Genomic DNA, 43,958 nt, shown 5'->3' with positions numbered 1-43,958 from the left:
CCGCCGAAGCCCACTGGCGCACCCACATCGCCACCACACCCAGCCAGCCACCCAGCACCGTCATCGACCTGCTCGGCACACCGCCCGCCGCCCCGGGCCGCGGCCTCGAGGGCACCCGACCGGTGCCGATGCCGATGCCCCGGAACTCCTCGGGCTGACCGCCCAGAAGGCCCGCGCTGACCGCCCGCGAGACTCGGGCCAACCGGTCAGGAGACTCCGGGCCGGCCAGGGGACTCCGGCCGGCCGGTCAGGAGACCGTCGTGCGCAGCCGGACGAGGTCGGCCAGCTCCGGCGACACCTCCGCCAGCAGCTCCCGGACCCGCGCCACAGCCGGGACGGCCAGCCCGTCGTAGATCTCGGCGAAGACCGTGCGGGCCTCGCGCCGCGGCCAGCGGCCGGGCAGCAGGTCGATCGGAAGGTCCGGGTCGAGGCTCGGGAAGCGCCCCCAGGACTCCATCACCGCGGTGCGCGCGGCCAGTGCCTCCGCGCCGCACACCTCGCCGTGGCGGACCCGTTCCAACAGGGGGGTGTAGGTGCGGACGAACTCCTCGTAGGTGCGCTGCAGCTCGGTGAGATCCCAGGCGGCCATCGGCGGGCGGGGGTCGCTGCGGCGTGCCTCCGACGTCGTGATCAGCACCGTCGACGCGATGACGCCCAACTCGGCGAACACCCGGCGGGCCGCCTCACCGGCAGACCGCGGGGTGACCCACATCCCGTCGTAGAGCGGAGCGAAGCCCAGCCAACGCAGCCGTGCGCGCACGGCGTGCCGCACGTCGCGCTGGTCCTCGGGGATGGAGAACGCCGCCACCGTCCAGCGCCCGTCCCACGGGTCGTGCCGCAGGCCGAAGGTGAAGATCCGGTTCGCCGACGCGAGGATCGCGGCCGAGGCCTCCGCTGTCAGCCCGTAGTAGGTGTTGCGGCCGATCCGGGACGACTCCAGCAGCCCGCGCCGCGACAGCCGGCTCAGCGCCGCCCGGGCACCGACCGTGCTGACGTCGAAATCCGCGAGCAGGCTGACCAGCACCACCGACGGGACGTGCTCCCGGCGGCCGGCCCAGTAATCGCCGAGCAGGGTGGTGAGCAGGTGCTGGGGCTGTGCACCCACCTGGACCCTGGGCAGGTCGACGACGTCGACCGTTGGAGGTGCCGGATTCGCTCCTTGGGCCCCGACCTGCGGCCGGCGGACGGTCGGGCGCCGGCCACGACCCGGATCACGGTCGCGACCTGCGAGCCGCGCGGGCGCTGTCACGCTCTCCGATTTTACGAGCCCCTACCGACATTCCACGCGATCGGTCCGGATCTCCTGTGGTCCGGGTGACGTCGGTCGGTCTCCTGACGGGCGACCTGTACGCTCGGCGACCATGAGCACTGGACGGGTGCGCGTACGGTTCGCGCCGTCGCCGACCGGCATCTTCCACGTGGGCGGGGCCCGGTCGGCGCTTTTCAACTGGCTGGTGGCCAAGGGCGCCGGCGGTGACTTCGTGCTCCGCGTCGAGGACACCGACGCCTCGCGGAACCGGCCGGAGTGGACCGAGGGCATCATCAGCGCGCTCGACTGGCTGGGCATCAGCCCCGGTGGTTACGAGGGCCCGGTGTTCCAGTCGGAGCGGGCCGGCCGGCACGCCGAGGCGGCCGCGGGCCTGTTCGCCGCCGGTCGCGCCTACTACTGCGGCTGCACCCGCGACGAACTCGCCGCCCGCACCGGCAACGCCCAGCACGGCTACGACGGCTTCTGCCGGGAGCGCGGGCTCGGCCCCGGCCCGGGGCGCGCGCTGCGGTTCCGCACCCCCGACGAGGGCACCACTGTAGTCCTCGATGTGATCCGCGGCACACCGGAGTTCCCGAACGACACCATCGAGGACTTCGTCATCGCCCGGGCGGACGGCTCGGCCGTCTTCCTCCTCGCAAACGTCGTGGACGATCTCGACATGGGCATCACCCACGTCGTGCGCGGCGAGGAGCACCTGTCCAACACTCCGAAGCAGCAGCTGCTGTGGGCGGCGCTCGGCACGCCGCCGCCGGTCTGGGCCCACGTCCCGGTGATCGTCAACGAGAAGCGCCAGAAGCTCTCGAAGCGGCGTGACAAGGTCGCACTGGAGTCGTACCGCGCCGAGGGGTACCTCTCCGCCGCCATGCGCAACTACCTGATGCTCCTCGGCTGGGCTCCGCCCGGCGACGAGGAGATCGTCCCGTTCGAGACCATCGAGGCGTCGTTCCGGCTCGAGGACGTGAAGCCCTCTCCCGCGTTCTTCGACGAGAAGAAGCTGCGTGCCTTCAACGGCGAGTACATCCGTGCGCTGAGTGTGGACGAGTTCGTGGCGGCGTGCGAGCCGTGGCTCGTGCCCGCGGCCGCCGTGCCCGCCGCGGTGGACGCGCCGGCCGCGGCGGGCACGGGAGACGGAGCCGCGGGCGTGACCACGGCGGTGCCGGCCCCGCCGTGGTCGCCGGAGCGCTTCTCCGCCGAGGTCTTCGCCGCCGTCGCACCGCTGGCGCAGTCCCGGGTGGCGGTGCTGTCGGAGATCGTCCCGATGGTCGACTTCCTGTTCCTGCCCGAGGCGCCGACCGACGAGGCCGCCTGGGCGAAGACCATGAAGGGCCCGGCCCTCGACCTGCTCACCGAGGCAGCCGAGGCCTACGAGAAGGTCGACTGGGACCACGACGTCCTGCGCGAGACGCTCATCGAGGTCGGGGAGCGGCACGGGCTGAAGCTCGGGAAGGCCCAGGCGCCCGTCCGGGTGGCGGTCACCGGCCGGACGGTCGGCCTGCCACTGTTCGAGTCGCTGGAGATCCTCGGCCGCGAGGAGACGCTGCGGCGGCTGCGCGCCGCGGTCGAGCGCCTCGGCACGGCGGCGAACCCGGCCTGAGCAAGCCCCGGGCCTGAGCCCGACAATCTGAGTGCACCGGCGCGGCCGGAGCGTGCGGCGTGCCCGTCCGGTGTCGTCGTGGGCCCGGGTCGTGGTTGGGACGGACCACGACCCGGGCCAGGAACCCGTCGGAGGGTGGGGGTTACCTCCGCCGGGTGGACCGGGGACCTTCGCGGCAACACCGTCATCACAACACCGGCGCCATAAACGATGCTTAAGAACGGCTCAAGAGAGCCTTGGATCCGGAAGTGGTCACCTGCCGTGGGCCTTGCGGGCTGGCATCGTGACCGACGCGACCTCCCGCGCGGGCGACATCGACCTTTAATGGAGTCGATGTCTACAGACCGCTACATCGAGCGCATCACGTCCCGCGAGGCGACGGTGAAGCGGCCCGCCACGATCCGCGAGGTCGCGGCGCTCGCCGGCGTCAGCGTGTCGACCGTCAGCAACGCGCTGGCCGGCCGGCGATCGGTCAGTGGAGCGTCCAGCGCCCGGGTTCGCGCCGCGGCCCACCGCCTCGGGTACCGGCAGGTCGACGCGGCGCGGCCGGTGCGGACGCCGACCCGGCACGCCATCGGCCTCGTCGTCCCGGACGCGAGCAACCCGTTCTTCGCCGAGATCGCGCACGGCGTCGAGACGGTGGCCCAGTCGTTCGGCTGGGCGGTGTTCCTCGGCAACACCGACCTCGACGACGCGCGCGAGGCCGACTACCTCGACCGCCTGGCCGGGGCGGCCGACGGGCTCCTGGTCTGTTCGGCGTCCGGGCAGACCGAGCAGCTGCAGCACCTGGTCGACAGCGGCGTCGCCGTGGTGGCCTGCGACGAGCGTCTGGAGCTGACCGGCGCCGGCGGGGTCTTCGCCGACGACGCCGCGGCCGGCCGGCTCGCCGCCGGGCACATCCTCGCCCGCGGCGCGCGCCGGATCGCGATGATCTGCGGGCCGGAGCACCTCACCACGGCCCGCGAGCGCCGCACCGGCTTCCGCGCAGAGCTGCAGGCGTCAGGACGCTCGCTTCCGCCGTGGCGCTCGATCGCCAGCCGGTACACGATCGAGGCGGGACGCTGGGCGGCCGACCAGCTCCTCGCCGCCGATCCACAGATCGACGCGATCTTCTGCTCAAACGATCTGCAGGCCGTCGGCGCGGTGCGGGCGTTGCGGCACGCGGGCCGGCAGGTGCCCGGCGGTGTGCTGATCATCGGGATCGACGGGATCTCCTGGGGCGAACTCACCGAGCCGTCACTGACGACGGTGGCGCGTCATCCCGAACGGCTGGGGGCCGAGGCCGCCCGGCTCCTCATCGAGATGGTCGGCGACGGCGCCCGGCCCCGCGAGGTCGTGCTGCCGGTGGAGCTGGTCGAGCGGGAGAGCACCCGCCGCGCCTAACCGGCGGCCCAGCCCCTGACCGGCAGCCCGGCCGCTCCCGGCGCGCGGATCAGCCAGCGCCGGACGCCGGCCGGCGGGGGCGCATCAGGCGGTGGGCGCAGCCGACGATGTACCGACGGAACTCCTCGTCGTCCAGCGTCATCACCCGGGGGTCGGAGCCGGCGCCACGTAACCCTGCCAGCAGCATGCCGGCCGCCACGACGGAACCCGGATCCGGATCCGGCCCGGCGAGCAACGCGACGAGGCGCTCCCCCAGCGTGGGGAACTCCGGGTACCGCTGCAGGATGGCTGTACAGGTCGGATCACCCTGTAGCAGCGCGTATAAGCGGCGGTTGGCGATGATGAGATCGGCCAGGCCGACGATCATCGTCTCGACCTGGGCGGCCCGGGAGCGCCGGCTCTCGGCGAGCCGCACCAGCCCCATGATCTGCTCGAGCGCCGGGCGCACCACCGCGAGGACGATCTCGTCCTTGCTCTTGTAGTGGTGGTAGACCGCCGCCTTGGTGACGCCCATCGCGTCCGCGATCATCTGGAGCGAGGTGGCGCTCACGCCACGCTCAGTGAACAGGTCCAGGGCGGTGGCCCGCAGGCGCTCCCGGCCGGCGCCCGGCCCAATCTGGCGCTCCGCCAGCTCGGCAGTCACGATCTCCCCTCCCGTCCGGCCCCGGTCACCTCGCGCAGGGGGCCCTCATTGTGGCGCACCACACTCCCGCGGGGGACCGAGCGTACAGATCCGTGCGAACCACGCGCTGGACGTCCGTCCGGGCCGACCACCCCGTACGGGGGTACGGGGCACCGTCGAGCGGCGCCGAGGAGCCATCACCGGGGCCACAAACGAGGGTCTGGCCGGGCGTCCGCGTGAAACCCGCGACGCACGCGGGCGACCCCGCAAGGAGACGGACTCTTGGGCACCTACCTGTACCGGCTCGGCCAGGCCTCCCACCGGCACCGGCGGGTCGTCCTGGCGCTGTGGCTGGCGCTGCTCGGGCTGGCCGGCGCGGGCACCGCGACACTCCCCGGCGCGGGCACCGCGACCACATCCAGCGCGGGCACCGCGACGCCCGCCAGCACCGCAGCAGGGACTCTTGTCGCTGCGGGCTCGGAGTCGCAACGGGCGGCCGACCTGCTGCGGCGGCGGCTGCCGGGGACCGGTGCCGACACCGCGACGGCCCGGCTGGTCCTGACCCTCGACGCGGGCGACGGCGCCCGGGCCCGCCTCGACGACCCGGTCCACCGGCAAGCGATCGAGGACGTCCTCGCCGCCCTCGGACAGGCGCCGCTCGTCGGGCGGGTCGGTGATCCCTTCGGCGGCAGCGGGCCCGGCGCCGACGGCGAGCCCGGCGCCCCCGGCGTCGGGTCCGTAGAAGGCGGGATCTCCAGCGACGGCCGGACGGCCTACACGCAGGTCACCTACACCGTCCGCGACACGCAGCTGACCGCCCGGGCGCGCGCGGCCCTGTTCGCCGCCGCGGGCCCGGCCCGCGCCGCCGGCATCGACGCCGAGTTCGGCGGGACGGCACTGGACGGAGTACCCGAGCGGAGCTACCTCGGCTCCGCCGAGCCGGCTGTCGCCGCGGGCATACTCGCGGCAGCTGTGCTCGCGGCGGTCCTGGGTGTCCTCATCGTGGCCTTCGGCTCGTCCGTCGCGGCCGCGCTGGCGCTGCTGACGGCGGTCGTCGGCGTGACGGTCGGCGGCTGTGCGGCCTGGGTCGTGACCAGCCGAACCGGAACCGGCCCGGCCACGCCGCTCCCGATGCCGATGCCGGTGGCGGTGGCGGTGCTCGGGCTCACCGTCGCGACCGGCGACGCGCTGCTCGTCGTCACCCGGTACCGGAACGGGCTGGCGGAGGGCCGCCGGCGCGAGGAAGTGGCCGGGAACGCGGTGGCCACCGCCGGGTCGGTCGTGGTCCTCTCGGGTCTGATGACGGCTGGCACGCTCACGGCGCTGTCGGTCGCCCGCGTCCCGGCGCTGACCACGATCGGCCTGGCGTCCGCCGGCATCATCATGATCGCCACTCTGGGCACGCTCACGCTGCTGCCGGCCGTCCTCGGATTCGCCGGAAGCAAAGTCACCGCACGGGCCACCGGCCGCTCCAGCCGCGGACGGGACGGCGGGGAGCGGTGGGGCCGGTTCCTCGTGCGGCGACGGATTCCGGCGCTCCTGCTCTCCCTCGCCGCCCTCGGCGCCGTCGCGGCGCCGGTGGCCGACCTGCGCCTGGGGCTGCCCGACAGCGGCGCGACCGCGTCCGAGGGCACCCAGCGCCGCGCCTACAACCAGCTCGCCGCGGGCTTCGGCGCCGGCTTCAACGGCCCGCTGCTGCTCGTGGTGGACGCGGCGGACAGCGCCGACCCCACCGCCGCCGCCGGCCGGGTACGGACGGCGGTCGCCGCGCTGGGCGCCGTCGCCCTGACCACCGAACCGCGGTTCGACCCCAGCGGCGACCTCGCGACCATGACCGTGATCCCCGTCAGCGGACCGGGCGATCCGGGCACGGCGGACCTCGTACGCCGCATCCGCGCCGAGGCCGGCGCGCTCGCCGTCACGACGGGCACCCGCGTCTGGGTCACCGGGCGGACGGCGATCGACCTGGACGTCTCGTGGCGGCTCTCCCGGGTCCTGCCGCTCTACCTCACCGTGCTCGCCGCGCTGGCGATCGCGGTGCTCGCCGTGGCCTCGCGCAGTGTCCTCGTGCCCCTGAAGGGCGTCCTGAGCGCCGGGCTCAGCGCCGTGGCGGCCCTGGGTGCCATGGTCGCCGGGTTCCAGTGGGGATGGCTCGGCGGCGGCCTGGGGGTGGAACGGAACGGGCCCGTGGCAGCCGTCCTGCCGATCGTCGTGATCGGGCTGCTGACCGCTCTGGCCACGAGCCACGAGCTGCACCTGGTGGCCCGAAGCCGGGCGGAGCTCCTCCGCACCGGCGACCCCGGCCAGGCCGTGGTGCGCGGCACCGCGGACGCCGCCCGGGCCGTCACGGCCAGCACGATCATCACGGTCGTCGCGTCGGGCGCGGTCGTGGCGGCCAGCACAGGCGTCATGGCCGGGGACCTCGGGGCACTCGCCGCTCCGGCCGGCCCGGTCACCGCGTCGATCGGTCTCGTGCTGGCGTTCGGTGTCACGGTGGACGCGTTCGTCGTCCGCCTGACGCTCGGGGCAGCGGTCATGTCCCTGCTCGGGCGGGCCGCCTGGTGGCTGCCGCGCCCGCCCGACCACCTGCCCGCGGCCGCCTCGCCCGGCCCGGCGGCGTCCCCTCCTCTGCCCGCCGAGGCGCCCACGCCGGTTTCGGCTGAGGCCGGCACGGGCGCCGGGGCCGGGGCCGGGGCGTCAGTCTGAGCCGGGTGCCCCGTCCGGGCCGGGTACCGTGGCCGGACGCGGGGTGAAACCACGCAGGCGCAGGCTGTTGCCGACGACGAACAGCGAGCTGGCCGCCATCGCCGCCCCGGCGAGCATCGGGTTGAGCAGGCCGGCCGCGGCCAGCGGCAGCGCGGCGGCGTTGTAGGCGAAGGCCCAGAACAGGTTGCCCTGGATGGTGGCGAGTGTCCGCCGGGCCAGGCGGATCGCGTCCACGGCCGCGAGCAGATCGGCCCGGACGAGAGTCAGGTCACCGGCCTCGATCGCGACGTCCGTGCCGGTTCCCATCACCAGACCGAGGTCCGCCTGGGCCAGCGCGGCGGCGTCGTTCACCCCGTCGCCGACCATCGCCACCACCCGGTTGCCGGCCTGCAGCCGGCGCACGACCTCGGTCTTCTCCGCTGGCAGGACTTCGGCGACCACGTCCTCCGGGGCGATCCCCACCTCCGCCGCGACGGTGGCCGCGACGGAGGCGTTGTCACCGGTCAGCAGAATCGGGCGCAGGCCCAGTCCCCGCAGTTCGCGGATCGCGGCGGCCGAGGTCGGCCGGACCGCGTCGGCGACGGTGAGCACGCCGCGGGCGCGCCCGTCCCAGGAGACCGCGACGGCGGTGCGGCCGGCGGCCTCGGCCGTGCGGGCGATCTCCGCGAGGTCCGCGGGCAGCGGCTGCGAGCACCCCGTCAGCAGCCTCGGACGGCCGACCAGCACGGCGCGGCCGGCGACCAGTCCGCGCACCCCGAGGCCCTCCTTGGTGGCGAACTCGGTGACGCCGGGCAGCTCCGCGGACGACCGCTCCGCCGCCGCGGCGGCGGCCCGGCTGATCGCGCGGCCCACCGGGTGCTCGGAGGCGCTCTCCAGGGCACCCGCGAGCCGCAGCACCTCGTCCCGGTCCTCGCCGGCGGCGGTGGCGACGTCCAGGAGGGTCATCTCGCCGGTCGTCACCGTGCCGGTCTTGTCCAGGACGATCGTGTCGACCCGGCGGGTCGACTCCAGCACCTCGGGTCCGCGGATGAGCAGGCCGAGCTGGGCGCCGCGTCCCGTGCCGACCAGCAGGGCGGTCGGCGTGGCGAGGCCGAGCGCGCACGGGCACGCGATGATCAGCACCGCGACGGCCGCGGTGAACGCGGCGGCCAGGCCGTCCCCCCGGCCCGCCCAGTAGCCGAAGGTGAGCGCCGAGAGCGCGAGCACGACCGGCACGAAGACGGCCGCGATCCGGTCGGCGAGCCGCTGCACCGGCGCCTTGCCGCTCTGCGCCTCCTCGACGAGACGTCCGATCCTCGCGAGCTGGGTGTCCGCGCCGACCCGCGTGGCGCGGACGACGAGCCGGCCCCCCGCGTTCAGGGTGGCACCGGTGACGTCGTCGCCGGGACGGACCTCCACCGGGACGGACTCTCCGGTGAGCATCGACGCGTCGACGGCTGACGCGCCCGCCACGACCACCCCGTCCGTGGCGATTTTCTCCCCCGGACGGACGACGAAGAGGTCACCGACGCCGAGCTGATCGACATCGACTCGTTCCTCCCGGCCGTCACGGAGAACGGCGACGTCACGCGCCCCCATGGCGAGCAGCGCGCGTAGCGCGGAGCCGGCGCTGCGCCTGGCTCTGGCCTCCAGGTACCGGCCGGTGAGGATGAACGCGGTGACGCCGGCCGCCACCTCCAGGTAGATGCTGTCCGCCCCGGCACCGCGAGTGACGGTGACACTGAAGTCGTGGGTCATCCCGGGCTCGCCGGCGTCGCCGACGAACAGCGCGTACAGCGACCATCCGAAGGCGGCGAGGGTGCCGATCGAGACGAGCGTGTCCATCGTCGTCGCGCCGTGGCGCAGGTTCGTCCACGCCGCCCGGTGGATCGGCCAGCCGCCCCACACCACGACGGGCGCGGCGAGCGTCAGCGACAGCCACTGCCAGGAGTCGAACTGCAGGGCCGGCACCATCGCCAGGAGCACCACCGGGACGGTCAACCCGACGACCACACGCAGCCGGTCGCGCAGGGCGCGCACCCGGCCGTCGGCGGGGAGACTCTCGTCAGCCGCGCTACCGCCGGCAGTACTGCCGGCGGCGGCGCTGTCCACGGCGGTGCTGTCCCCGGCGGTGCCGTCGTCGGCCCGGTCTCCGGTGGCGTGGTCCGAGGCGGGGCGGTTCGCCGCGTCACGGGCGCCGGGTCGCGCGGCCGGTCGGGACGGCGCGGGCGGCGGGATCGTCGCCGTGTAGCCGGCGGCCTCCACCTGGGCGACCAGCCGATCGGCCGGCAGGCCGGCCGGGAAGCTGACCTTGGCCTTCTCCGTGGCGTAGTTGACCGTGGCGGTGACGCCGTCCAGCTTGTTCAGCTTCCGCTCGACACGAGCCGCGCAGGATGCGCAGGTCATCCCGCCTATCATCAGATCCACCTGGCGCCGGTCGGTGGCCGGTGGGCTCATCGGTTCTCCCAAGGGGACGCGGGTGCGCGGGCAGGGTCAGTGCGCGTGCGCGGAGGTGGGCGTCCGCGTCGGCGTGGGTGTGGGCGTGGCCCCGTCCACCGGGACCGTCATGGTGAACTCCGCGGTTCGCACCTGTCCGGCGTGCTTGAAGTCCAGGAAGAGGCGGTAGGCACCGGCCGACGGGAACTCGGTCATGAACGACAGCGCGGGATCGCCGCTCCCGGGACTCGCCGTGGGATCGCTCATGCCGCCGTCGAGACCTCCGGGCGTCGCCACGGCGCCGCCGGTGGAGCCCCCGCTCTCTCCCGGGTGGACGTGCAGGTAGGCGAGATCACCCTGCCGGATCACCACCAGATGACCGAGCGAGCCCAGGTACGGTTCGAGATCGGTGACCGGCCGTCCGGCGCGGGTGACCGAGAAGACGAGATCGCTCATCCCGTCGGGGCTGGCCTGCCCGTCGAGCGTCACGGTGTACCCACCCGCCACTGTCGCGGTGCGCGACGGCGCCGGCAGCGTGGCGGGGCGCAGGTCGCCGCCCACGGTGAGGTCCGTGCCGAGCGTGATCGTGGACGCGGCCGGCGAGCTACCCGAGGTCCCGAAGATCTCGGAATTCCCGGAGATCTCAGAGGTGCCGGAGATCTCAGAGGTGCCGGGCATGACCGGAGCGACCGGGACTCCCGGAACGCTCGCCCCGTCCGCCATGCTGCCGGCCGCGGTGCCACCGGTACCGGTACCGCTGTCGGTGCCGCTGTCGGTGCCGCCCGGCGTGGACGTCGGAGCGAAGTCGGCGAACACGCGGTAGACGCCGGGCGCGGACAGTCGGAGCGGGACGCTCCACGTGCCGGCGGCGTCACGGGTGGGGTGCAGGTGCTGGTAGCCGGTGAGGTCACGCCGCACGACGATCAGGTGCAGGTCTGCGTCGTGTACCCGGGTGAAGGCGGTGAGCGGGCGGCCGTCCGGGCCGAGGACGCGGAAGGTGTAGGGCTGCGAGCGGCCGGCGGGCCAGGTGAGCGTGCCGGGCGCGAGCGTGTAACCGCCCGCGGAGATCGCGAGCCCGGCCGCGGTGGGATCACCGCTGGTCACGCCCGGCGCGCCGCCCGGCGCGGCGGAGGCCTCGTGGCCATGGGCGCCGGTCCCGGCCGCACCGTTGGACTCCTCGGACGGCCCGATCGTCGTCCCGACCACATAGGAGACACCGAAGAGCACGGCCAACGCGAGACCGAAGCCGCCGATGCGGGTCAATGCGTTCATCGTCCGTCCCTTCGCCCCGGCTGGTATAAGACTCACCCAGACGTTACATACCCCTAGGGGGTATACGTCAACGCCTCGCGCGGGTCGGTGGCGCTGCTCTCACACCTTCGGACAGCGCCGCGACACCGCGGCCGCCGCATGCGCGCACCTGCGCGAGGCCACCCGGGACCAAGACGCCGAACGTCCCGACCAGCGCAAAAAGGGAACCGGCGTGTCCGGCTCGCTACTAACACAGGACGGCCGGCCGTCGGAGAACCACAATGGGTAGGTCGGACGTTCCGGGCAGTACTGCTCGGAGAAAGGAGGGTGTTCCTTTGCTTGAGGATTCCCGGCCTTTTCCGCCGGGCAGCCTGCCAGCGCGGCTGAACCCGGCGCTGCGCCAGCAGCTTCTCTCCCTGGGAGGAGTGCGCCACTACCTGCACGGCGAGATGCTGATGCGGGAGGCCGAGCCGTACGGCGAGGTGATCCTGATCCTCGACGGCTTCGTCAAGATCACCGCGAACGGAGAGGAGAACCGGCTCGCCTTCCTCGTCATCCGGTCCCGGGGCGACATCCTGGGCGAGATCAGCGCCATGGACCAGGACACCCACACCGGAACCGCCACCGCCGCCGGGCCGGTCGCCGGCCGGGTGATGAGCGCGACGGCCTTCCGCTCGTTCCTCGAGCAGAATCCCCCGGCCGCCTTCGCGGTCGCCGAGACCGTCGCGAACAAGCTGCGCAACTCGATCCGGCGCCGGGTCGAGCACGTCGACGGCTCGGTCCGGGGCCGGCTCGCCCGCATTCTCATCGAGCTGGCGACGCTGTGGGGGCGGGCCTCCGACCGCGGTGTCCAGCTCGCCGTGGGCCTGAGCCAGCCCGAGCTCGCCGCCCTGGTCGCCGCGGACGAACGCTCGGTCAACCGTGCGCTCGCCGAGCTGCGAAACATGAAGGTCGTCGACGTCGGCTACCGCCGCGTCATCGTCCTGGACCTGGAGGGCCTGGAACGGGTGGCATTCGGCCGCCAGGATCGACCCGACGGGGCCAGCAGCCCGAGCTGACGAGGAAGGCCGCCTGTGCCAACGCTGATATCTTGATGGCCCCAGACGTGACGCCGGTGGGAGACGCCATGGCGGTCCAGGTTCCGCGGGCGGCCCAGCGCAGCGCGCGGGCGTCCGAGATCGTCGCGGAGTCCATTCGCGTCCAGGTCGCCAGGGGGGAACTTCGGCCGGGTGATCGTTTCCCGACCGAAGACGAGCTCATGGAGATCTTCGGCATCGCCCGCACGACGCTGCGCGAGGCGCTGCGCATCCTGGAGGCAGAGGGCCTGGTCACCGTCCTGCGCGGGCGGCACGGCGGGCCGCGGGTCACCAGTCCGACCGTCGACCACGTCGCCAAGGTCTTCGCCCTGCTCCTGCAGCTCGAGGGCGTGACGATGAGCGACATCCACCAGGCGCGGGAGCTCGTCGAGCCAACCCTGGCCCACACCCTCGCCCAGACCAGAACCCCGCAGATGCTCACCGAGCTGCGCGCGGCCGTCGAGGCCGCCGAGGCGGCGGCCGACGCCGACGACGGCCCCGCCTTCCTCGACGCCGCCGCGGCCCTGCACGCGACGATCGCCGAGCACGGAGGCAACCGGTCGCTGGGCATCTTCGCGCAACTGCTCCACGAGGTGGCCGTCCGCTGCCACGAGGCGTCCGGGCGGGTGGCCACCGCCGAGGACCGCAGGCGCGCCGTCCGCTACTACCGCCGGTTCTACAAGCTCGTCGAGGCCGGCGACGCGGCGGGCGCCCGGGAGCACTGGCGGTCCCGGGTGGCCCACGCGGGCGAGGCGGGCCCGACGACCGGCAAGGAGGGGGACGAGCCGGTGGACGTGTTCGCCCGCCCGACCGAGCTCTCCGGGCCGGGCGAGCTCGCCCGGCCCGGCGAACGGACGGCTGCCGTGCGCCCCCGCTGACCCGTCCAGCGAGACCTCCCGGCGGGGCCGCAGTCGAGGGGGTAACCGGGGTTTGCCAGGCTTGAGGGCATGGATCTGCGGATATTCGTCGAGCCCCAGCAGGGCGCCTCCTACGCGCGCCAGCTAGCCATGGCCAAAGCGTCCGAGGAAGGCGGATTCGACGCCTTCTTCCGCTCCGACCACTACCTGCGGATGGGGCCGGGCAGCCCGCTGCCAGGCCCGACCGACTCCTGGGTCACACTGGCCGGCATCGCCCGCGAGACGTCCACGATTCGCCTGGGCACCCTGGTGACGAGCGCGACTTTCCGGCTGCCCGGGCCGCTCGCCATCGCCGTCGCCCAGGTCGACGAGATGAGCGGCGGGCGAGTCGAGCTCGGTCTCGGCGCCGGCTGGTTCACCGCGGAGCACTCCGCCTACGGGATCCCGTTCCCACCGGTCGGCGAACGGTTCGAGCGGCTGACCGAACAGCTCGCGATCATCGAGGGACTGTGGCGTACCCCGGCGGGCGAGACGTTCTCCCACCAGGGCAGCCACTACACCCTGACCGACAGTCCGGCGCTGCCCAAGCCCGTCCAGCGCCCGCATCCGCCGATCATCATCGGCGGTCACGGGCCGCGGCGCACGCCGGCGCTCGCCGCGCGCCACGCCGCCGAGTTCAACCTCGCGTTCGCCCCGCCGGCACAGGTGTCGGCGCAGTTCGGGCTGGTCCGCAAGGCCGCCGCCGCGATCGACCGGGACCCGGATGATCTCGTCTACTCGGTGGCGCTCGTGGTGTGCTGCGGCCGGGACGACGCCGAGCTCAAGCACCGCGCCGAGCGGATCGGGCGTGACCTCGACGAGCTGCGTGAGAACAGCCTGGCCGGCACCCCGGCCGAGGTGATCGAGAAGCTCGCCGTCTACGGCCCGGACGGCGCCGGAGCGAGCCGGGTGTACCTTCAGGTCCTCGACCTGGACGACCTCGACCACGTGGCGTTGCTCGCCGCCGAGGTCCTCCCCCAGGTCTGACCTGGGTCTGACCCGGGCCAGACCCGGGCTACGCGCCGGTCCGGCCCGCCGACTCGGTGGCGAGCTCGCTCGCGAACCACTCGATGGTCCGGACCAGCCCGTCGCGCACGTCGACGACCGGCTCCCAGCCGAGTTGCTGACGGGCGAGGGTGATGTCCGGCCGGCGGACCATCGGGTCGTCGCCGGGCCGCGGCACGAACGTGATCGGCGCGTCGGAGCCGATCAGCTCGACCACCAGGCGCGCGGTGTCGATGATCGTCATCTCGTGCGGGTTGCCGAGGTTCACCGGGCCGGGCAGGCCGCTGCGCAGCATCCGCACGATGCCCTCGACGAGGTCGTCCACGTAGCAGACCGAGCGGGTCTGCATCCCGTCGCCGGCGACGGTCACCGGCTCACCGCGCAGGGCCTGGGAGACGAACGCGGGAATCGCCCGGCCGTCGTCGGTGCGCATCCGCGGCCCGTAGGTGTTGAAGATCCGGATGATCGCCGTGTCGAGCCCGTGCCGGTTGCGGTAGGCGGTGGTCAGCGCCTCGGCGAAACGCTTGGCCTCGTCGTACATGCTGCGCGGGCCGATCGGGTTGACGTGCCCCCAGTACGACTCCTCCTGCGGGTGCACCAGCGGGTCCCCGTAGACCTCGGAGGTCGACGCCAGCAGGAAGCGGGCGCCCTTCGCCCGGGCGAGGTCGAGCGTGTTGAGCGTGCCGTGCGCGCCTGCCTTCAGGGTCTCAATCGGATACCGGGCGTAGTCGAGAGGCGACGCCGGTGACGCGAACTCCAGGACGGCGCCGACCGCCCCGGCCACCTCGACCCGCTCGGCGACGTCCTGCTCGAGGAGCTCGAATCCTGGCCGGTCGAGTAGATGCTCGACATTGCTCTTCCGCCCGGTGAGAAAGTTGTCGATGCACACAACCTCCTCACCATCCAGGAGCAGCCGATCACAGAGATGGCTTCCCAGGAAGCCCGCGCCTCCCGCGACGACGACACGCATAGCCGAAAACCCCCAGCACTGGCAGCTCAACGAATACCGACGAAAGAACACCCACCACCGATGTCGGCGGTGGCCTATCCCCGCTGCCTCTCGGGCCGGCGGACCTCATGGCGCGCGATCGCCTTGAGGTAGACCTCCTCGCGGCGCTCGGCGATGCGCGCCGGATCCAGCTCAGCGGTGCCCATCCGACCGCGCAGGCCGACGACGGCCGCGTGGTCCTGGTCGGTCAGGAACGGCTCGAGAGCGTCCGCCATCGCCTCCGGGTCCTCCGGTGGCACGACGGCGCCGCCCTTCCAGCGGTCGACCCAGGTCGAGACGCCGGTCGTCGCTGTGGCGACCACCGGGCGAGCGGCGGCCATCCCCTCAAGGCCCGCGATGGAGAAGCTCTCGAACCGGCTCGGCACGACGACCGCCCGGCCCTCACCGTAGAGCGCCGGAAGCTCCGTGCGGGAGACATGCCCCTCGAACCGGACCGGAACGCCCAGCTCGGCGGCCTTCCGCGCGAGCCATGCCTCGGTCTCGACGCCTTCGATCCGGCCGGACGACTGCCCGACGAAGATCAGCTTGACCTCGACTCCCCGCGCCAGTAGCCGGGACGCGGCCTCGACGAGCACGTCCAGCCCTTTGCGCCACTCCAGCCGGCCGACCACGACCAGGTTCGGTCCGGTGTGCTCTGCTGTGGGGACGCTCGTGAACGGCACGTTGTCGAACGGGTACGGGATGACGTCAACGTCGGTGTCCGGTCGCAGCCAGTCGAGCTCGTGCAGCGTGTCGACGAGGAGCTGGGACGGGGAAGTCCGCGCGTCCGCTCGCAGTGCCGAGAAGCGGTCGATGCGGTCGGCAAGCTCCCCCTTGCGGCTCAGCTCGGGATCCCGCAGACGGACGTCCATCATCGTCGGAGTGTGCAGGTGGATCACCAGCGGCGTACGCCGACCGAGAGCCGTGAACAGGCCCCGTGTCTCGCCGTCCTGTGTCTCGATGACGTCCGGGTTGATCCCGCTCTGCCGAAGCCAGAAGCCGTACGACACCGCCAGTGAGGCCCGCAGCGACAAGGAGTCACGCGGATGATCCCGGCCGGTGATCAGCTTCGCGGCCGGCCCCAGGTATCGAGTGACAGGCGCACGCAACAGCGGGCGGCGGTGAACGTGAACGCCGTCGAACACGTCGTCGCGGATACGGCGGCCCTGGGTGCACAGCACATGAACCTCATGGCCGCGCCGAACCAGTGCGTGAGCGATGTCGTGCGTGTAGACGCCAGCGCCATCCCAGATGATCGGTGGGTACTGCTCGCATAGGAAAGCGATCCGCATGCACAACTCCAGGCGACCAGCAGGCCAGGTAACTCCGGGCGGCCCATAGTAGTACCGACGCCCCACCTACCAGCAGTCCGCCCGCCGCAACCACCTAATGCGGCCACGGCATGCGGCCACGATAGACACAACAGCACCCTCACGTGAGGGGAATTTACCTCTACATGGCTGTAGAACTTTGCCTGGGCGTTCCAGGGAATTCCCCGCAGACATTCCAGTGAGGACGGAGGATCACCCTTGCAGACACAGGGAGAACCGAACCTGATTCCCGCCGCAACCACCCTGAACCGATCACTCACCGACCGCTCCGAACGGCTGCCCGACCGTGGCCCGGGGACAGTTCCCGGCCCCCTAAGCACCCCGGTCGGGCCCCGTTCGACGCGCAGGTCCGACACTGCATGGCCTGACACAGTCGGCGCCAGCCGATCCGCCGAACGCGACCGGAACGCGATGCGGATACGAATACGGGCGTGACCGGAGCCAGGGCCAGAACCCGGACCGGCGACGCGACCACGCCCACGGCCACCGCCCAGGCACAGCCACCACCACCCGCCCAGGCACTGCACACGGACCCGGCCACGGGCGGCCCGCTCACGGCTCCAGAGGCCTACCTAGCCCGCCCCGAGTACACGGCAAACCGCCAGGCCTTGACCGCGCAGTCGACGGAACCGAAGCCCGCCTGCCGCAGCCACCCGAGTTGGTCGTCGAGCGGAGCGCACCGATCGTGGGCCATGCGCGCGAGCGCCCCCGCCCATTCCTCGTCGTCCGAACCCGCGCCACGGGCCCATCGCTCGTGCATCCGCTCGTACCTCTCGGTGGTCTCCTCATCAGGCCCAACGATCTGTTCCAGATTCACGAACAGACCACCGGGAACAAGTACCGAACGGACACGCCGGAACAGGTTCCGCTTGGCCTCGTCGTCCAGATGGTGGATCGCCAGCGCCGAGACGACCGCGGCGAAGGGACCCACCGGCAGCGGGTCGGTGAGGTCGGCGACCGTCACACCCACCACATGAGCCCGGAGCCGAGACATCGCGCGGTCGATCATCGGGCCCGACCCGTCCATCAGATGCAACCTGACACCGGGCACGACCCCGATCACCGCCGCAGACAACAGGCCGGTTCCCGCGCCCAGATCCAGCACCACCGGTTGCGCCCCACCCAGTTCAGCCACCAGATCCCCGACCGCGCCGTAGAGCAGATCGAAGAACGGAACCAGCCGGCGACGCTGCGCGTCGTAGGTCTCCGGATCCCAGATCATCTCACCATATGAGATTGCAGTCTCACTCATTGGACCAGTGTAGGCCAGAACAGGCGAACGGCACAGCACTCGGAGCAGGTCGAAAGCCCGACGAACCTCGTCGACTAAAGTCACCGGCCCCACAATCAGACCCGACGACCTCGGGCCGATCGGCGCCGCGCTGCTCACTCAGACCACCACGGCGACAACCTCGACGATGCGGGCCGCAGCCTGTTGGCACGCACCAAACCGTCATCGCCACGTTCCCGGCGCGAGACGCGTCGGGGGCTGCGTTTGGGGAGTTGCCCCCTGAACCACCACGGTTCTCACCGAACTGGAGCCCGGCACCCTGGTATCCGAGACCGATGTGGCGCCTACCACCCCGGACCGATCTCCCATTGAGGTCACCGCAATACCGTGCCGCCATGGACCGCCACTGATCCGTCCAGTCGTCGGCCATGCCATCGGCTTCGTGCTGCGCTGGGCCGGCCAGAAAAACGGGGTGCTGTGGATTTCAGGGGAGACTGGCCTCTACCGCGCCGTACGCGAGGTCGGCGACGGTTGACGGTCGACACCGCTTTCCTGCATCTGGGCGGAGTCCGGTTCCCGCTCACCGGCCCCGTCCGATACACCGCGACCGGACACAATGCTGTCGCCTCTGCGGTCAGATGCGCCCCCGCGTCGCGATCCCGGTTCACGACGAGGACTGGACACATTTCCGACAGGGACAAGAATCCATCGAGTGTGACGTCGCCCGCGCACCCGACGATGTACGCAAGGCTTTCCGATGGGCGCCCATCGGTGAACCAGAGAAGGTCAACTCCAGCCATCTTCGAAAATCGCTCACTATTCTAAAATCAATGTACCGATGTTCCACTCCCGGAAAACCCGAGACACCTCGACAGTAGCACGATCGACATCACAGTCAAGACCCGAAGAAATTCGGCGGGACCACTAGTTCCACCACATAAAATTGCCTCATCGATACGGATGATTTGTGAACCGGACGTAGTCCTTCTCTCGAACCTCTTGCCCTGCCCGCCCGCCAGCCATACCGTCGAACACACGTTCGATATCGACGACTTGGCGGACAGGCGGTGACACCATGACCTCCCCTCCCGGCTCGAGGCGTGGCACGTCGCCACGCGGGCAACGCACCGCCACCAACGCGCCCGACGCCAAGATCGGATCCGCCGCCACATCCACCGGATCAGACGGCCGACCCACACCGGGGGATGAGACCGCCACCGTGGTCGGGAGTCCCCCGACGCACTCGACCAGCCCAGGAGAGGACTCGTGGGCAACCAGCGGCGACACCCGCACCCGCGAGGCGCTCGACACGAAAGCCGACGATCTCTTCAGGGAGATCTCTCGCGTCGTCCGCACGATCGCGGCCGGCCACGCGGATCTGCTGACCCTGCTGGCTCAGTTCGCGACCCTCCGGCTCCCGCCAAGCGCCGAGCAATCACTCGTCTCCGACGAGTTCGCGCCCGAAGAGATAGCCACCGCGATGGCGGTCTCGCCCCAGTCGGCCTCCGCCCAACTGACGTTCGCCTGCACCGTCACCCGGCGCCTTCCGAACGCAGTCGACGCACTCAGGGCGGGAGTCCTGGATCTCCAACGACTGCAGTCACTGGAGAAAGCCGTCCACCCGCTCGACGACCGCACCGCAGCCAGAGTCGAAGCACACGTGCTCGCCGGAGGAGCACGACCGAACCGGCGCGCCTTCACCGATGCCTGCAGGCGCGCCGTAGCCAGGATCGACCCCGAAGGCGCGGCAGACCGCGCGGAGACCCGACGCAAGGACCGACGGGTGTGGATCTCTCCCGACGAGGACGGGACAAGCGCGCTCACAGCCGTCCTTCCCACGGAGGACGCCGAGGCCTGCTACCAGCGGATCGATCAGGCTGCCCGTTCCATCAGTGCCAACAGATCCGACGGTGACGACCGGACCCACGCCCAGATTCGTGCCGACGTGCTGGTCGATCTGCTCACGGGCCGAGGCAGCCACGCCACGCCGATGCCGTGCGACATTCAAGTCGTCGTACCCGCGACGACCCTGATGGGCCTGTCCGACGACCCCGGCGAGATTCCGGGGTACGGCCCGATCCCCGCACGAATAGCCCGGGAGATGGCCAAACGGCCGGGCTCAACCTGGCGGCGCATTCTGACCGATCCACAAGGACATCTGATCGAGGTCGCCGACCGGCGTCTACCAAGCGCCGCACAGGTCCGCCATGTTCGCGCCCGCAACCGGACCTGTGTATTCACAGGCTGCACCCGGCCATCACGACGCACGGATACCGATCACACCATCTCCTTCTCCGAGGATGGACGGACTCTGACCAAGAATCTCGGTCCGCTGTGCCGTCGACACCACCGGATGAAACATCGTGGCCACTGGCAGGTCACACAACCTCAGGAAGGAACCTTCGTGTGGACCAGCCCACTCGGGCGAACCAGTGTCACCACCCCTGACACATATCTCGAAGTCGATGTCTCACCCGGGACTACGACCAAGAATCGGCACGCCGAGCACTTGAGGGAAGATCCCGGGTACACGCGGTCCCGTCCGAAAACGCCGACCGGGGCGGGAAAGGATCCCGACTGGCAGATGCCATCCCAGACAAGGCCTGACGTGGCCCGGCGTGAGTCATCTGCTTGGCGTCAGGCAGGATCGGGGCGGGACCTGCGCCGGAGGGAACCGGGCGGCAGAGAAATCGAGGGAGTCAACCAACGTGAGGAACACAACCGCGCCGCCGGAGCTCGCGAGCCGAGTCGGATCCGTCCAGACCTCTCCGGTACGTGAGATTCTCGCGTTGACGGAACGACCAGAAGTGATCTCCTTTGCCGGCGGCCTGCCTGCGCCGGAGTTCTTCGACGCGGAGGGCATCCGGGCTGCCTACGACCGAGTGCTGAGTGAGGATCCGCGCCGGGTATTGCAGTACTCGTCGACCGAGGGCAGCCCGTTGCTGCGCGAGACGATCGCCGCACGGTTGGCTGGCCGGGGCCTACCCACTCATTCCGACGATCTTCTGATCACGACCGGCTCGCAGCAGGCGTTGACCCTCCTCATCACCGCGCTTCTCGAACCCGGGGACGCCGTTGTCGTGGAGGATCCGACCTACCTGGCTGTGCTGCAGTCGTTCGGCTACGCCGGCGCACGGGTCTACCCGGTCACCACCGACGAGCATGGCATCGTTCCCGACGCGCTCGCGGAGGTCGCGGCCCGCGAGAAGCCAAAGCTGATCTATCTTGTCCCGAACTTCCAGAACCCGACTGGTCGGACGGTCCCCGCGGAGCGCCGGTCCGCGATTGCCCGGGTCGCCGCCGAGCGCGGATTCTGGATCATCGAAGACGACCCGTACGGCGAGCTGCGGTTCGAGGGTGCCGCCGTGCCATGGATCGCGTCGATCGAGGACGCGGCGGACCGCACCATCCTGCTGGGAAGCTTCTCGAAGACGATGGCACCGGGGATGCGCCTCGGGTGGTTGCGGGCACCGGAAGTACTACGCCGCGCCTGCGTGATCGCCAAGCAGGCCGCGGACCTGCACACCTCAACGATCGACCAGGCGGCCGCGGCCCGGTATCTGATCGACAGCGACCTCGACGCGCACATCGCCAGGGTCTGCGCGGCCTATCGGCCGAGGCGTGACGCGCTCCTGGCCGGGCTTCCCCGGGGGCTGCCGGCGGGCAGCACGTGGAACCGGCCGGAGGGCGGGATGTTTGTCTGGGCGCGGCTGCCCGATGGCTATGACGCCACGGCGCTCCTCTCGGCTGCGGTCAGGAGACAGGTGGCCTACGTTCCCGGAGCACCGTTCTACGCCGGGCCGGCGGATGCCGCGACGCTGCGGTTGTCCTTCACGACGCACAGCCCGGCGGAGATCGCGGAGGGGGTGACCAGGTTGGCCAAAGCACTCCGTTGAAGGCGGGTAAGCCGTTTAGGCAGGTCAGCCGCTCGGAACGTAGCCCGTCCGTCGTGCCGCCACCGCGAGGCGAGTCTCTTCGGCGATCAGGTCCGCGTTGAGGGCGGCGGCCTTCACGCCGGCGGCGGACGCCGTGATCACTGAGGCCACCACGTCTGCCCCGTTTCCCGCGATCCACACCCCGGCGGCCTGGGTCGCGCCGGTGGGGTCCGACTGCACCTGTGTATACCGCCATCGGTAAGCCGCCGAGAACGCCGATCGGCTGGTCACGGACCTCCCATCCGTGGCAGTACGGGCAGTGCAGGACGGCGTGCCCCCACAGGGCGGCGAGTCCGGGTATGTCCGGCAGCTCGTCCACCAGACCGGTGGTCACGAGCGGCCGGTGGGCTGTAGTGACGCGGCCATCGTCAAGCTCGACACGGAACTGGGGCGGTACTCCGGGTCCGTCAACGACGGTCGGTGTTGACGGGAGGCGATCGAGAGAGGTGGCCGTGGCGGTGACGATCTCACCGCCGTAGCCGATGACCTCGGCCCGTCCGGTTGCCAGGAGCTCACTCGGGGGGACGCCTTCGCGGCCCAGGTAGTTGTGCACGCCCGTGCTGGGCGTTGCGGAGCTCGCCCGCGTCGACCACCAGGAGGGTCCGGCGTGCCCCGGCCAGGGTGAGGGCGCCACTCAGACCGGTGGGCCCACCACCGACGACCACCACGTCGTAGATCTGCTTCATCCGGATACCGCCCTTCGACTGAGGAGTGTTCCGAGCCCGAACCTTCCACATCCGGGAGTGTGTTTGACAAACATCATTGCCAGAACAGCAACTGTAAGGCGAGCATGGTGGGGTGACTGTGGGAACCGAACAGGGTATCGAGGCCGTGCTTGCCGCGGTCGGGCCCCGGCTGCGCGCGCTGCGCAAGCAGAACGGGACAACTCTTCCCGCGCTCTCCCGGGTCACCGGGATCTCGGTCAGCACGCTGTCGCGGTTGGAGTCCGGGCAGCGCCGGCTGACACTGGAGCTGCTACTGCCCCTCGCTAAGGCCTACCAGGTCCCGCTTGACGAGCTCGTCGGCACACCGCCGACAAGCGATCCACGGGTGCTCCCGCGGCCGTTCGAGCGCGACGGGATGACCGTCGTACCGCTGACGAGACGTCCGGGCGGGCTGCGATCATTCAAGATGATCTTCCCGCCCGGGTGGCCGGCCTGCACGAGGGAACTGCAGACACACGAGGGCTACGAATGGATCTACGTGTTGTCCGGCCGGCTGCACCTGTTCCTGGGTGAGCGGGAGGTCGTCCTGACCGCCGGCGAGGTCGCCGAGTTCGACACGCACGTCCCGCATGCATTCAGCAATCCGAGCCCGGAGGCGGTGGAGGCCATCAGCCTGTTCGGGCCGCAGGGGGAACGCCTGCACGTGCGTGCCCGACCGGCTGGATCCCGCGCGCGGGACGGCGGGCTCAGCCCACCGTGACCGGGCGGTACAGGCGGGCGTAGGCGCCATCATCGGCGAGCAGCTCGCCGTGGGTGCCGTCCTCGACCACCCGGCCGTGGTCCATAACGTAGATGCGGTCGGCATCGATCACGGTGGAGAGCCGGTGCGCGATGACCAGGCAGGTCCGGCCGACCGAGAGCCGGTCGAGCGCGGCGCGGACGGCCGCCTCGGAGACGGTGTCCAGCGCTGAGGTGGCCTCGTCCAGGATCAGCACCTGGGGCGACTGCAGCAGGACCCGGGCGATGGCGAGCCGTTGGCGCTCGCCGCCGGAAAGCCGGTAGCCGCGAGCGCCGACACGGGTGTGCAGCCCGTCCGGCAGCTGGTTGAGCAGCGCCGAGAGGTTGGCGGCGTCGAGCGCCTCGCGCAACTCGTCGTCAGTGGCGTCGAGCCGTCCGTAGCGCAGGTTCGCCGCGATGGTGTCGTGGAACAGGTGCGGGTCCTGGGGAACGACCCCGATCAGCGCATGTAGCTCGGATGACGGAATGTCGTCCAAGGCCACGCCGCCGAGCCGGATGGTGCCGTGCTGGGGGCGGTGGATGCCGCTGGCGATGTAGGTGATGGTCGTCTTGCCGGCGCCGCTCGCCCCGACGACCGCGGTCGTCGCCCCCGGAGCAACCCGCAGGGTGACACCGCGCAGGTTCCACGCCGCGTCGTCGCGATCCGGGGCGGTGAGGCGTGGGTCGGAGGTGGCGATGTCGTAGGAGAACCAGACGTCGTCAAGGGTGAGGTCCGGCGCCGAGGCGACGGGGACCCGCGGACGGTGCTCGACCGTCGCAGGCTGTCGGTCCACCGGGCGCAGCTGGGCCGGCGGGCGCTGCTGGAGCGGCGGGCGTGCAGGGTCGACTTGGCGGGCTGTGGCCACCGGGTGGGCCGCGGCCACTGGGAGGTCGAGCAGGGCGAAGATCCGGCGGAACGACGCGCCGGCGCTGGAGAGCTCGGAGCGGAGCTCGACGGCGGAGGCGAGCGGGCCGAAGGAGACCAGGAGTGCGCCGCCGAGCGCGGCGACCGTCCCGAGCGAGGTGTGTCCCGTGGAGACCAGCCAGGCGCCGAGGGTAACGACCACCGTCATCGTCATGACGATGCCGAGGTTGACGACGAGGCGGACACGCGAGGTCAGCCGGGCCTGCTCACGGCTGGCGGCGAGCAGCTCGGCGGCGGCGGCGTCGAAGCGTTCGCATTCATGGTCCGCCCGGTCGAACAGCCGGACGTGCAGCGCGCCCGAGACCGAGGAGGTGTCCGCCACCTGAGCCATGAGCTGGCCGTCCAGCTCTCGTTGGCGGTGGGAGATGCCGGCGAGGCGGCGGCGACCGGACTTCATGATCAGCAGTGTGGCGGGGGCGAAGACCATGACCGCCAGGCTGAGCCGCCAGTCCAGCACGAAGACGACGGCGGTGCCGACGGCGATGTCAGCGACCCGGCAGATCACCGCCTGGACGACCGCGGAGACCGCGTACTGGGCGGTGATGACGTCGGTGGACATCACCGTCATCACCTCGCCCTGCTGGCTGCGAGGGAAAAAGCCGAACGGCAGGCGTTGCAGGTGGGCGTTGACGGCCTGCCGGGTCCGCACCGTGATCACGGCGCCGAGCCGGGCGATGAGCGCCATCCGGGTGGCGAGCACTGCCGACTCGAACACCAGCAGCGCGCACAGGAGGAGCACCGGGACGACGAGGTCGCCGACCTGTCCGGTCGGCAGGGAGTCGTCGATGAGGTGGCGCAGCAGGAACGGGCCGGCTGCGACCGCGACCGAGCCGATGACCGACAGGCCGACCAGGGTAGTGATCACCCGGCCCTGGTCGGCGAAGAAGCGCAGGCTGCGGGCGGACTCGTCGACGCCGGTGAGCTTCGCCACCACCCGGGCGTGCAGGCGCGTCACCCTGGTCGACGGGACGTCCACCGGCCCGCCCGACAGACACGGACCGGACACGGACTCAGGCATCACGCCGAGAGAGACTATGCCGCCCCCCGCGCGAACCGTACGGCCCGTCCCCGGTCCGGTCATCCGGGCTAGAGCTGCATCGACTCTCCGAGGCGGGCACGCATGTCCGCGGCGAGCACCGAGACGTTCGGCTCGTTGAGCATCGTGTGGTGCTCGCCGGGGACGGTGACGATGGTGGAGTCACCGGTCAGGTGCGTGGGCCACTCGTCCCGACCGGACTTGGGATTGTCCTCGGCGAGGTAGAGGACGGTCCGCCCGGCGTACGGCCGGACCCGGTACGACTGGGTGATGAACCGGGCCTGGTCGAAGAACACGTCGAACTGGACGAGCCCGGGGTAGCGGACGAGCCCGGTCAGCGGCAGGCGTGCCGCCTTGCGTAGCTTGGATGCGTTCGGCAGCGGGAGCCGGTCCGGCAGCAGCCGGGTGATGCGTCCCCCGCCACCGGGGTCGCCGCTGGGACGCGCGCCGCCGGCGGACTGAGCCGAGCGCGGCAGCGTGGTGTCGAGCAGCAGCAGCATCCCCACCTCCTCGCCGGCGGCGACGAGCATGTGCGCCATCTCCAGGGCGACCAGCCCGCCGAACGAGAAGCCGGCCAGATAGTAAGGGCCGGTCGGCTGGATCACACGGAGCACGGCCAGGTGGCGCCGAGCGTGGCGCTCGACGCTCCAGTCGGGCAGCGCCCGGCTTTCCATTCCCTGCGCCTGCAGGCCGTAGACCCGCTGGTCGGAGCCGAGCAGGCGGGAGAGCCCGAGGAAGTTGATGGCGAGCCCGCCCGCGCCGGCGACGCAGAACAGCGGCGGACGCGAGCCGTCGACGTTGAGCGGCACGCAGGTCGGATGGGTCGGGATGCCCCGCTGGGAACCTGCCACCCGGGCCGCGAGGGCGGCGACGGTCGGCGCCTCCACCAGCACCGAGGTCGGCAGGGTCACGCCGAGACGGGTGGCGATCTCGCTGAGGAGCTGCTGGGCGAGCAGCGAGTCCCCGCCGAGTTCGAGGAAGTCGTCGTCGACGCCGACCTCATCGACCTTCAGGATCTGCGCGAACAGGTCGCACAGCGCGAACTCCCAGTGGCTGCGCCCGGTGGGACGGCGGGCGGGCGGCCGGGGCGGCGGCGCCGGCAGCGCGGGCCGGTCGATCTTGCCGCGCTCGTTGCGGGGCAGCTCGTTGAGCAGGATCACCGAGGAGGGAACCATGTAGGCGGGCAGCTTCTCCCGCAGCAGGCCGCGGATCGCCACGGTCGCCGACTTCACCGCGGTGGCGCACACGACGTAGGCGACCAGCCGCGGAGGCTCGCCCTCGACGCGCTCGGCGACGACAACGGCCTCGAGGACGTCCGGCGAGGTGAGCAGGACGGTCTCGATCTCGGCGGGCTCGACCAGGTAACCACGGATCTTCACCGCGGCGTCGGCGCGGCCGAGTAGTTCGATGCACCCGTCCGGGCGTCGCCGGGCCAGATCCCCGCCGCGGTACACGACCTCGTGGGACCCTAGGTCGCCGAGGACGATCTCACCGGTGACGGTGACGCCGGAGACGGGCAGGTCGTGGTCCGGGCCCGCGGAGTCCGCCGGGCTCGCCGGGCCCGCCAGGGCTTCGTCACCGGAAACCAGCGCACCGGAATCCCGCAGGCCGTCCAACGGAGAATCGACACTCAGGCGAACCGGCCGAAATCGCTGCGCCGTCATCTCGGGGGCGTTCCAGTAGCCTCCGGAAAGGTACCTTGACGTTACTGATATTTCGCCGGTGGCACCATCCGGTACGGGTTTGCCGTGCTCGTCGACGATCTCGATGTCCTTGCCGTCGACGGCCCACCCCGCCGGCAGCGGACCGGCCGGAATCTCGTCGCCGGATCCGACCGGGAAGAAGGCGAGCGAGGCGGTCTCGGTCGAGCCGGACCAGTTGTAGAACGTGCACGTTGTAGGCAGCAGCTCGCGCAGAGCGGCGACATCCCGGCCGTACACGGCCTCACCGGAGCTTGTGACCGCGCGCAGGTCGCCCAGGATCAGCCCGGGCTCGGCGGCACCGGCCAGCGCGCGCATCAGCGACGGGGTCAGGTGCAGCGTGGTGATGTTGCGCTCGACGAGCCAGGCGGGCATCGCGCCGATCCCGCGGGTCCGCGGGTCGAACGGGTGCAGCGTGGCGCCGCAGAGCAGCCCCCAGAACATGACCGTGATGCCGGCGGCGAACGCGGTCGGCAGCACGAGGGCGATCTGGTCGGCGGCGTTCATCCCGACCCGCTCGATGCCCGCGTCCAGGTCCTTCATCACGGTTCGGTTCCGCCAGACGACGCCCTTCGGGACGCCGGTGGAGCCGGAGCTGAACACCAGGAAGGCTGGGTCGGTGGGCAGCGCCCGACGGCCCGGCAGCAGGTCGTCGTCGATCTCGGCGGTACCGACCGGCGGCCCGTCGTCAATGATCAGGGTGTGCTCCGAGCCCGACACTGTTCCGGGCTCGGGACCAGGCGTGGGACCGGTGTCGGCCGCTTCCAGCCGGGCGGCGGCGAGCAGCTCGGTGTGCGTGCTGTCGGTAACGCAGGTGGCGACCCCCGCCAGCCGCAGGATCTGCCCCAGCCGCGCCGCGGGGAGCATCGGGTCGAGCGGCACGAACGGCCGCCCGGCCTTCAGCGCGCCCAGCATCGCGACGATCGCGGGCGCTCCCTGCCCCAGCAGGATCCCGATGTTGCCGCCGTCCCCCTCGACGACAAGCGAACGAGCCAGCGCGGATGAACGCGAGTCCAGCTCGGCATAGCTCAGTACAGCTTTCTCATCGCGTACCGCAATGTCGTTGGCACGCGCTGTGACGATCCGAGAGAACCGCCCCACGATTGTCGGGTCGGGTTCCGCGAGATTCGCCGCCAGCACGGCCAACGGATGCGTTCCGACCATGTTTCGACCCCCCAGGCCGCTCTCGCTCCGTTTCTGGCTATCCGGAAGCATCGCCGATGATACGACCGGACAACTTCTACCACTCCCCCACTTGGGCCATCAGAGATCTCAGGGTGCAGACTCGACCACAAATATCGCTACGTGACTCAGCCGGTGCTGTCGTGTCTCTGACATCCGCGCCCGGCCGAGCTGACACCGGAAGGACCGTGATGACGGCACCGTCCGAGACAGCCGGGCACGGCGACCGTGCCGGCGGGCCCGGGACGCACCGGGTGTGGGTCGAGCTCGGCGACCGCGGCTATCCCGTCGACATCGGGCCCGGCGTCCGGCGCACGCTGCCGGAGGTCGTCGCCCGGATCAGCGCGTCCCGGGTCGTGATCGTCTCGGCCCGGCCAGAGGACGACGCGGTACCCGATCCCGGGGTCCCGGCGCTGCGCGTCGCCGCCCGCGACGGCGAGCCGGACAAGAACCTGGCCAACGTCCAGGCGCTCTGCGAGCGGTTCGCGGCGTTCGGCCTGACTCGCACGGACGCGGTGGTCTCCTGCGGCGGCGGGACGACGACCGACGTCGTCGGGCTCGCGGCGGCGCTCTACCACCGTGGTATCGCGGTTATCCACCTCCCGACGTCGCTGCTGGCGCAGGTCGACGCGAGCGTCGGCGGCAAGACGGCAGTGAACCTGCCGGCCGGCAAGAACCTGGTCGGCGCCTACTGGCAGCCCAGCGCCGTGCTGTGCGACACCGACTACCTGGCGACGCTGCCCGCGCGCGAGTGGACCAACGGCTACGGGGAGATCGCGCGGGCACACTTCATCGGCGCCGGCGACCTGCGCGGACGTCCCGTCGAGGAGCAGATCGCGCGCAGCGTGGCGCTCAAGGCCTCGGTCGTGGCTCGCGACGAGCGCGACTCCGGCCTGCGCCACATCCTCAACTACGGGCACACCCTGGGCCACGCGCTGGAGATCGTCACCGGCTTCGAGGTGCGGCACGGCGAGGGCGTAGCGGTCGGGACGGTCTTCGCCGGTCGGCTCGCCGCCGCGCTGGGCCTGATCGACGACCGGCGCGCCGACGAGCACTTCGAGGTGGTCTCGCACTACGGACTGCCGACGGCGCTGCCCGCCGGGGCCGACACGGCGGCGCTCGTCGCCGCCATGCGGCTGGACAAGAAGTCCACGAACACCGGCAAGTCCACGAACACCGGCCTCACCTTCGTCCTCGACTCGGCGGACGGCCCCCGGCTGGTTCCGGACGTCCCGGCCGACCTGGTGGTCGCGACGCTGGGCGCGATGGAACGCGAGGCGGCATGACCGGCATGGCGCGGGGGTCGGTGACGCTGGCCGCCCCGGATCCGGATCGGCGGGAGCCCACGCGGCCGCGGGAGATCACCGGGACGACCCGGCTGTACGCCGTCGTCGGTGACCCGGTCGAGCAGGTCCAGGCGCCGATGCTGGTGAACCCGGTGTTCGCCGAGGCGGGCCTGGACGCCGTCCTGGTGCCCGTGCACGCGCGCCCGCGTGACTTCCCGACGGTGCTGGCCGGGCTGTGTGCCATGGCCAACCTGGACGGCATCCTGATCACGATCCCGCACAAGGTCGCAGCTGCGGAGCTGGCGGACGTCCGCTCCGCCGCGGCGCGGATAAGCGGCAGCGCGAACGCCCTGCGGCGCGAGCCGGACGGGCGGTGGCTGGCCGACAACTTCGACGGCGCCGGCTTCGTCCGCGGCCTGGCCCGCGCGGGGCATCGCGTGGCGGGGGCCCGGGTCCACCTGGCCGGTGCGGGCGGGGCCGGCAGCGCGATCGCGGTGGCGCTGCTCGAGGCCGGCTGCGCGAGCCTGGCCCTCCACGATCCCGACACCGCCCGTTCGGGCGAACTGCTGGGACGGCTGAACGCGCACTGGCCCGGTCGGGCTGGTGCGGCGGCGGCGCCCACTCCGGCCGGGCAGGTCGATCTGATCGTGAACGCCACCCCGCTCGGGCTGCGCCCGGCCGACCCGTTGCCGTTCGACCCCGCGATGCTGCCGGCGGGCTGCGTCGTGGCGGACATCATCATGAAGCCGGCGCGCACCCGGCTGCTGCAGGCGGCGGCCGAGCGCGGTCTGCCCGCCCATCCGGGCATCCACATGCTGGCCGAACAGGTCGACCTGTACCGCGCCTTCTTCGGCCTGCCGGGCGCGCGGTGAGCCCCGCCGGCGCGGCCGACGCTGCCAGCCCAGCCGGCGCAGCCGGCACGGTCGGCCATCTCGGCATCGACGTCGGTGGCACCAAGGTCGCGCTGCGGCTGGTGCCGGTCGGCGGCGCGCCCCGTGAGGCGAGCTTCCGGTGGTCGGCGGGCGTGCCGGCCGAGACCGACCTGCGCGATCTCGGGGCGGGCGTGGCGGCGCTGCTCGGCGAGTGGGGCGGGCGGCTGGCCGGCGTCGGCGTCGCGATGCCGGCGACGGTCGACCCGTCCGGTCGGGTCACGGCCTGGCCGAGCCGGCCGTCGTGGACAGGCCTGGACCTCGGTCAGGCGGTTCGCGAGCTCGCCGCGGGCGCGCCGATGGCCCTCGGCGACGACGGTGACCTCGCCGCGCTTGCCGAAGCGGACCATGCCGGCAGCGCGAACCTGGTCTACGTGGGGGTCGGCACGGGCATCGGCGGCGGCATCGTGCTCGACGGACGGCTCTGCCCCGGCACCGCGCGCGGCTCGTGCGAGATCGGCCATCTCATCGTGGCGCTGGACGGGCCGCGGTGCCGATGCGGGCGGGACGGCTGCCTGCAGGCCCTCGCGTCCGGACCGGCCACGCTGCGCCGGGCCACCGAACTACGCGCCACCGCCCGACCGGGCGCGTCAGGCGAACCAGGCGCGTCAGACGAACCGGCCGCGGCCGCCGAGGTGACCTATCCGGAGCTGCGCGAGGCCTGGGTGGAGGGTGCGGGCTGGGCCCGCGCCGCGGTCGGGACGACGGCGCGCGCGATCGCGGGCGCGCTGGTCGGGCTGACCGAGCTGGTGCGGCCGGATCTCGCGGTGGTCGGCGGCGGGTTCGCGGACGGGCTGCCCGGGCTCGTCGACGCGATCACCGTGCAGGCCCAGGCGATGGCCCGGCCGGGCCATCCGCCGGTGCCCGTCCGGGCGGCGGCGCTGGGCGGGCTGTCATCGCTGGCGGGCGCGGTGATCCTCGCCCGCCACGCCGATGAGGGACGCGGCGACGGCCGCGACCTCGACCGGGAACGCCGCGCCGACCACCTAGGTCTCGACCCGGCCCGGAGCGTGCTCCGGACGGGGTGAGCCGGCCGGTGACCGGCGGGGCCCGACGCGAAAACCCGGGCCCCGCCGACGGCCATCCACACACCGCGCCGTTCTCACGGCGCAGCGTTCACACCGCGCGGTGGTCACCGAGTAGGCCGAGGAGCTCACGCGGGGAGCGCAGCACCGAGTCGGGCCCGGCCGCCAACAGCTCGGCCTCGTCGGTCTCCCCCCACATCGCGGCGACCGCCCGCACTCCGGCGCCGCGGGCGCTCTGGATGTCGGTCACCGCGTCGCCGATCATCATCGCCTCGCCGGGCGCGGCGCCGAGCACGTCGAGGGCGAGCAGGACGATGTCCGGGGCCGGCTTGGGGTGGGCCACCTCGTCGGAGCCGATGACCCGTTCGAAGTAGTCAACGATCTCCAGCTCGGTGAGCAGCGCGCGGGCCCGCGGGCCGCTCTTGCCCGTCGCCACCGCGAGCCGCAGGCCGCGCTCGCGCAGGTCGCCGAGCAGTTCCCGGACGCCCTCGAAAAGCAGGACCTTGCGGGAGAGCCGGTAGCTCTCCCGGACGAACGGCTCCTCCATCTCGAGCGGCAGGCCCATGATCCGCATGATGTCCGGGAAGTACCGTCCGAGATGGCGGTTGTACTCCTCGAACGGCGCGGGGCCTGGCCCGACCACCTCGGCATAGGCGATCATGAACGCCTCGCGCATGACGGCGTGGCTGTCGACGATCACACCGTCAAGGTCGAAAACGATCGCGTGGGTGCCCATCGGTTCCCCCCCAAGGCTCGGCGTTGCGGTCGGCGGTGGGTGCTCGCGGCGTCAGAACGCGGCCCGGGCGGCCGGGATGGCGTGGTTCCGCGGTCGCGCGGAGTCGTAGACCCGCTCGATGGCGGCGATCGTCGACCGGGCCTGGGCGACGGCCCGGCCGCGCTGCCCGGCGTCGGCGAGCAGCGCCGGGAGCTCGTCGAGCTGGCGGCGGTACTCGGCGCCGATCGGCTCGGTGACGACGTCGACGGCGCTGTCCACGCCGTCCTTCGTCCAGGTCAGCGTGGACGCGGGATGCCGGTTCGGGCTGAAGCCGAAGGTGCAGCGCAGCTCGGCCGTGCCGGCGCTGCCCTCGACCCGGATCACCGTCGCGTCGAGCGCCTGGTGCGACGCCCAGCTCGCGCGCAGCGACACCGACACACCACTGTCCGCGACGAGGAACGCGCGGACCGTGTCCTCAACGTCGCCTCCGGCCCGGGACTGGGCGGCGTCCTCGTGCCGCCAGGCCGCGCCCCAGGCGGCGTTGGCGACGAAGTCGCTGGAGACGGTCCCGACGGCCTGGGTGAAGCCGTCCGTGCCCACGAACGGCGCGACCGCGTCGAGCAGGTGCCAGCCGAGGTCGACCAGCGCCCCGCCCCCGGCGAGGCTGCGCTGGGTGAACCAGCCGCCGGCGTCGGGAACACCGCGGGCGCGCACCCACGAGACGTCCACGTGCCGGATCTCACCGAGCCGCCCGGCGAGGTCGTAGAGCGCGCGGGTGTCGGCCCGGAAGCGGGACGCGCTGCCGGCCAGCAGCATCGCCCCGCCGGCCAGCTCGGCGGCGGCCAGGGTGTCGGCCTCGGCGGTGCTGAGGCAGACGGGCTTCTCCAGGAAGACCGGAATCCCGACGTTTAGCAACCGTGCGGCTACAAAGCTGTGCAGGTGGTTGGGGACCGCCACGACGGCGAGGTCCACCTCGGCCCGTCGCAGCGCGTCGGGGTCGTCGAACAACCCGACCGGTGCCTGGCCGTCCAGCGCCGCGGCCAGCTCGGCCCGGGCCGCCGCGTCGGGGTCGACCAGCGCGACCACGTCGTACGCGGCGTGCTCGCGCAGGCGGGGCAGCCAGATCGACCGCCCGGCCCAGCCGAGCCCGACCACGGCGACGCGCACCCGGCCCGGGGCCGCGGAGACCACGGTCACCGATGACGCGACGGACGGCGGGGCCACCGGCGCCGCCAGGGCCTCGGCGGAGGCCAGAGCCTGCGACGCCATCAGGGCCTCGGACGAGGCCAGGGCGCTCGCGGAGACGAGGGCCTCCCCGGACCCGAGGGCCTCCGCGGGCACCGGGGCCGCCGACGGCGCCGCCGCAGGCGTACTCGGAGCGGCCGGAGCGGCCGGCGAGCTCACGGTCGTCGTCACGCGTCCGCCAGCGTCTCGGCGATGATCGCCGCGATGTCGTGCATCTGCTCCTCGGTGCCGAGCAGCGTGCGGTGGTGCAGCCAGATGCCGTCCGCGCTCAGCGCCTCGACGTTCGGGCAGCGCGCGGCGATCTGGTCCACGGTCTCGTCGGGCGCGCCGGTCTCCCAGAAGCCGTCCGAACGGTAGATCGAGCGGAACGCCGCGAACGCCGGCAGGCCACGCTCGATCAGCGCGTCGACGAGGGCGTTGCGCCGCTCCTCACCGACTCCGGGCAGCCGGAACATCGCCATGTAGTGCGAGTTGCGGTCACAGCGCGGGTCGCGGCCCTGCGGGACCACGCCGGGGATCTCTGCGAGCAGGCCGGACAGCACCGGCCAGCGCTGCTCACGGGTGTCGATCTGGCCGCCGAGCCGGGCGAGCTGCGCGCGCAGCACGGATGCCGAGAACTCGTTCATCCGGAAGTTCGAGCCGGACGTCTGGTGGAAGTAGCGGCGATCCGTCCGCGGACGGCCACAGCTGTGCCGCAGGAACGCCTGCTCGTACAGCTCGGCGTCCGGGAAGGTCACCGCACCGCCCTCGCCGGCCGTCATCAGCTTGCCGTTCTGGAAGCTGAAGGCCGCGACGCTGCCGTGCTCGCCGACCTTGCGGCCCTGCCACTGCGTGCCGTGGGCGTGCGCGGCGTCCTGGATGATCGGGACACCGGTGTTCGCGGAGATCTTGGCGAGCGCGTCCATGTCCGACAGGTGACCGGCCATGTGGACCGGCATGATCGCCTTCGTCCGCGGTGTGATCGCGGTCTCCACCGCCGCCGGGTCGATGCAGTAGGTGTCGAGGTCGACGTCGACCGGGACGGCGACGGCACCGAGCCGCTGGGCCGCCTGCGACGAGGAGATGAACGTGAACCCGGGGACGATGACCTCCGTGCCGGGGCCGACCCCGAGCACCTGCAGCGCCAGCTCGAGCGCGTGAGTGCCGTTCGTCACCGCGAGGGCGTAGCGCGAGCCGTGGTACTCGGCGAACTCCCGCTCGAACGCGTCGACCTCGCCACCGCCCATGCGCCACCACTGACCCTGTTCCAGCGCGCGGATCAGTCCGTCACGTTCCGCGCTGTCGAACTGCGGCCAGGCGGGAAACTCGGGCGCCGGGCGTCGACTGTCGCTCATATACCTAACCCTTCATGACGGATACAGATGCCTGCGAGGCTGCGGCGATGTCGACAGCCCCCCCATGCCGGCCTTCGGCGGACAAAATCCATCGAACCCGGTGCGCAAAGGACGGTACTACGGGAACACCAGGCAACCGGCAGCGCTCTCCCGGATGTCCGCGGACGACGCTGTCACCACCCCGACACCACGGGTCCCCACCACCATCGAGCTTGCGAATCCGGACGAGAGCGGGTAGGAGCAGCGCCGCAGAGCCGGGCCCCGATCGGGAGAGAAGCGCGGGCCCTGTTATAAACACCGTGCCCGGACATCCGCTACACCCTTGCAGAGGTACGCTGTGAGCAATCTTCTCCTGCTGAACGGCCCGAACCTCGGGATTCTCGGCAGGCGCCAGCCCGAGATCTACGGAACGGCCACACTCCGCGACATTGAGGAGGCCATGGCCGCGCGGGTCGCCGCCCGGGGCTGGAAGATCGTGTCGATCCAGCGCGAGTCCGAGGGCGAGCTGATCCACGCCATCCAGGACAACTACGACTCCGTGGGTGCGGTCGTCAACCCGGGTGCGCTCATGGTCGCCGGCTGGAGCCTGCGCGACGCGCTGGCCAACTACCCGCGGCCGTGGATCGAGGTGCACCTGTCGAACGTGTGGGCTCGTGAATCGTTCCGGCACGAATCGGTCATCTCGCCGCTGGCCGCCGGAATCATCGCCGGGCTCGGCCCGCTCGGCTACGAACTGGCCGCCGACGCGCTCATGAAGACCGTCACAGCACCCTGAATCTGCGGCACCACCGGGATGCGGCGCATTGCACCGATGCCCACTCGCGCGCAACAGTCGTCACCGTGACGACTACGTCACATTGAAGCTCACGCCCAGCATCGACGGTGGGCGGACCGGCGCCGCCGCGAACCGCCCCGCCCGGCACCTACGGGCTACCCCCGGACGACGATTACCGGCGCCACGGAATTCGCTGTGGGCTGGCGGCCCGCCCCGGCCGGACCAGACCTGGACCGGCCGCCGGGTATGAGCCAGACCAGCAGTCACGTAAGAGTAGATCCGTGCACGGGCACGAACCCGCCGGACACCCACCGGTCGGGCACGTTGGGGCGGAATTGGATTTCCCGACACAGGATGTTGCCTCATTCTCGATGAGCACGGTCATGTTCCCGCGCCTAGCACTGCTACAGTTCTGGGCGGGAGGGGACCCACCGAGGCAACGCATTGTGAAGACGGGAGGGCACGTGCCCGCGGCTCGCCCCATGAGGAATCCCGCCGCCCGGCCGCGCACCGTCGAATACGGCTTCGGCGACGACGCCGCCGTTGGCGCGGACACCGATCACCAGACGTCGATTCACCCGGAGACCAATCACCCGGCGACCAATCACCCGGCGAGCGCTCACCGGACCACGGCTCGCCCGGCCACGAGGCACTCAACCGCGAGGCGCCCGGCCGCGGCACGCCCGGCCGGCGCGCGCTCGAGCGGCGCGCACGGATCGCGGCGGCCGTTGCTCGATGGCCAGCTCGCCCGCACGGCGTTCGCGGTCACCGCGGCGCTGACGCTACTCGGTGGGGTCGGTCTCGGTCGGGGCCTCGCGGGCCCCGACGGCTCCGACTCCGCGGTGGACGCGCTCGCGGCGACCGCGGCCGGCCGCGTGCCCCCGCCCGCCGCCGTCCACACGACCGGGCCCACCGCCACCGCACCCGCGCGGCCGGCTGCCTCCGGGCTCACCGCGGTACAGGTGCCCACGGCCGCGCTCATGAGCGCTCCGCCGCCCGCCGCCGCGCAGGCCCTGCCGGTGGCGGCGCCGCCGGCGCCCGCCGCCGCGGTCGCGGGGAACCCGTTCGCCGGCGCCCGGTTCTACATCGATCCCGCGGACCAGGTCGCCGCCGCGATCAACGCGCTGCGCGGCGGGAATCCCTCCGCCATCGCTGCGCTGGAGAAGATTCTGCGTGGCGCGCACGCGGACTGGTTCGGATATGCCGATCCGGCCACGACCCAGCGCAACGTGGCCGGCCGGGCCAGCACCATCAGGGGTAACGGCGCGCTGCCCGTCTTCGTGGCCTACGCGATTCCGAACCGCGACTGCGGAAGCTATTCCGCCGGCGGCGCCGGCGGCGCGCAGGGTTATCGCGACTGGATCGCCGCCTTTGCCGCCGGGCTCGCCGGCGGGCCGGCCGCGGTCGTGCTCGAGCCCGACGCCATCGCCCAGATCGACTGCCTCTCCCCCGCCGACCAGCAGACGCGCTACGGGATGCTGTCGAACGCGGTCGACGTCCTGAACGCCGCCGGGGCGACCGTCTACCTCGACGCCGGCAACGCCGGCTGGCACAGCGCCGCCACCATCGCCGCCCGACTGAAGTCGGCGGGCGTCGACCGGGCACGCGGATTCGCGCTGAACGTGTCGAACTTCGGTACCACCACCAGCGAAGTCGCCTTCGGTGACGCGGTCAACGCCGCGCTGGGCGGCGGAGCCCACTTCGTCGTGGACACCAGTCGCAACGGGCTGGGCCCGGCGCCGGACAACGCCTGGTGCAACCCGCCCGGCCGCGCGCTCGGAACGCCGCCCACCGCCGCGACGGGCGACAGCGACGTCGACGCATTCTTCTGGGTGAAGATCCCCGGGGAGTCGGACGGCACCTGCAACGGCGGCCCCGCCGCCGGCCAGTTCTGGCCGGACTACGCCGTCGGCCTGGGCAGCCGGGCCGGCTGAGGAACGCTGATCAGGGCCGCTGCCTGGCCCGATGGTGGAACGGCCGGCGCCATGCCCGGTGGGCAGGGCGCCGGCGACGGGCGGCGGCGGCGCTGTCGGTTTCGCGCCGCCACAGTCCGGATCATTTCCGCGCCGTACCAGTTCAAACAGGGTGCCACCTGCTTCGACACAAACATCTGACCGCGGCCACCGGTGTCAGAAATATGCGAGGCCCCGGTACCCGCGGCCGATCCCCACGAATGTGTGTTGCCTGATCGTCACGCTGTCAGAGCGCCGATCAAGCCGAAAAGAGCAGCCGGTCAGTAAAGTTTCGTGAGTGTTTCGACCGGACCTGGAAAGCCGTCAGATTTCCCTCCCCGAGCAGACCGTCGAGCTGCCGGCGGACCTCCTGGATCCGCTCGCGCACGTCATCGCGGAGGTATTTCCGCAGCTGGTGGCCCATATTCCGCCCACCCCCGCGGCTGAGCTCGGCCGGCTCGGCGCGACGGCGCCCGCTCCGGTCCCGCTCCCGCCCGCACCCTCCGGACCGGTGTTGACCGCGTTGCGTTCGGCCGGGCCGCGCCTGCCGGAACGACTGCTCGGCGCGCTCGAGCTCGCCATCGACGAGCTTCCGCTGCGCGCCCCGCGCGGCCTGGCCAGGGGCCTGGTCGACGCCCCGCCGAACGGGCCGCGCGGCGGGAACGGATCGCGCGCGTCCGCGGCCGCCGCGGGCGAGTCCGAGGCGGTCCAGGCGGTCGCGATCCTGGATGAGGTCCATCCCGGGGTGTCCGATCTGATCCACAGCTACCTGCGCGCGCTGGTCGAGCATCCCGCCGTGGCCCCGCTGCTGGCGGCGGACGACCCTGCCGCGGCCAGCCCGCTCGACGGCCACGGCTCGGACGACCGCCCGCTCGACGGCACCGCACTCGGCAGCACCGCGAACGGCGGGTCCACGTTCGGCGGGAGCCTGTTCGGGCCGCCGGACGAGCTGGCCGACGAGCCCACCCTGGCCGCCCGGCACGGGGCCGCTCACCTGGCGCTCGCGGTCACCGTCGCCGCCGCCGTCCTGCGGGAGCTGGACCCGCCGATGATCGGCACCGGCGCGCCGGGGATCGTCGGCACGGCCGTGGGGTCCGTCGCGCTGGTGCTGCCCGGCCGGCCGATGCCGCTCGCCTACCCGGCCGCGCTGCTGGCCCGGCGCCGCGCGGAGTACCGGCTGCCGCGGCAGGCCGCCGGCTGCGTCACCGTCGACGGGCACTGCTTCGGGCTGGTGGAGGGCGAGCTGCCGAATCCGCCGAGTTTCGCCCGCAACGGCCTGGTGGAGGCCGTCTCCGGCGGTGTCCTCGTCCGGACCGGCATGGGCACGGGCCGGGTACGGGTGTCGCTGCGGGTGCTGGCGACGCCGCCGGCCCCGCCGGTCCCCGCCGACGCCGTCCGCTGGGACGAGATCGTCGACGTGAGCTGGACGGCCGCGAACGGCGCCGCCGCGGTGGCCGGCGCCGGAGCGAGTGCCGGCGGCGGCGGCACCACAGCAACGGGCGTCGGCGTCGGGGCCGGCTCGGCCGCCGACCTCGGCCACCTGACGACACCGCCCTGGCCCGGGGACTACCGGCTGCGGGTTTACGCCCACGGCCGGGACGGCGCCGGCGAGGACGAGACCTACGAGCTGGTGGTGTGGAGCGCCCCGGCCGCGCCCGAGACCGTCCACCGGCGCACCGACCAGCTGGGGCACCGGCTGCGCGGCGAGGAGCTTCCGCCGGTCGTGACGGTGCCTGAGACCCGCTACCGGTGGGTGCGCCGGCGCAGCGCCTTCCGCGAGGCCGCCACGTTCACCATCGTGGTCGGCGCCTCGCCCGAGGACGTCGTGCGCTGCTTCGACGCCGATCCCGGCGCGCCGTGCTCGCTGTCCCGGCTGCGCGCCGACCAGCGCACCGACCCGTACGTGCTGGTCCTGCCGCTCGACGGCGACGACCGTGCGGTGCTCGCCGTCGAGGACAACGGCTTCCAGGGCTCCCGGCACCCGGTGCTGTCCGCGGTCTCCCGGCACGGCCTGGCGGCGAGCATGTTCTGGAACATCAACGCGCTCACCCGGCTCTCGCTCGCCCGGGAGGGCGAGGTGCTCGCCGCGTTCGAACCGGGGCCGGACGCCGTCCCCGACGCGGTCGTGCCGCTCCTGCGGGACGTCGACCTGGCCGGTGCTACGGACCGGGTCGCCAAGGGCCTCGTCGTCGTCGAGCGGTTCACCGGCCATCCGGTCCTCTCCGAGCACCTGGACCGGATCATCGAGAACGACGTGGCGTACCTGATCAACCAGCACTGACCGGGCGGATCCACGTCATTCGGCCCGCAGCGCGGTCGTGGCCCTGGTCCCGGCCGCCCAGCCGGCCGGGACCAGGGCGCCGAGCACCGCGATCAGCAGGCCGCCGAGGACCAGCAGGGCGGCGGCCACCGGGCCGTACACGTCGATGTACGCCCGTGGCATGCCGGTCCTGGCGGCCGTGCCCATCAGCGGGACGACGCGGTGGTGCAGCGCGACGCCGGCCGGCACCCCTATCGCCGCGGCGCAGACGCCGATGCCCCCGGCCGAGGTCAGCACCATCGCGAGGACCTGCCGCGGCGTCATGCCCACCGCCTTGACGACACCGAGGTCGTGGACACGCTCCCGGGTGTCCAGGACGACGGTGTTGAGCACGCCGAGGCCCGCGACGACCACCAGGAGCAGCGTGAGCGAGGCGATCAGCGCGTCCATGACCGCGATCACCTCGGAGCCCTCCTCGATGTTCGCCCGCACCACCGCCGGGTGGGAGGCGAGCGCGTCCTGCAGGGTGCCGACGTAGCGCACCAGGTCGGTCCCCGGCTGGAGATCGATGCTGAAACTGTCGACGGCCAGGCCGAGATCGAGACCGCGCAGCGAGGTCTCGTCGGTGGCGAGGTCGACAGTGTCGTCATCGAGATCGAAGACCTCGCCGACGATCCGCAGGGCCACCGACGCCCCGTGGTCGGTGACGGTCACGGTGTCGCCGATCCCCGCGCCGGTCTCGTCCAGGAACCGCGTGTCGGCGACCGCCTCGCCCGGCCCCCGGAACCAGTCACCGGAGATCATCGGACGTGCGCCCCAGGATGAGTCGCCGGTGTGGGCGGTGACCGTCACCGGCCCGACGATCCCGAGCGCGTACACCTCGGCGTGCGCGCTGGTGAAGAAGCGGGCGGTACCCGGCTGCGCCGCGATCACCCCGGCCACGTCCGCCGCCTCGCCCACGTCCGCGGCGGGTGCCGGGGCTGGGGCCGGTTCCGCTTCCGCGGCTCCCGGCTTCGGGCCCGACGCCATCCGGACGTGGCTCTCCACGACGACCTCTCCGGCCTCGTCCCGGCTGTTGTCCGCCGCGATGGAGTCGAGTGTCGTGGCCAGGCCGACCGCGAACGAGACCCCGAGCGCACCGAAGGCCACCGCGACGGCGAGCACGCCCGAGCGGGCGGGACGGGCGAACGGCTGGGCGAGCCCCAGGCTCACCGGCCGGGGCAGCGGCAGCCGAGCGGCGAGCCGGCCCGCCCACCGGCCGCGGCCCGGGCGGGGCACGCGCCCGAGCCGCATCGCGTCGACGGGGCTGCGCCGCCCGGCGTTCAGGGCGGGCAGCAGCGCGGCGACGGTGACGAGCATGAGCGCGCCCGCGCCGACGGCCGCGTCGACCCAGAGCGGCACGGACGGCGTGACAGTGCCGTAGGCCTCCCGCGCCCCGTCGAAGACCACCGTGGCCAGCAGGTTGCCGCACAGGATGCCGAGCCCGACACCGCCCACGGCGGGGACCAGCACCTGGGCGACGTGTGCTCCGGCAGCCTGGGCCGGGGTGAGCCCCAGTGATCTGAGCACGCCGGTGCGCCAGATCGTCGCGCCGACGCCGCCCGCGACGACGGTGCCGACGATCAGCACGGACATGGCCAGGCCGAGGACGCCGAACGCGGCCACGAACGGCGTGAACACCGCGGTCCGGACGAGGGCGCCGGCCCGGACGTCCAGGTAGGACCTGCTCCCGGTGACCGCGCCGGCGGGCATCCCCGCCGAGATCGCCGCCCGGCCGGAGTCGATCGCGTTCTCGGTGCCGGCGGCGGTGAACCGGTAGAGCATCTGGAAGCCGGCCGGGACGTCCCGCGGGACCAGCGCCGCCAGGGCGTCGGAGGCGACCCAGGCCTGGGCGCTGCCCCCCGCCGAGTGGGCTAGTCCCACCACGGTCAGGACGGGGGCGCCGGGCAGGTGGGCAGGTCGAGCCGGGCTCCGAGCAGCGAGGGCGGCAGGCGGTCCGGGTCGAGAACGATCTCTCCTCGGCGGGTGGCCCACCGGCCCTCGAGGACGGCGACCCGGTCGATCGCAGCGGGGCCGCCGCCCGGCTGGTCCCGGCCGACGACGGTCACGGGCGGCAGTCCGAGCCCCGCGGGGAGCTCGGAGCCGCTGGAGATCCGCAGCCGCAGCTCGGCGACCGGGAACGGGCCGGCGGCCCGCGCCACCGGCGTTGCCGACGCGGTGGCGGCGATCCGTGCGGCCGTCACCTTCGTCGCGTCGAACTGGACGGTCAGATGGGCGCCGTTCTGGGCGGCGAACGCTCGGTCGAACGGCGCGCGTGACCCTGCGATCAGGCCGAGCGCGAGCACCGAAGCCGTCACGGCGAGCAGCGTGGTCAGTGCCACCACCGCCGTCTGCGCCCGGCGCCGGCCGACGCCGGCGAGCACGACACACCCCAGCGGGCCGGCCGGCTTCATCGGGACACCGGAGCCGGGTCGCCGGTGACGGTCCCGTCGGTGCCACCGGCGACGGTCCCGTCGGTGGCGCGCCCGGCTGTCACCTCGGTGTCCCGGGTGACGGCCCCGTCCACCAGCTCGACGGTGCGGGTCGCGCACGAGGCGGCGAGCGCCGCGTCGTGGGTGACCAGGAGGATGGTCTGCCCGTCGGCGTTGACCGCGGCCAGCAGATCCCGGACATGGACGGCGGCAACGCTGTCCAGGGCGCCGGTCGGTTCGTCCGCGAGGAGCAGTGCGGGCCGGTTCATCAGTGCGCGGGCGACGGCGACCCGCTGGCGCTCGCCGCCGGAGAGCCGTCCCGGGTAGGCGCCGGCGTGCCCGGCCATGCCGAGGTAACCGAGCAGTTCGTCGGCTCGGGCGCGCGCCCGGGCAGCCGGTGTGCCGGCGAGCTGGGCCGGTAGCAGCACGTTGTCGAGGACCGTCAGATCATTCAGCAGGTTAAAAAATTGGAAGATCATTCCGATCCGCGCGCGACGGAACTTCGCCGCGGCGGTCTCGCTCAGCCGGTCGACCCGCACACCGTCGACCGTCACGCTGCCGCTACTCGGCCGGTCCAGCCCGGCCACCATGTTGAGCAGCGTCGACTTGCCGCTGCCGGACGGCCCGACGATTGCCAGCGATTCGCCGGGCGCGACGGTGAGCGAGAGCCCGGACAGCGCCGACGCGGCATCGTCGTATCTCTTGGTGATCTCATGGATGGCGATGGCTGGGGGTGCGGGCACGAGTCCTCCACAGGTCCGGGTCGGTGGGCCACGACGCGGCGCGCGGCCGGTCACCCGTGCGGTGATTCACCGCCCGAGGTCACGACCAGCGGTGCCAGCCCGCGGGCTGCGGTGTCCGCCAGGTGATCCGGGCCGCGTCGATCGGGACGCTAGGGGCCGGCACGGGGCGGGCGCGTCGGCCGTCGCGATGATGTCCGCTGCTCCGCTCGGAGCATCGGGTGCGACGTCATCCCTGCGAGGTAGGCCGGCGATGTACAGCCGCTGCACACCTCGGCGGATGTGGGCGGACGCCGGCCTTGCCAGACTGGGCCGGTGATCTGGGCGGCGCTCCGGCGGCATCGGGAACGGGCCGGCCCGGCCAGCCTCACTGTCTGGGCGTGGGTGGCCGACGCGATCCTCGCCGTGGTACTGGCCCTGGGCGTGGTGACCGCCATCCACGGTGACCGTCTCCTCGCCGTACCGGAACAACGGGCGAGTCAGGTCCTGTCCGTCGAGCGACCGGACCGACCAGCGCCGGTGCCGCTGGCCGTGCCCGCGCCCGCGCCCGCGCCCATGTTGGCGGACCCAGCCGAGCCGGCGGACGGGTGGGTGCCGAGGCGGGGCGGCCTTGTGGCGCCGCGCCTAATCGCCGTCCGCGTGAGTGTCGCCGGCTGGCAGCTGGCGCTGGCCGTCCTCACCGCGCTGCCTCTGGCCGCACGCCGGCGCTTCCCGTTGGCGACCTACGGCGTCGTCATCGCCGCGGCGGCGCTGCTGAAGCTCGGCGTGCACATCGACGACCTGACGGTGTTCGCCTTCGCGTCCTGCCTGATCGCCGGTTACAGCGCCGCGATGTACAGCCCGCACCGGGCCTGGGCGGCGGCGGGCCTGGCCGGCGGGGTCGTGGTCCTCGGCGTCGGCCACCAGGCGAGCATCCCCGAGATCATCCCCGACTACTTTCCCTTCCTCGTGCTCATCCCGCTCGGTCTCGCCGCGAACGCCGCCCACACCCGCGTCCAGCGCGCCCGGATGCAGGAGGCGGAGCGAGCCGCGGCGAGCCGGCTCGCCACCGATCAGGAACGGGCCCGCATCGCGCGCGAACTGCACGACGTGGTCACGCACAATTTGACGTCCTCCCCGGCTTGAAGGCCGGGGATTCCTACTGCGTCGTGCGCGTTCACACGCGATCGCCTCGGTGGGTTCCCGCTTCGACACCGACAGCAGAGCTTCCGCCCTGACTAACACCGGCTCCACGGGCG

At 72.4% G+C, this 43,958-nt stretch carries 31 protein-coding genes and 1 pseudogene; 16 read left to right on the top strand and 16 right to left on the bottom strand.

Annotation, left to right across the window (positions count from 1 at the left end; all coding sequences use genetic code 11):
• Window positions 1–247: 247 nt before the first annotated feature.
• Window positions 248–1,105 carry a PaaX family transcriptional regulator C-terminal domain-containing protein gene (locus MXD62_RS27865; protein ID WP_248832363.1) on the bottom strand — a complete coding sequence of 286 codons (858 nt, stop codon included), beginning with the start codon at window positions 1,103–1,105 and terminating at the stop codon, window positions 248–250.
• 256 nt (window positions 1,106–1,361) lie between these two features.
• Here MXD62_RS27865 and gltX point away from each other — a divergent pair, with 256 nt between their 5' ends.
• On the top strand, window positions 1,362–2,864 hold the full coding sequence (gene gltX / locus MXD62_RS27860) for a glutamate--tRNA ligase (RefSeq protein ID WP_248832362.1): 1,503 nt from the start codon (window positions 1,362–1,364) through the stop codon (window positions 2,862–2,864).
• Window positions 2,865–3,197: 333 nt separating this feature from the next.
• Window positions 3,198–4,247, top strand: a complete 1,050-nt coding sequence (locus tag MXD62_RS27855; RefSeq protein WP_248832361.1) for a LacI family DNA-binding transcriptional regulator — start codon at window positions 3,198–3,200, stop codon at window positions 4,245–4,247.
• Window positions 4,248–4,296: 49 nt separating this feature from the next.
• On the opposite strand, the gene MXD62_RS27850 is transcribed toward MXD62_RS27855, so the two are convergent.
• Complete coding sequence (locus MXD62_RS27850; RefSeq protein WP_248832360.1) at window positions 4,297–4,890, bottom strand: TetR/AcrR family transcriptional regulator; 594 nt, start codon at window positions 4,888–4,890, stop codon at window positions 4,297–4,299.
• 261 nt (window positions 4,891–5,151) lie between these two features.
• On the opposite strand from MXD62_RS27850, the gene MXD62_RS27845 reads away from it, so the two are divergent.
• Window positions 5,152–7,575 (top strand): MMPL family transporter, encoded by a 2,424-nt coding sequence (locus MXD62_RS27845; protein WP_248832359.1) that lies wholly within the window; start codon window positions 5,152–5,154, stop codon window positions 7,573–7,575.
• Here MXD62_RS27845 and MXD62_RS27840 read toward each other — a convergent pair.
• Together MXD62_RS27840 and MXD62_RS27835 are read right to left on the bottom strand one after the other, a co-directional pair.
• Entirely contained in the window at window positions 7,567–10,011 is a 2,445-nt protein-coding gene (locus MXD62_RS27840) for a heavy metal translocating P-type ATPase (protein ID WP_248832358.1), read from the bottom strand. The genes MXD62_RS27845 and MXD62_RS27840 overlap by 9 nt on opposite strands.
• A gap of 36 nt (window positions 10,012–10,047) precedes the next feature.
• Window positions 10,048–11,262: a hypothetical protein gene (locus MXD62_RS27835; protein ID WP_248832357.1), complete on the bottom strand. Its 1,215-nt coding sequence runs from the start codon at window positions 11,260–11,262 to the stop codon at window positions 10,048–10,050.
• Between the two features lie 314 nt (window positions 11,263–11,576).
• Between MXD62_RS27835 and MXD62_RS27830 the strand changes: the two genes are divergently transcribed.
• The 3 genes from MXD62_RS27830 to MXD62_RS27820 all read left to right on the top strand — a co-directional run bounded on the left by MXD62_RS27830 (window position 11,577) and on the right by MXD62_RS27820 (window position 14,200).
• Window positions 11,577–12,299, top strand: coding sequence for a Crp/Fnr family transcriptional regulator (locus MXD62_RS27830; protein WP_041253853.1), 723 nt, complete (start codon window positions 11,577–11,579; stop codon window positions 12,297–12,299).
• Between the two features lie 56 nt (window positions 12,300–12,355).
• Window positions 12,356–13,195 carry a FadR/GntR family transcriptional regulator gene (locus MXD62_RS27825; RefSeq protein WP_248832356.1) on the top strand — a complete coding sequence of 280 codons (840 nt, stop codon included), beginning with the start codon at window positions 12,356–12,358 and terminating at the stop codon, window positions 13,193–13,195.
• A gap of 69 nt (window positions 13,196–13,264) precedes the next feature.
• Entirely contained in the window at window positions 13,265–14,200 is a 936-nt protein-coding gene (locus MXD62_RS27820; RefSeq protein WP_248832355.1) for an LLM class F420-dependent oxidoreductase, read from the top strand.
• A 28-nt stretch (window positions 14,201–14,228) separates the two neighbouring features.
• On the opposite strand, the gene MXD62_RS27815 is transcribed toward MXD62_RS27820, so the two are convergent.
• The 3 genes from MXD62_RS27815 to MXD62_RS27805 all read right to left on the bottom strand — a co-directional run bounded on the left by MXD62_RS27815 (window position 14,229) and on the right by MXD62_RS27805 (window position 17,789).
• Entirely contained in the window at window positions 14,229–15,188 is a 960-nt protein-coding gene (locus MXD62_RS27815) for a UDP-glucuronic acid decarboxylase family protein (protein ID WP_248832354.1), read from the bottom strand.
• Between the two features lie 74 nt (window positions 15,189–15,262).
• A complete protein-coding gene (locus tag MXD62_RS27810) occupies window positions 15,263–16,498 on the bottom strand; it encodes a glycosyltransferase family 4 protein (RefSeq protein ID WP_248832353.1) in 1,236 nt (411 codons plus the stop codon).
• Window positions 16,499–17,105: 607 nt separating this feature from the next.
• Window positions 17,106–17,789 (bottom strand): class I SAM-dependent methyltransferase, encoded by a 684-nt coding sequence (locus MXD62_RS27805; RefSeq protein WP_248832352.1) that lies wholly within the window; start codon window positions 17,787–17,789, stop codon window positions 17,106–17,108.
• A gap of 1,198 nt (window positions 17,790–18,987) precedes the next feature.
• Between MXD62_RS27805 and MXD62_RS27800 the strand changes: the two genes are divergently transcribed.
• Together MXD62_RS27800 and MXD62_RS27795 are read left to right on the top strand one after the other, a co-directional pair.
• Window positions 18,988–20,547 (top strand): HNH endonuclease signature motif containing protein, encoded by a 1,560-nt coding sequence (locus MXD62_RS27800; RefSeq protein WP_248832351.1) that lies wholly within the window; start codon window positions 18,988–18,990, stop codon window positions 20,545–20,547.
• On the top strand, window positions 20,477–21,664 hold the full coding sequence (locus MXD62_RS27795) for a PLP-dependent aminotransferase family protein (RefSeq protein ID WP_368862459.1): 1,188 nt from the start codon (window positions 20,477–20,479) through the stop codon (window positions 21,662–21,664). The genes MXD62_RS27800 and MXD62_RS27795 overlap by 71 nt, the downstream gene beginning before the upstream one ends.
• Window positions 21,665–21,688: 24 nt before the next feature.
• Here MXD62_RS27795 and MXD62_RS41005 read toward each other — a convergent pair.
• A pseudogene (locus MXD62_RS41005) lies at window positions 21,689–22,389 on the bottom strand (NAD(P)/FAD-dependent oxidoreductase).
• A 118-nt stretch (window positions 22,390–22,507) separates the two neighbouring features.
• Between MXD62_RS41005 and MXD62_RS27780 the strand changes: the two are divergent.
• Window positions 22,508–23,128, top strand: coding sequence for an XRE family transcriptional regulator (locus tag MXD62_RS27780; protein ID WP_308301340.1), 621 nt, complete (start codon window positions 22,508–22,510; stop codon window positions 23,126–23,128).
• On the opposite strand, the gene MXD62_RS27775 is transcribed toward MXD62_RS27780, so the two are convergent.
• Together MXD62_RS27775 and MXD62_RS27770 are read right to left on the bottom strand one after the other, a co-directional pair.
• A complete protein-coding gene (locus tag MXD62_RS27775; RefSeq protein WP_248832346.1) occupies window positions 23,115–25,088 on the bottom strand; it encodes an ABC transporter ATP-binding protein in 1,974 nt (657 codons plus the stop codon). The two genes, MXD62_RS27780 and MXD62_RS27775, sit on opposite strands and share 14 nt — an antisense overlap.
• A 68-nt stretch (window positions 25,089–25,156) precedes the next feature.
• Entirely contained in the window at window positions 25,157–27,970 is a 2,814-nt protein-coding gene (locus MXD62_RS27770; RefSeq protein ID WP_248832345.1) for an alpha/beta fold hydrolase, read from the bottom strand.
• 209 nt (window positions 27,971–28,179) lie between these two features.
• Here MXD62_RS27770 and MXD62_RS27765 point away from each other — a divergent pair, with 209 nt between their 5' ends.
• The 3 genes from MXD62_RS27765 to MXD62_RS27755 are packed head-to-tail and all read left to right on the top strand — an operon-like array spanning window position 28,180 to window position 31,231.
• Window positions 28,180–29,274: a 3-dehydroquinate synthase family protein gene (locus MXD62_RS27765; RefSeq protein WP_248832344.1), complete on the top strand. Its 1,095-nt coding sequence runs from the start codon at window positions 28,180–28,182 to the stop codon at window positions 29,272–29,274.
• The gene (locus tag MXD62_RS27760; RefSeq protein ID WP_248832343.1) at window positions 29,271–30,146 is read left to right on the top strand and encodes a shikimate dehydrogenase; all 876 of its coding nucleotides are present in this window, start codon (window positions 29,271–29,273) and stop codon (window positions 30,144–30,146) included. Before MXD62_RS27765 ends, MXD62_RS27760 begins: the two co-directional genes overlap by 4 nt.
• Complete coding sequence (locus MXD62_RS27755) at window positions 30,143–31,231, top strand: ROK family protein (RefSeq protein ID WP_248832342.1); 1,089 nt, start codon at window positions 30,143–30,145, stop codon at window positions 31,229–31,231. The genes MXD62_RS27760 and MXD62_RS27755 overlap by 4 nt, the downstream gene beginning before the upstream one ends.
• An 88-nt stretch (window positions 31,232–31,319) precedes the next feature.
• Here the strand turns inward: MXD62_RS27755 and MXD62_RS27750 are convergent, their stop codons facing one another.
• From MXD62_RS27750 to MXD62_RS27740, 3 genes are all read right to left on the bottom strand, one after another.
• The gene (locus MXD62_RS27750) at window positions 31,320–31,964 is read right to left on the bottom strand and encodes an HAD-IA family hydrolase (protein WP_020459272.1); all 645 of its coding nucleotides are present in this window, start codon (window positions 31,962–31,964) and stop codon (window positions 31,320–31,322) included.
• A 51-nt stretch (window positions 31,965–32,015) separates the two neighbouring features.
• Window positions 32,016–33,110, bottom strand: a complete 1,095-nt coding sequence (locus tag MXD62_RS27745) for a Gfo/Idh/MocA family protein (RefSeq protein WP_248832364.1) — start codon at window positions 33,108–33,110, stop codon at window positions 32,016–32,018.
• Window positions 33,111–33,355: 245 nt separating this feature from the next.
• Window positions 33,356–34,522, bottom strand: coding sequence for a DegT/DnrJ/EryC1/StrS family aminotransferase (locus MXD62_RS27740; protein ID WP_248832341.1), 1,167 nt, complete (start codon window positions 34,520–34,522; stop codon window positions 33,356–33,358).
• Between the two features lie 337 nt (window positions 34,523–34,859).
• Between MXD62_RS27740 and MXD62_RS27735 the strand changes: the two genes are divergently transcribed.
• The 3 genes from MXD62_RS27735 (at window position 34,860) to MXD62_RS27725 (ending at window position 39,530) form a co-directional block, all read left to right on the top strand.
• A complete protein-coding gene (locus MXD62_RS27735) occupies window positions 34,860–35,297 on the top strand; it encodes a type II 3-dehydroquinate dehydratase (RefSeq protein WP_020459269.1) in 438 nt (145 codons plus the stop codon).
• A gap of 728 nt (window positions 35,298–36,025) precedes the next feature.
• Entirely contained in the window at window positions 36,026–37,231 is a 1,206-nt protein-coding gene (locus MXD62_RS27730) for a glycoside hydrolase family 6 protein (RefSeq protein WP_248832340.1), read from the top strand.
• A 316-nt stretch (window positions 37,232–37,547) separates the two neighbouring features.
• Window positions 37,548–39,530 carry a DUF6461 domain-containing protein gene (locus MXD62_RS27725; protein WP_248832339.1) on the top strand — a complete coding sequence of 661 codons (1,983 nt, stop codon included), beginning with the start codon at window positions 37,548–37,550 and terminating at the stop codon, window positions 39,528–39,530.
• A 15-nt stretch (window positions 39,531–39,545) separates the two neighbouring features.
• Here MXD62_RS27725 and MXD62_RS27720 read toward each other — a convergent pair whose 3' ends face one another.
• Genes MXD62_RS27720 through MXD62_RS27710 form a run of 3 tightly spaced genes read right to left on the bottom strand, consistent with a single transcriptional unit; the run spans window position 39,546 to window position 42,723 of the window.
• Window positions 39,546–41,432, bottom strand: a complete 1,887-nt coding sequence (locus MXD62_RS27720) for an ABC transporter permease (protein ID WP_248832338.1) — start codon at window positions 41,430–41,432, stop codon at window positions 39,546–39,548.
• A 5-nt stretch (window positions 41,433–41,437) separates the two neighbouring features.
• Window positions 41,438–41,962, bottom strand: coding sequence for a hypothetical protein (locus MXD62_RS27715; protein WP_248832337.1), 525 nt, complete (start codon window positions 41,960–41,962; stop codon window positions 41,438–41,440).
• A complete protein-coding gene (locus tag MXD62_RS27710; protein ID WP_248832336.1) occupies window positions 41,959–42,723 on the bottom strand; it encodes an ABC transporter ATP-binding protein in 765 nt (254 codons plus the stop codon). Before MXD62_RS27710 ends, MXD62_RS27715 begins: the two co-directional genes overlap by 4 nt.
• Window positions 42,724–43,035: 312 nt before the next feature.
• On the opposite strand from MXD62_RS27710, the gene MXD62_RS27705 reads away from it, so the two are divergent.
• Entirely contained in the window at window positions 43,036–43,845 is an 810-nt protein-coding gene (locus tag MXD62_RS27705) for a histidine kinase (RefSeq protein ID WP_248832335.1), read from the top strand.
• Window positions 43,846–43,958 lie beyond the last annotated feature (113 nt).

This window comes from Frankia sp. Mgl5 (genome assembly GCF_023242985.1).
Taxonomy (GTDB): Bacteria; Actinomycetota; Actinomycetes; order Frankiales; family Frankiaceae; genus Parafrankia; species Parafrankia soli.
Note: the sequence above shows the minus strand (reverse complement) of the source record. Positions and strands in the feature narration are given on the sequence as shown.

Excerpts from the sequence above, each read along its gene's own strand:
- MXD62_RS27760 (WP_248832343.1), top strand. The coding sequence starts at position 29,271 with ATGACCGGCATGGCGCGGGGGTCGGTGACGCTGGCCGCCCCGGATCCG.
- MXD62_RS27855 (WP_248832361.1), top strand. The coding sequence starts at position 3,198 with ATGTCTACAGACCGCTACATCGAGCGCATCACGTCCCGCGAGGCGACG.
- MXD62_RS27775 (WP_248832346.1), bottom strand. The coding sequence starts at position 25,088 with ATGCCTGAGTCCGTGTCCGGTCCGTGTCTGTCGGGCGGGCCGGTGGAC.
- MXD62_RS27815 (WP_248832354.1), bottom strand. The coding sequence starts at position 15,188 with ATGCGTGTCGTCGTCGCGGGAGGCGCGGGCTTCCTGGGAAGCCATCTC.
- MXD62_RS27820 (WP_248832355.1), top strand. The coding sequence starts at position 13,265 with ATGGATCTGCGGATATTCGTCGAGCCCCAGCAGGGCGCCTCCTACGCG.
- MXD62_RS27750 (WP_020459272.1), bottom strand. The coding sequence starts at position 31,964 with ATGGGCACCCACGCGATCGTTTTCGACCTTGACGGTGTGATCGTCGAC.
- MXD62_RS27805 (WP_248832352.1), bottom strand. The coding sequence starts at position 17,789 with ATGAGTGAGACTGCAATCTCATATGGTGAGATGATCTGGGATCCGGAG.
- MXD62_RS27715 (WP_248832337.1), bottom strand. The coding sequence starts at position 41,962 with ATGAAGCCGGCCGGCCCGCTGGGGTGTGTCGTGCTCGCCGGCGTCGGC.
- MXD62_RS27740 (WP_248832341.1), bottom strand. The coding sequence starts at position 34,522 with ATGAGCGACAGTCGACGCCCGGCGCCCGAGTTTCCCGCCTGGCCGCAG.
- gltX (WP_248832362.1), top strand. The coding sequence starts at position 1,362 with ATGAGCACTGGACGGGTGCGCGTACGGTTCGCGCCGTCGCCGACCGGC.
- MXD62_RS27835 (WP_248832357.1), bottom strand. The coding sequence starts at position 11,262 with ATGAACGCATTGACCCGCATCGGCGGCTTCGGTCTCGCGTTGGCCGTG.
- MXD62_RS27770 (WP_248832345.1), bottom strand. The coding sequence starts at position 27,970 with ATGGTCGGAACGCATCCGTTGGCCGTGCTGGCGGCGAATCTCGCGGAA.
- MXD62_RS27765 (WP_248832344.1), top strand. The coding sequence starts at position 28,180 with ATGACGGCACCGTCCGAGACAGCCGGGCACGGCGACCGTGCCGGCGGG.
- MXD62_RS27840 (WP_248832358.1), bottom strand. The coding sequence starts at position 10,011 with ATGAGCCCACCGGCCACCGACCGGCGCCAGGTGGATCTGATGATAGGC.
- MXD62_RS27810 (WP_248832353.1), bottom strand. The coding sequence starts at position 16,498 with ATGCGGATCGCTTTCCTATGCGAGCAGTACCCACCGATCATCTGGGAT.